Below are 55,830 nucleotides of genomic sequence, written 5' to 3' on the forward strand. Positions count from 1 at the left end.
CCCGTCGTCGATCATCGCTGGCTGACTTACGCGCGAGCACCCCCGCCATGCAACGTCCGCAATCGGGTCGTTAGCTGCCTGACCGCTCAGGGCACACCGGTAGCTCGGTGAAAATGTCGTCAGATGGGTGGATAGCGGACACCCGAGCGGATCGCTGAGATTTCTGGCGTTGGGCCGTTTGCCGATTGTCCGGTTCTCTGGTAAAGTCCGAAAAATCTGCCGTTCCGCTAAAGACCCGATAGCGGTCATCCGGTCGCGTCGGCTCCATCATCCGATCGAGCAACTTAGCGCGGAAGGCGAACTTAAACCGGGCTGTCGACACATTGAAAGACAATGCCAGGCTAGGCTGGACGATCAGTCGGCCTCGACCCTGATTACAGCAGGAAGTGAAAACGATCCGTCAGCAAAGCTCGCGCGGGGCCGGTAAGCGCGGAAAACGAGCAGGAAATGTCCCGACGGGGCGGGAAGCCAGTTGGTTCGATCGGTCGGCTCTTCGTTTGAGATATCAACGCCGATGGTTCCGTCGGCCGACTGTTCGATGCCACTCGTTACACTGTTCACGGAATAACGGCCGATATTGTTCTGGTAGAGAAACCAGCGGCCTGCGCCATCGCTCTCGTAAAGGGTGAGCGACCAGAAGGCATCGACCGGTACGTCGCCGGGTATCACCAGCCGATAGCGCGATGAGCCGACAAGGGGGGCGCCATCGGAGTCCTCGGACGTCAGTGGGTTGATAGCCTCGGACACCGGAAGTGCTGCTAGCCCTCCCAGAGCAATCGCGCTGCGATAGGTATCGTCGGACCCGAATGCGGCAATGTTGGATTGCGGATATCGCCAGCCATGGCGCAGCACCCCGGATTTCTTCAGGGCCCGGCCCGTTTCGTCGTAGAACCGTGACAGATGGCGATCGAATACTGCTCCCATCTCTGGATCTATCCGCGGCACGAAAGGGATGGTGGCCTCCCAGCCTAGCGCAAGGGCAATGCAATTAAGCCGCTCTGCATGACCCTGCGGAATTGGTCCACGTGCCATCGCTTCATTGACGATCGCCACAAACTGGCTGCCATCTGGACGTGAGGGTATCGGCGTCCTTGCCTCGGCGGAGGTGCCGCCGTCTGCGCCGTTGCCCCCTGAAAGGCGGTAAGCGCCTTGCAAACGCTGCGCTTGCGCCAGGTCGCTTGTTCCCGCTGCAAAGGTACGGGCCACCAGCCAGACGTCCCTCGTCGGCGAACGGATGACGGTTTCCTGCGACCCTGCCTTGCCGTTCCAGTGGGGCCCGACGATCAAAAAGTCTCGCGCATCCCGCTGCTCTTCGTTGCGAAGGATCGCAAAGGCATCCGAGAAGGGGTGCATGAGTTCGACGCTGTGATAGCGCGATCCCATTGCCGGGATCGTGAGGCGTTGCGGGCCACCCGTCAGATCGAGCCACGCCGTCGAATACAGCGTGTCGGTATTCGGCATGGTGATAGACCGGTCGCGCGGTTGCGAAAGCGTAGTGCGGTGCAACAGGTGATTGGTCCGCGCGCCGGGTCGGGAAAGCATCCGCTGGCGCGTGCGCCAGACTTCATAGAGCGGGAGTGCAAAGCGGTAGACGCGCGCCGCAGCCTCTGCCTCCGTCAGGATGCCCGGCCGGCAATCAGGAAGCGCCTGCTTTGGATCACTTTCACCCGCGTTTGCCACCGAACCTGCGGAAAATCCCAAGATCGCCATAGCCAAGCAGAACCTCATCATCGCTGATCTTCCGTTTGCGCATCTGCGAAAAATTGACGCGACCGGACACGCCGCAGCGTGCGGATTGTGATGAGCCTAACAGGATGGCTTGGAAGTAAATGTCGAAAATGCAACATTGTGCACCGATGGATCTCTCCCGCTTCCGCCCGCAGCCGTTTTTGAGCTTCCTGTCAGACGATCAGATCGCTCGGCTGAAAGCCGCGGGCCGGAATCTACGGTGCGGACGGCGAATTCATCCTGACCTCGTTTCTTGGTGCGGGCCATTCCTTCGGCGAGTTCACCGTGTTCACCGAGCTGCCCCTCAGCCACGATATCTCCGCTGTCGGGCCGACCACCGTGATTCGCATCCCTTCGAGCACCTTTCTGGAACTCGGCGCGGCCGAACCAGCCTATCTCGCGGCCCTAATGCGCGCCACGTTGATGCGGTCGCACATCCTGCTGGAAATGCTCCATGCAATCCGCATCCTGCCTCTGGTGCCGCGCGTGGCCAAGTTCCTGCTGATCCTCACGCCGCCGCCACCCGCCAAACCCAAGGTGCGGTTCAAGCAGGCCGATCTTGCCGCGACCATCGGATTGTCGCGCGCCTCGATGAACCGCGCGCTGACCGAACTCGAGAAACTGCGACTCATCCGGCGGCAATACGGCGCGATAGAGGTGTGCAATCTCGATCAGCTGCTTGGCTGGCTCAAGAATGAAAGCGGCGAATACTGACCGCAAAGGGCAACTTGCAGGGTGGACGGTCCGCAACAGCAAATGTTGCAAATAAGACATTCGTATCGGGACGGCACTGTTAGATTTCCGACATGACACCGATCCCGGCTCTGCTCCGGGTGGGGGGCCACGAGGCAACAAGCCTCGGGCGATGCGGAGAGGAACAAGGCACATGCAGATCAGTATTCAATCGGCCCGCTGGCTGCTCGCAGGCGCTTCGGCGCTGGCGATGGCGATGTCGCCCACACTTGCCATCGCGCAGGAACAGGGCGCGCAGGAACAGGGCGAGCCGGAATCTGGCGAGGAGGGGGCAGGCCAGCTTCCGACAATCATCGTCAGTGCCACCCGCCGGGCCAATGATGTGCAGGACGTGCCGATCGCGGTCACGGCGATCAGCGCCGAGGCTCTCGATCGCGCGGGAGTGGCTGACATCACCACGCTCGACACGGTGGTTCCGAGTTTCAACCTGAATGCTTCGGGCACCACCACCGGGGGCATGACACTGCGCATCCGGGGCATCGGCACCACCGGCAACAATGCCGGGCTGGAAAGCGCAGTGGGCGTGTTTCTCGACGGGGTCTATCTCTCGCGGCCGGGTGTCGCGCTCGGCGACCTGCTCGATATCGAACGGGTCGAGGTGTTGCGCGGACCCCAGGGCACCCTGTTCGGACGCAATACATCTGCCGGTGCGCTGGACATCCGCACCCGCAAGCCCGAACTCGACCGAATCGAAGGCTTCGCCAACGCGACCTATGGCAATTTCGACCTCGTCAACCTTCAGGCCGGCATCAACCTTCCGCTGGTGACCGACAGGGTTGGGCTTCGCCTCGCAGGCGCAGTGCGTGACTGGGATGGCTACATCACCAACCCGACCGGGGTGCAGAGCAATTCGATCGAGCGCCTCGTTCTTCGCGGGCAGGTGCTGTTCGATTTCGGATCGGCGGGCGATCTGCGCATCATCGGCGATTATACCGAAGGAGACGACAGCTGCTGCCATGCAATCTGGGTGCGTGACGGGACGAGTGTCAATTTCCCTGCTTTCGGCCTGCCCGCAGATGGCGGCGCGCCGAATGTCGGCGATGCGGCGCTAGACGGCCGCAGGTCCAACGACGGTCAGTTCGATACCCAAGGACGGTTCCTACACCCAGCTGGATGGCGAACATGACGCCTGTCTGGGCACGTTGGGCGCAGGGGCAAGCAATTTCCTCGGCTTTGCCGGGGTGGGTCTAAACTGCTTCGTTTTCGCTGCACCCAGCCTTGAAAGGCTGGGCCGGATCAACCCGGCGCTTGCAGCAAATCCACTGGCGCAGGCGCTGTTGCCGCGCGAGTTCGACCAGACCTTCAAGGACGACGAACTGGTTTATACCCTCAACGCCACCTACCGGCCGACCGACGCGATCACGCTCTATGGCAGCTTTACCCGCGGGTTCAAATCCGGCGGCTTCAATCTCGATGCCTCGGCTGCGGTCGGCGGCAGGGGCCCGCGCTTTGACTCCGAAAAGGTCGATGCCTACGAAATCGGCCTCAAGGCCGAGCTGTTCGATCGCCGGGCGCGGGTAAACATGGCGCTGTTCGACCAGCACCTGAGCGGGTTCCAGGTTCTCGACTTCACCGGCATCCAGTTCACCACCTTCAATGTCGACAAGGCACGCAGCACCGGCTTTGAAATCGAGAGCGAGGCGCAGGTGTCCGATCACCTGTCAGCCAATCTTGCCGTTACCTACACCGATGCGCGCTATCCGAATGATTGTGCCGAGCTCGATCCTACTGCGCCGGCGTTCAGGCCGAACGTGGCAACGCTGTGCGGTGCCTCGCTCACCAACGCGCCCGATTGGACGATCATTTTCGGCGCAGCTTACGAGCGGCCCATTTCTGACAACTTCGATTTCTTCCTGTCGGGCAGCGCCCGCTACGAGAGTGCGCGGCGCACATCGACGCTTCCCACCGAAGTCCTGCGGCCGGATCTGCCATTGCCGGGCGATATTCAGGAGGCCAACATCAGGGTCAATCTGCGCACCGGCATCGACATCGATAACGGACGCTGGGCGCTGGAGTTTTGGGGCAGCAACATCTTCGATGAACGCATCCGCAACGGCGCCTTCACGGTCCCGTTGCGCGGTGCGCTGGGTAATCGTGCGCGGGCATCGTTCGTCAGTGACCCGGCAACCTATGGTGTGACGGTAAGAACCCGCTTCTGAGGTCGCCTCAAATCCCACCAATGACCTGACAGCGCGCAGTGCTTCCGGAAATGCTAGTTTTCGAGATCAGTTTTCCACCCCAAGAGCGGACGCCAGCCCATTGCGAGCTGGCGCCCAGCAACAGTCAGATTTCAGTTTTCTCGGCTAGCGGCAGAGCGTCTTCTATATCGACGCCGAGATAGCGAACGGTGTTTTCGATCTTGGAATGCCCAAGCAAGATTTGGATTGCTCTGATGTTGCCCGTGGCCTTGTAAATGATCGAGGCCTTGGTTCGGCGAAGTGAATGTGTTCCATATTCTTCCGGCCGCAAACCTATCGCATCAACCCACTCATCGACCAGTCGAGAATATTGGCGCGTGCTGAGATGCCGCGCGTGATCAATGCGGCTTTGAAAGACATAGTCTTCAATCTCGCCACCTCTATGCTCGAGCCACGCATACAAGCTCGCCCTGGCGTCTGATGCGATTTCAAGTTGAACTGGTCGGCCGGTCTTTCGTTGAGTGATTGTCGCCCGCGTTCTTACTTCGGAACCGCTAACGAGATCGCCAAATCGAAGAGGACTCGATCTCGTATGCGTTTCTCGCGGTCAAGGTCGAACCGGATCGCCCATATCTGTTTCTGATTGAAGGGACGCTTGGGTCCGATCTTGGCACCGAAGTTCCATGGCACTCGGTTCTGCGATGCTGGGTCGTATTGAGAGTATGTCATCTTCATTCTCCTTGGCCGGAATGGCCGCAGAGAGGGTCCGCTTTCAGGAGCTAAGATCTCGGATCACTATGTCTTAGACGGGGGCGCGTAGCTGAACGTCCGCTTTCACCAAGAGCGCTCTGATGGATTTTCGGCCGGTAGCGGTCTGTCTGGTATTGGCGTGGGACCACGTGGAAGCGGACCCTCGGCACCGGTCCGAGGCGAATCTCTCCGATTGTTGCGGCTTTAGGCATAAGGCCTGAGACGACAAGACCCTTGGAGTTTCCGCGCATGGATCGCAGCATCGGTCCTGTTCTCGCTCATAGCACGCCAGCTCCAACACCGAGGACAGGTAGAATAGGACTAAGGCGTGTGCCTTACCGCGACCAGACAGCGCATTGTAAAAAAGTATTGCCTGCCTGTTCCTGACTATGCCTCGCGGTCTTCGCCGGGTTGCTCCTCATGATCAAGATGGCCGAAGTGTTTCAATGGTGCCATTATCCAAAGTGTAGCAACCGTAATAATCGAAAGCATTATCGCGACATCGAGACTGCCGAGTGCGACCGAAGCTCCAATGGCTCCTGTGATCCACAGACTGGCAGCTGTTGCGGTTCCTTTGACAGAGTCTTTCAATCGTAGAATTGCTCCGCCCCCGATGAATCCCATGCCGGTTATTAGCCCCTCGACAATTCGGGCCATAGCTTCGGGCGTGTCGGCAGTTATCGATTCCGCTGCTTGGATGAACCCGCAGCTGGCGACCGCGACCAGCGGGAAGGTGCGAAGCCCGGCACTCCTCTCCGATTTCTCGCGGTTCCAACCGATTGGAAAGGCCAGCAAATAAGCGAGCGACAATGCGACAAGATGCGGCATGATGTCGAAATGGTCAGGCCCCAAGAATTGCTCGAACATGAAAAACTCCGATGTGCATAGATTAATAATCAGAGTTCGCTTTCAGGTTCCGAAAGCACGATGGAGCTATTCTTTACGGCCGTACGGATTCCCCGCCGTGAAACAGAACCCGCCCACTCGTCAACGAGTGAGCGGGCTCACCTAATCAAACGAAAAGCAAAATTAAAGCAAAGATAGCCAGAGACGCGAGCCCGATCACCAGCATTTCGGTTTTGCTAAATTTGTCGATGTGATCGGTTCGAAATATTGCGTAACCGGCCGGTTGTTTGCTCGCCAGGCTGGCCACTTCAAATGCGCTGGCTTCTTTCTTGAACCAGCGCTTTAGTTCGACCAGTTGCTCCTCGCTAACGTCGGGATACGAATTGAGTAGCTGTTCGATTTCATCGAACCGCGCGGAAGGGTCGGCATCTGCCGCCTTATGATGACTCATGAAAAAACACCTTAATCTATTTGGTCAGGCTAAGACCCCGATTGGAGGTCAGATAGATCAGGTGAGGATGGGCGGCCCTCTCGTCGGGGGCACAAGTCGCCAGCTAGACTTTAGAGGAGGTCCGGTCTTTCGGGGATCGAACGAACGGTCGACCGGGAAATCGGTATTCCGAGATCGAGCAACCGTGACGAGATCTGGCAGCGATGCAGGCTGGGGAACTGGAACCTGCTGCTCCACGCCATCGCGCTGCGCGAGTATCGCCACTTCGACGGTCGTCGCATCAAACGCTGAACCGCGGTTCCTGATTTCCGCGAATGGAGTGGAAGGTGTGGCCTGACACAGGACAGCAACGAGAACTGATAACAGCCCAAGCCTGAAAACAAATCTGCGTAAGTTGAACCACGCCATCCTTATGGTAATAATCGTCGAGGCAGCGCGCGGCAAGAACCTCAGCTGGCGAAATCAGCCCGGTTTGCCATCGATGCAGAGAGTATCACCCGGCTCAAGCGACGTGGTAGACGATATGCCTTCCAGATATATCAGCGTCTCCGCTTCTTGCTGTGTCATACCCATCGCAGTCGCGTGAGCCATAAGCTCCGGGAACGTAAAGCTCCGGCCACTCGATGAGCTTATTTTGAAGCCGCCGCTTTTATCGGTCTCACCCACGCAAGCTGCCAAGAGAAGCAGCGGCGCAGAGCTTATGAAAGTTCGATTTCCTACCATATACCTAAGGCTATCAGACCCACGTTTTCCGGTCGACTGGACGCAAACAGTGCCAACCGTTAGAATGTAAGTGTCAACCTACCCTCCCGTGCTATGGCCTGATCATGGCGTTTCTAGATACTGAATCCACGCTTCTCCTGATTGGCGTGCTGCTTTTGACAACTGTCCTTGCTGGAAGTCTTTCGAGCCGTTTCGGACTACCTGCACTTATCGGGTTTTTGGGCCTTGGTATGCTGGCGGGCGTCGAAGGACCGGGCGGAATTTCTTTCGACAACTTCGTCCTCGCTCAAGCCGTCGGCATAGCATCGCTCATCTTCATCCTTTTCTCTGGTGGTCTGGATACAGACTGGCGGGACGTTAAGAGAGTTGCGGGACCCGCGCTCATCATGGCCACCATCGGTGTTCTCATTAGCGCAGGCGTTGTGGCAGTATCGGCGGTATTTCTCTTAGGGGTTACACCTGCACAAGCAGCGCTCCTCGGCGCAATCATCGCTTCTACCGATGCTGCGGCGGTGTTCGCCATTTTACGTTCTACCGGACTGGATTTGCATGGTGACGTGCCCGCGCTCATCGAAGTCGAATCCGGCTCGAATGATCCCATGGCCATCTTTCTCGTCGGTGCCGTCCTGCTGTTCATGTCCAATCCCAGCGCCTCCCCCTTCGCCCTTGCACCTGACTTCATGATTCAGATGGTGATGGGAGCCCTGACAGGAGTAGGGATCGGCTTTGCCATGCCCGAGATCCTGAAGAGAGGCGGTTATCGCCAAGGTGGCTTGGCATTCGTGATTTCGATTGCGGCTGCCTTGATCGCATTCGGTGCCGCCGAACTGTTGTCGGGCAACGGCTTTCTCGCCGCCTATTTGGCGGGCCTCGTTGCTGGCAACCGTCATTATGCTGCCAAGCGCACCGTATCAACCTTCCAGGATGGAATGGCATGGCTTGCCCAAGTCGCCATGTTCTTGACCTTGGGACTTCTAGTGACACCCTCTCAACTCGGTCCGGTCATCGTTCCGGGTCTAGCAATCACGGCTATACTCATGTTCGTGGCGCGACCAATCAGTGTCTTTGTGTGCCTCGCACCTTTCCGGCAGTTCGGATGGCGGGCAAAGATATTTATATCGTGGGCTGGACTGCGCGGTGCAGTCCCGATCGTGCTGGCGACCTTCCCCATCGTGGCCGGCGTCGACGGAGCTTTTGCGATTTTTAACGTGGTCTTTTTCGTCGTTCTTCTGTCCAGTGTTATCCAGGGCCCTACAATCAACTGGGTCGCGAAGAGACTGGCCATAGGTGATCATTACGACCGGGCATCGGCGCGCCAACGCGCCTTGGAGGATATTCATTGAAGCCAACACCGTTTGTATGTTTGCTGGGTCTCTTACTTCCTAGCTGCGCGCCGGAAGGCAATGAGAGCGGATCCGAGGCGTCCCAAGTTTCGTCGCCGCCCGAGCCTGAAGTAGTTCAGGAAACTGATGTTCACGGGTTCGAGTTGGGTGAGCGAGAATATACCATCCCTGCCGCTTATATCCCCTCGATCCGGGTCGGCGGTCAGAAAGATTTCATACGGATAAAATTTCCCGATTTTGCTGCGGAGATTGTGCTCGATGAAAAGTCTGCGGGGAAATCGGACAAGACGGGTAGGGCACAAATATTCTCCGTCACTGACCATGATTACCCGCGTATTGAATATACCGAACGTGAGGACGGCGCGATCATAGCCTGCCGGCGCGGCATGATGGCGCAATCAGGGTGCGGCACAATTTTCGAATATGCGGGAATGGAGTGGACGCTTTTATTCCCGATAGGACTTCGTGACGAGGTCGAAGCGCTCGTCGGTAGAGCCACGCAATTGCTCGAAAAGCATTCAGTGGAAATTCGGCAAGAGAGCGCAAAATAAGACGACCCGGAAAAAGACCTAGTTCAGGACCAATAGACTTCGTCATTTCCCTACCCACACACGCTTGACGTGATAGAGGGTTTTAGGGCCTACTGCCGGTCATGCCTCATCATACGCCGCTCATAGCAACGATCGTCGCTGGACTGGTCGTGGCTTTTGCTATGGGGGCCCTTGCCTATCGTCTTCGCGTATCTCCGGTCGCAGGTTATCTGTTTGCCGGAGTCCTTATAGGCCCATTCACTCCCGGCTTCGTGGCGGATACCGATCTCGCGGTAGAACTCGCGGAAATCGGCGTAATCTTGCTGATGTTTGGCGTTGGCCTTCATTTTTCGCTGAAGGACCTGCTTTCTGTCCGCAAAATTGCCTTGCCAGGAGCGCTTGCGCAAATAGCTGTCGCGACGCTTCTGGGGTTCTTGCTGGCTCGCTATCTGGGCTGGACTATATTGGCCGGACTGATCTTCGGCCTCGCCCTGTCGGTAGCCAGCACCGTCGTGCTGCTCCGGGCGCTTCAGGCCCGGAATGCGGTGCAGACTGAACGCGGGCGGATCGCGGTCGGATGGCTCATTGTCGAAGATCTGGCGATGGTGATCGCGCTGGTGTTGTTGCCAGTCATCGCGCAAATCATGGAAGGTGGGAGTGGCAGAAGCACCCAGATTGCCGCACTTGTAGGGTTGACCCTCTTGAAAATCGGGGGGTTCATTGCGCTGATGCTCATAGTCGGTAAGCGTCTCATTCCTGCCGGTCTGCATTGGGTAGCCCATACGGGTTCGCGTGAACTTTTCCGGCTTGCTGTGCTCTCTATCGCTCTGGGGGTGGCGTTTGGGGCTGCTTACCTATTCGATGTTTCTTTCGCCCTCGGAGCATTCTTTGCCGGTATGATTCTGGGGGAGTCCCAGCTCAGTCGCCGCGCAGCTGAAGAAACGCTCCCTTTGCGAGACGCGTTTGCCGTCCTGTTTTTTGTTTCGGTTGGCATGCTGTTCGATCCGTCGGTGGTGGTCGAACAGCCGTGGCCTTTGCTCGCGACGGTAGCGATCATCATTTTCGGAAAGTCCATCGTCGCCTACGGAATTGTTCGCGCATTTCGTTTCTCGAATGAGACTGCACTGACTGTTTCCGCCAGTCTCGCACAAATCGGCGAATTCTCATTCATTCTCGCAGGTCTTGGGGTGGGACTTAACATCTTGCCGCAAGAGGGCAGGGACCTGATACTGGCCGGCGCCATCCTTTCCATCTTTGCCAATCCATTCATCTTCACTTTGATGGTAGGCCGCGCCCCTCTGCGTAGACCATTCCCGGCCGCATCACCTGAGGGCGAGCGCGGGGGTACTGTGTCAGAGAGCGGCAAAACGCACACGGTGCTCGTGGGGTATGGCCGTGTCGGGAAGCTGGTCGCCCAAGAGCTTAGGGCATCCGGCACATCTTTTTCGGTTGTCGAGTATCAAGAAGATATCGCTCAGCAAGCGCCCGACGGCCTGCATGTCATTACCGGCAATGCGACCATACCGGCAATTCTAGAAGAAGCAGGCCTCGAGAAATCGGACCGATTAGTGATCGCTATTCCTGGCGGCTTCGAAGCGGGCGGCATTGCTCAAATCGCCCGAGAGTTGAAGCCAACAATCGAAATGATCGCTCGGGCACATTCCGACGAGGAAGTTGCCTATCTTACCAAACTCGGAGTGGAACATGTGATAATGGGTGAGCGAGAGATTGCAGCCAAGATGTCGATGCTCCTCAGAGCCTAATCAATGCGCCCAGTCTCAATATTTTCAGCCCCGCAATGCGTGTATTTAGAGAATGATATGAGCGCAGTAGATCGCTTGAAGTTGGTTGTTTCAGCTGTTTTAACGCACAGTCAAGCTTCGAGCTCGCGGAGGCTTCGTCCGCGAGTTTCGCGCCCTGCCCAGGCGATAAGTAGTGCAGAGGCCGACATGGGAACCAGCAGGGCAAACGCCGCCCCGCCAAGAGTTGGGATCAGCCCGATGAGCGCAAATCCCTGCACCGCAACGCCGCCGAACTTGCTGCTTCCCGCCACAAGGCCGGTCGCTCTTCCGCGAACGCCGAGGGGGTAATTCTCGGCAGTGTAAGGTAGTAATACTGCTATCATGCCGTTGGTCCCAATGATGAGCATCGCGATGACACTCACAAGGACAAGCTGGATGGAAAGCACTGCGGGAGGCAGTAGCGCGCCAAAGAGTCCCGCGATGGTCAAGACGACTGTACCGACAAGTGTCCATTTGCTGCTCCAGCGACTGTACAGCCATGCGGCCAGCGCAATGGTCGGCAGGGCTAGCAACGCCGAACTGGCGAGGATACCGCTGGCCAATTCCGAGGAATAACCGCGAGCCTGCAGATCGGAGGGAAGCCAGAGCAACAGGCCGAAGTTGACGAAGCTCCATGCGAGAGCTGCGATCGATAATGCAGCGGTCAGTCCCCGATGCCGCTGATGCGCGAGGGTTGCATCTTCGGGTGCTGCGACACGCGCCTTCCGCACGATACCAAAGCGCTCCTGCATCCGCTTCAGGTCGCTTGCCCGCCCCTGCTCGGCGAGGAACCTTGGGGATTCCGGAATCAACCGTGCGAGTGCGAGAAGGAGCAGCGCGCTCGGAAAGCCCTGCAGCCAGAGAACCCGCCATCCGAAGTCGGGCTCGAAGGCGTGGGCGGCAGCGCTTGCTGCAAGGTATCCGCCTATGAGCCCGGTCCCTCCCACCAGCACGAGCACCCAGGAGCGGTGACGTGGAGGCATCACCTCCGCCAGCAAGGTATAGACAACCGGCAGCATCCCTCCGGCCGAAAGACCCATCAGGAAACACATTACAAGGTTCCAGAGAAACGAGGGCATCGCGCCGCAGATGGCCGTGGACGCAAACAGGATTGTCGACAGAAGTATCGAAACGCGCCTGCCGTAGATATCCGCCAGCCAGCCCCAGACAAAGGAGCCGACAGTGGTGCCGATCAACGCCACGAAGGGAAGCAGGGCCGCCGTGGACGGTTCAATGCCGTACTCGCGCGTCATGCCCGGCAGCACGAAACCAAGCGTTGCAGGCTTCATTACGTCAATCACGAGGCCGAGCGTTAGCACCAGGAGCACACCTGCATGCCAACGGTTTAGCTGCGTATCATCGCTGGCCTCGAAATTCGTCCCCGCCGTATCACCATGCGGCGACCGCCTAGCGGGTAACGCTCCCCAGCATGACAGCGGCACGCCGAGGAGAATAAGCCCCATCCCCGCAAACATTTCGGCATCCATATCCATGCCGACCAAGCGATTGTCGGTCATCTGATGAGCATGCACCAGCATCGGCAGATGCAGCAGCACACCCGCACTGATCAAAGCGCAACCGAGCCAGAAGAATGCGATACGATGGTCGGATCTCGGCGCCACTGGCAAGGGCTCGGTCAGGTTCATAGTGGCTCCCTATGCCTAACCCGGTGCAGCATCAACTAATCTGCAGATCCATCTCCGCTTTTGGCGGTCTCGGTGCCAGTAGCGAATGACCGGAATGAGGGCGCAAAGCTGTCACAGCCAAGCTGAGCTAGGCGGCATCAACCAAGCGTAGCGCCCCTTCCCCACTTCGACACTGATCGAGGTAATCAGCCCAGTCCTGCATCATGCCTCGACGAGGAACGAGATACTCGGCAGAATTATAGGCATCTCGCACTTCGTCCTCGTCACTGTGAGCGAGCTGCATCTCAACCCAATCCTTGTCGTATTTGCGCATCCAGGTGGACGCTCCTGGAAGCGGGACAAGTTGCTCATTAGCCCAAGTGCTGGCGAGGCTACGAAATCCATGCACCGTTTGGCGGGAATGGTATCCCAACCGATATAGCCCATAGATCATCGTGTTCTCGGATATGGGCTTGTTAGGCTTGGTGCCTGGGAAGATGTAATTACAGTCCGAACGCGCGATCATCACTTTCACAATTGACGCGGCCTGCGATGAAAGCGGAACGAGATGCTCCCTTTCCATCTTCATCCTTTCCTTCGGAATTCTCCAGACTGGCGTTGGTCCGTCGAGGCCTTCGAACTCGTTTTTCTCTGCAAAGCGAAGCTCTGAGGTGCGCACCCAGGTTAGAAAGGCAAAGGAAAGCGCCGCCTTTGTAACGTCCGAACGTCGGCCAACTTCATCCCTGTACCCTTCGATCTTACGCAATAGTTCAGGCAACTCGCTGGTCAGGACCTTTGCCATGTGCTTCACGCGCGGCTTGGGTTTCAGAGCACCCCCGAGATTAGAAGTCGGATCAAGCTCACAAAGTCCACTCGCGATAGCAAACTGGAACACTTGACCGATGCACTGCTTGGCGCGGCGGCTGATGTCGAGAGCCCCTCTTTCCTCAATCTTCTTTATGACACCGAGAACGATGGGAGGAGTAATTTCAGTCAGCAGGAGATCGCCCAGCACAGGAAGTACGTCGCGCTCCAGACGGGACCAAACCCGCTTGGCGTGGGCTGGTTTTATGCTGCCTAGTCGATTGTTGTGCCAGTTTGTCGCTACGACCCGAAAAGTCTTCTCGGCTGAGTAATCACGGCCAGGCTTGTGCACCATCGGATCTTTACCTTCGGCGAGCGCGCCCTTGGCGATCCTTTTCAACTCCCGCGCCGCGGAAATTCCGACCTTTGGATAGGCACCAAACGATAAGAGCTTCTCCTTGCCGCGGTACCGATACTTCATCTGCCAAAGTTTGGAGCCGTTGGCTTTCACGAGCACAAACAACCCTTCTCCGTCTGGCAGCTTGTAGTTTCTCTCAGCAGGATTCGCCTTTTTGATCTTCATGTCCGTCAACGGCATCGGGGGTATCACTCCTTTTCCTTCTCCACGAAAGTACCCCCAAAATACCCCCACACCAAATCCGGCTTCTTACGGACCCATGCGGAAGCAAGCGGACGCGAATCATACGCAACCCGTTGAGATAAATTTGTTTTTTGGAATGATACGGAAGTATGCGAACCCATCCGGATTCGACTATGGTAGCGGAGGAGGGACTCGAACCCCCGACACGCGGATTATGATTCCGCTGCTCTAACCACCTGAGCTACTCCGCCGCACCAAGTCTGCCTTGGGAGGCATGCCGGGGCTTTCGGCCCGCGCGGCAGGCGGCGCATTTACGGCGCAGGGAGCATGGGGTCAACCGCGCAATTCGCGGCTACGCAATTTTCTTTCGCGGTAGATCTACGCGGTGTCTTTGCCGCGGAAAGCGAAGGTCTTCACATGCTCCCACGGCCCGCCGCGATAATGGAAGAGGGAGAGGCCGGAGAAACGGAAACTGCGCGGCAGGATCGTGCCGCCGAGCTGTGCTTGCAGGGCCTTGGCTTCCTTGCCGCTGACCTTGTTCTGGATGGTCACGTGCAGGCGTGGCCTGTGCTGGTCCTGTTGGGTCAGGAGGCCATGAAAACCGTCGGCGAGCAGGTCGCGCAGGTGCAGCATGGCCGGGCTTTCAAGCTTGATCGCCGTCCCCCGCCCCAATGACATGAGTCCCACCACTTCACCCGGCACCGGTGCGAAATCGCGCGCCATGCGTTCGCATACCGTGACCACCTCGCCCTCGCACATGCCGGGCAGTGCGTGGAACAGCGTCACATGCGCTTCGAGGTAGTTGCGTTCGGGCGGGAAGTGCGCGTCACGCAGCGCAGTATAGCGCGCGTGCATGTCATCGGGGAGCTGCGCCGTCAGGATGAGCGGGGCCTCGCTCTCGCTCACATCTCACCGCGCTGGCGGCGGATCTCGAACCACTTCGCGACATTGGCATTATGCTCGTCGAGCGTTTCGGCAAAGGCATGTCCGCCGGTCCCATCGGCCACCATGTAGCGCGCCGTCGTTTCCGCCGGGTTCAGTACCGCCGCGATGGATTCGCGGCCCGGATTGGTAATCGGCCCCTTGGGCAGGCCGACCATGGTGTAGGTATTGTAGTCGTTGATCGCCGCGATTTCCGACTGGCGGATCCGGCGGCCGAGCGGCTTGCCCTTGGTGATCGGATAGATAATCGTCGGGTCGGCCTGCAGCAGCATGCCGTCCTTGACGCGATTGGAGTAGAGGCCGGCCACCATCCTGCGCTCGCGCGCGACGCCGGTTTCCTTCTCCACGATCGAAGCGAGGATGACCGCTTCCTCGATGCTGTCGACGGCGATGTCGTCGCCGCGCTTGGGCCAGGCCTCGGCGAGGTAGTTCTTCATCGCCGCCTGCATGCGCGCGAGCACTTCGCCCCGGCTTTCGCCGCGCTCGAAATCATAGGTGTCGGGCAGGACCGATCCTTCTGCAGGGACCGGGATTTCGCCGGTCAGCAGATCTTCCGCCATCAGCCGCTCGTAGACCATGATCGAAGGCAGGCCTTCGGGAATGGTCACGAAGCGGCGGATCACCTCGCCATGCTGGAACGTGTCGAGAATGCGCGCCGGGCTGGCGCCCGACGGCAGCAGGAACTCGCCCGCCTTGATAGGATCGCCCGAGCCGAGAATTTTCGCACGCAGCAGGAAGCCGTCGGCAGAACCGATAAGCCCCTCGTCCTCCAGCTTGTTCGCCACCGAGGTCAGCGTCGCGCCGGAGGGGACGATGAAGTTCGTATCCTCCTCCACATCCGCGCCGTCCCACCAGCCGGAGGCGAACCAGATCGCGCCGATCGCCAGGACAAGCGCGGCAACCGCGCCGATAATCAGCGCACCGGTCTTTTTCACGTCAGTCGACTTTCTTGACGATCAGCGAGGCATTGGTCCCGCCGAAACCGAAGCTGTTGTTGAGCGCGGCATGCACTTCGCGCTTGCGGGCCGTGTGCGGCACGAGGTCGACGCCTTCGGTGCCTTCGTCCGGATCGTCGAGGTTGAGCGTCGGCGGGACGATCTGGTCGCGGATCGCAAGGATGCAGAAGATCGCCTCCACGGCGCCCGCGCCGCCGAGCAGATGGCCGATAGCCGACTTGGTCGAACTCATCGATGCGCCGCCGAGATTGTCGCCCAGCACGCGCTTGACCGCGCCGAGTTCGATCGTGTCGGCCATGGTCGAGGTGCCGTGGGCGTTGACGTAGTCGATATCGCTCGCCTCCATGCCCGCTTTCTTCAGCGCCATGCGCATGGCGAGTTCGGCGCCCTTACCCTCGGGGTGCGGAGCGGTGACGTGATAGGCATCGCCTGAGAGGCCGTAACCGACCACCTCGGCATAGATCGTCGCGCCGCGCGCCTTGGCGTGCTCGTATTCCTCCAGCACCACCACGCCAGCACCTTCGCCCAGCACGAAGCCCTCGCGGTTCTTGTCGTAGGGGCGGCTGGCCTGCTCGGGTCGGTCGTTGTAGCCGGTGTTGAGTGCACGGGCCTGCGCAAAACCGGCAATGCCGAGCGGATTGATGGTCGACTCGGAGCCGCCGGCAAGCATGATGTCGGCATCGTCGTCGCGGATCATGCGCGCGGCATCGCCGATCGAATGGGCGCCGGTCGAGCATGCGGTGACGACGGCGTGGTTCGGCCCCATCAGGCCGTAGCGGATCGAAACCTGCCCGCTGACGAGATTAATGATCCGGCCGTGGACGAAGTGCGGGCTGACCCGGCCCGGACCGCGTTCGTGCAGATTGACCGACTCCTGCTCGATCCCCGGCAGTCCGCCGATCCCTGCACCGATCGAGACGCCCGCGCGCTCCTTGGTGGCCTGGTCCATCTCGGTGAGACCGGCATCTTCCAGAGCCTGCCCGGCGGCGTCGAGGCCGTAGACGATGAACGGATCGACCTGCCGCTGGATCTTGGGATCGACGCGCTTGTCCGGATCGAAGCCCCATTCGTGGTCCTTGGACTTCACCTCGCAGGCGATCTGCGCCTTCTGGTTGCTGGCGTCGAAGCGGGTGATCGGCCCCGCCCCACTCTTGCCCGCGATCAGGTTGGACCAGCTGGTTTCCACATCGCCGCCCAGGGGGGTGACGAGGCCAAGACCGGTAACGACCACACGACGCATGTATTTCTCCGAATAAAAGACAACAGGCCCGGCCCTTATCGGGTCGGGCCTGTCCGTTCCCGCCAATGAAGCAAGTTTGCCGAAAAGCGGCGGGTTTAGCGCCTAGGCGTTAGTCCTTGTGCTCTTCGATGTATTTGGTCGCGTCGCCGACGGTCGAGATCTTTTCGGCCGCATCGTCGGGGATTTCGACGCCGAATTCTTCTTCGAAGGCCATGACCAGCTCGACGATGTCGAGGCTGTCTGCACCGAGATCGTCGATGAAGCTGGCCTCCTGGGTCACCTTGTCGGCTTCGACGCCGAGGTGCTCGACGACAATCTTCTGCACGCGGTCGGCAGTATCGCTCATTTTTGTCCCTCTCGAATTCATGGGGGTTTGGAAATTGGCTTTCGCCCTAATGAACGCCGCGGGCGAGCGCAAGGGGCTGGCGCATCTCGCCTGCAATTGACCTGTCACACGGCGAGCGTATTATCCGGGCAACACGCAAGGAGACCATCATCATGAAACGCCTCGCTTTTGCCGCATCCGCCCTGCTCGCCGCCGCCTCGCCGCTACCTCTGCTGGCGCAGGACGCCGCACCGCAGGAAAGTGCCGCAGTGCTTGACACCGGCACGGGCGCGCAGATGACGCCGATCCCGGGCTGGAGCCGCGAGATGCGGGGCGACATAATGGTCTTCACCGCGCCCGAAGGCGATGCCACCGCAGCGGTCGTCGGGGTCGACGAGGCGGCCGATGGCGCAGCCGCCGTTTCCGCCGCTTGGGCGAAGCTGGACCCGGCTTTCGACCGAGAGGTCCTGATCGCCCAAGACCCCCCGGCCCGCGATGGCTGGGATCAGATTACCGTGGTCAATTACAAGACCTCTCCAGCCGAGCAGCTCGCCATACAAGGCATCGGCCTGCGCAAGGGCGACACCTGGACCGTGGTGCTGATCAATGGCGCAATCGCGACCATTGCCAAGCGTGGGGCACAGCTCAATCAAGCCTTCGGGTCGCTGCGTCCGACCGACTTCGAGCGCGAGAGCTTCGCCGGGCGTGATGCCAACGAATTGACGCCCACCCGCATCGCCGAGCTGACCGGCCACCTGAGCGAGGCGATGGAGGGGCTCGAAATACCCGGCGTCGGACTGGCGCTGGTACAGAACGACCGGATCATCTGGGAAGGCGGCCTCGGCACGACCGAGATCGGCGGCGGACAGGAAGTGGACGAGGACACCAGCTTCATGGTCGCCTCCAACACCAAGGGCATGGCGACGCTGCTGCTCTCGACGCTGGTCGACGAAAGCAAGCTTGCTTGGGACCAGAAAGTGACCGAGGTCTATCCCGAATTTCGCCTCGGCAGCGCAGAGACGACCGACAGCGTACTGGTCGAGCATCTCATCTGCGCCTGCACCGGCCTGCCCCGCAAGGACATGCAGTGGGTGATGAACACCAGCCGCGACACACCGGCGAGCGACACCTTCGTCCAGCTCGCTGCGACCGAACCGACCAGCGGCTTCGGCGAAGTGTTCCAGTACAACAACCTGATGGCCAGCGCGGCAGGCTACATCGGCGGGCACCTGATCTATCCCGACATGGAAATCGGCGCCGCCTTCGACCGCGCGATGGACGAGCGCATTTTCGGGCCGCTCGGCATGACGCGTACGACCTTCGACTATGCCAAGGCGATGGACGACAATTGGGCGCGGCCGCATGCGCGCGGCTTCGCAGGTCCGGTCGAAACCGCGCCGATGCAGTGGAATTGGATGGTGTACCCCTATCGCCCCGCAGGCGGCGTGTGGTCCACCGCGCATGACATGGCGCTCTACGCGCTCAACGAGCTGCGCGAAGGAACGCTGGCGGACGGGACCGATCTCGTCTCTGCGGAGAACCTGCTCAAGCGACGCGAGCGTTACGTCCCGATCGGCGAGGACAGCTGGTACGGAATGGGCCTGATGGAGAGCGCAAATCTCGGCAAGTCGATCTATTACCACGGCGGCAGCCTGATCGGCTTCAAGAGCAATTTCTGGTTCATTCCGGAGGACGGCGTGGCCGCCGTGCTGCTGACAAATTCGGATACCGGCCAAGGCCTGCTCGGCCTGTTCCAGCGCAAGCTGCTCGAAGTGCTCTACGATGGCGACGACGAGGCGGACGAGAACCTTGCCGCAGCGGTCAGGCTGGGTGCGGAAGCGCGAGAGAAGGGCCGCGAAGGGATCGTCGAGAAGGGCGATGCCGAGGTGCTCGGCGCTCTCGCCCCGCGCTACGTGAATGACGAACTGGGACCGCTGACCATCAGCAGCGAGGGTGGAACGACGTTCGCGACCGTCACTTCGGGCACGACTGCCATCGGCACGAGAGCCAATGACGACGGCACCCAATCGATCATCATGATGACCCCGGGCTTCTTCGGCTTCCCGCTGGTCGTGGGTGAAAGCGACGGCAAACGCACGCTGACCCTGCTGGATGCCCAGCATAATTACGTGTTCGTGGAAGAGGCAGGCTGAAGCGAGACAAATCCGCGCCGCATCGCAGCTGGGCCCGGACCCGCTTTCCGTGTGAGGGGTTGGTTCAATATCAACCTCTTACAAAGGGAAGCAAACCATGAGCAGCAGTACTTTCAAGAGCCTGACGGATACGACGTTCGATTCGGTCGAAGGCTATCGCAAGGCCGCCGAAAAAGCCGACAGTCCGCAATTGCAGCAGGCCCTCAACCAGCGCCTCCAGCAGCGTGAAGAGACGCTTCGCCAGATGAACGCGGAACTCGAGCGCCAAGGTGACGATCTCGTCACCAAGGGCACCATGACCGGCGAGGCGCACCAGATGTTCGCCAGTATCTCCGACATGTTCGAAAGCGGCGATGAAGCCGCTGCCGAACGCGTCGAGGAAGGCGAGGACTACATCAAGAACAAGTTCCAGGAAGCGATCGAGAGCAACCAGCTCGAAGCGCAGGAACGCGCCGTGGTCGAGCAGTGCTATAACGAAATCTGCGAAGGCGAACAGTTCGGCGACATGATCGAAAAGCAGTACGACTGACCCCTCAATCAGTCACAACGGAAGGGCGCGGAGCGATCCGCGCCCTTTTTCGTGTGCGGTTTTGTATCTCGCTTCTCCAGCTAAACCGGCGGCTACCGATTGGGTAGTGCACCCAAGCTAGCTCCACTGGTAGATATGGACAGCGCAAGCGAAACGATAACTCCGCTGGCACCAATGCAATCAAGCGATTGGCCAACAGGAGGCATGACCATGCAAACTCTCAACCAAAACGAACTCGACCTGATCGGCGGTGCAGGACCGCTCGATGATGCCGGAACCGCGCTGCAGGTAGCTGCCGGTGTCGGTGGAGCAGCCGCTCTCGTCCCGACCCCGGCATCGCCGTATCTCGCCGGTTTTGCTATCGTGTCCGGCACTCTCGGCACGATGCTAAGCTACGCCGACTCGAAAATCGACTGGACCGAGTGAACGCTGGCCCAGCACATACGGGACCATCGCTGCCGATCGCACCGATGGTCCCCAATCTTGGAAGACAGCATGACGCTACGCATATCACGTACGAAGGTCTGGGCCTTGATGCTCGCATCGCTGACCGCAGCGGTCGTTCTCGCGGTTGGAATCCAATTCGTCGCGCCATTAAGCCAACTGCAGCCAGCTCCGTGGGTCGAACTGGCACTGCCCATCCTGCCCATCGTCCTTGTCGGCATATACATCTTGCGCCGACGATGAGGCTTTAGACCTTAGCCGGAGTGATCCTCGCTGCGTTCCGGCGCATCGCGCTTGGCAGCGTTGCTGTTCATGTCGGTTTTCTCGGCCTCGCTGGCGGCCTTCTGTGCTTCCAGCGCCGCTCCGCCGAGGCGGATGTGGACATCGCGCAACTGGCTGGGTGCGACCACGCTCGGCGCGCCCATCATCAGGTCCTGCGCTTTCTGGTTGAGCGGGAAAGCGATCACCTCGCGGATGTTCGGTTCGTCGGCGAGGAGCATCACGATCCGGTCGATGCCGGGCGCGGAGCCACCGTGCGGCGGTGCGCCGAGCTTGAACGCCTCGATCATGCCGCTGAAGTTCGCATCGACATCTTCCTGCGTATAGCCGGCGATTTCGAAGGCCTTGTACATGATGTCCGGGCGGTGGTTACGGATGGCGCCACTGGACAGTTCGTAGCCGTTGCAGACGATGTCGTATTGCCAGGCGAGGATATCGAGCGGGTCCTTGGTTTCCAGCGCTTCCATCTCGCCCTGCGGCATGGAGAAGGGGTTGTGGCTGAAGTCGACCTTCTTCTGCTCCTCGTCGTACTCGAACATCGGGAAGTCGACGATCCAGCAGAACTTGAAGCAGCCCTCCTCGATCAGGCCGAGTTCTTCTGCCACTCGGGTGCGCGCGGCACCGGCCAGCTTGGCGGCGTCCTTTTCCTTGCCTGCGGCGAAGAACAGGCCGTCGTTCTCGCCCAGCCCTAGCTCGGCATAGAGCTTTTCCATGCCCTCGGGTCCGTGGTTCTTCGCGATTGGGCCGCCGAACTCGCCGCCCTTGCGGGTGACGTAGCCGAGACCCGCGAAACCTTCGCGGCGGGCCCAGTCGTTCATCTCGTCGAAGAACTTGCGGCTCTTCTCATGCGTGTTCGGAGCGGGGATCACGCGGACCCGGCCACCGCCGCCGACGATCTTTTCGAACAGGCCGAAACCGCTCTTCTCGAAGTGGCCGGTGACGTCCGATATGATCAGAGGATTGCGCAAGTCCGGCTTGTCGCTGCCGTATTTCAGCATCGCTTCGGCATAGGGGATGCGGGGGAACTCGCCCGCGGGCGTCACGCTCTTGCCGTCGGCGAATTCCTCGAACACGCCAGCGAGCACCGGCTCGATCGCCTGGAACACGTCTTCCTGCGTGACGAAGCTCATCTCGAAGTCGAGCTGGTAGAATTCCGGGCTGCGGTCGGCGCGCAAATCTTCGTCGCGGAAGCACGGCGCGATCTGGAAATAGCGGTCGAATCCGGCGACCATCAGCAGCTGCTTGAACATCTGTGGCGCCTGCGGAAGCGCGTAGAAACGGCCCGGATGCAGGCGGCTGGGCACGAGATAATCGCGCGCGCCTTCGGGACTCGATGCGCCCAAGATCGGCGTCTGGAACTCGCTGAAGCCCTGGTCGGTCATGCGGCGGCGCAGCGAAGTGATCACGCGGTTGCGTAGCATGATATTCGCGTGGACGCGCTCGCGGCGCAGATCGACGAAGCGATACTTGAGGCGCGTTTCCTCAGGATAGTCCTCGGCGCTGTTGACGATCAGCGGCAGGTCTTCGGCGCGGCTCTGCACCTCGACCGAGCGGGCGAAGACCTCGATCTCGCCGGTCGGGAGATTCTTGTTCACCGCCACATCGTCGCGCGCCTTCACCGTCCCGTCGATGGTGACGACCGATTCCAGCTTGATCCGGTCGAGGATCGGCAGCGCCTCGCTATCCTCGTCCGCCACGATCTGCGTGATGCCGTAATGGTCGCGCAGGTCGACGAACAGCACGCCGCCATGGTCGCGCTTGTTATGCACCCAGCCCGACAGGCGAACGGTATCGCCGACATTGTCCTTGGTCAGCGCGGCACAGGTGTGGGTACGATAGGCGTGCATCTAAAATCTTTCCATTTTCGGATGTATGGCGCTAGGGGCGTCCCGACTTTGGGGCGACGCGCTCCTCTAACAGGAATCGCGCGCGCTAACAGGGCACCTGCGGCTTTTTGTCAAGGTTCGCAGAGGCCGAGGGCGGTACTCCGCTCCACAGACAGAAAAGATACGATGAAGATACACGACCTTATTACCACCACCGACGCGCTGGCCGATCTGTGCGAGCGCCTGGCGAAAAGCGATTTCGTCACCGTCGACACCGAATTCATGCGCGAAAACACCTATTGGCCGGAACTGTGCCTGGTGCAGATCGCAAACGAGGAAGAGGCCGCGGCGATCGATCCGCTGGCCGAGGGGATCGACCTTGCGCCGTTGTGGGACCTGATGTGCGACAATGAGGATGTGCTCAAGGTCTTCCACGCCGGTGGGCAGGATGTGGAGATCGTCTATAACTTCACCGGCAAGACCCCTCAGCCGATCTTCGACACGCAGATCGCGATGATGGCGATCAGCCAGTCCGAACAGATCGGCTATGCCAATCTCGTCGAAAGCTGGCTCGGCATCACGGTCGACAAAGGCGCGCGCTTCACCGACTGGAGCCGCCGCCCGCTGACCGACCGGCAGATCGAATATGCCATCGGCGACGTGACGCATCTGTCGAAGATCTTCCCCAAGATCCTCAAGAAGCTGATCAAGACCGAACGCGGCGGCTGGCTCGACGCGGAAATGGACAAGCTGGCCGATCCGGAGAACTACGCCAACGACGCAGGCCAGGCGTGGAAGCGCATCCGCTCGCCCGGCCGCAATCCGCAGGTGCTCGGCCGCTTGAAGGCGCTGGCGGCTTGGCGCGAAGGCGAGGCGCAGCACAAGAACATCCCTCGCGGGCGCATCATGCGCGACGAGACGCTGGCCGACATCGCCAGCCACCCACCGAAGAAACAGCCCGACCTCACCAAGGTGCGGGGCCTGTCGAATGCATGGAAAGACAACGACATCGGCAAGCGTCTGATGAAAGTGCTCGAAAAGGCGGAGCCGCTGTCGAAGGACGAAATGCCCGACAAGCCCAAGCGGGGCGCGCCGCTCGGCAAGGAAGGCGCGTTGGTGGCGGACCTTCTGAAGCTGCTGCTGAAGATTCGCGCTCGCGAGATCGACGTCGCCGCCCGGCTGCTGACCAAGGCGGACGAGATGGAAGCCCTCGCCGCCGGCGTGCGCGATCTGCCGATCCTGCAGGGCTGGCGCTACGAGGTGTTCGGCAAGGACGCGCTCGAACTGGTCGAGGGCCGCATGGCCTTCGCCGTACGAGACGGCCGCCTGCTGATGACCCACATCGACGACATGCAGAGCGAGATGGTCGAAACGCAGGCGGCGGAGTGATCGCACTGTCCCGCTCGTCCTGAGCTTGTCGAAGGACCGTCCTTTTAGACTGGACCGTCACTCGAAAAGAAGTACGGCCCTTCGACAAGCTCAGGGCGAACGGTCTAGAAACTGGAGATCATGTCCACCTACCTCCCAACCCTCAAGCAGCTGCAATATCTCGTGGCGCTGCACGAGCATGGCCATTTCGGTCGCGCGGCGGAGGCGAGCTTTGTCTCCCAGTCGACGCTCTCCGCCGGGATCCGCGAGCTGGAATCGCTGCTCGGCGTGACGCTGGTCGAGCGCAGCCGCCGCGTGGTGCGGTTCACTGCGCTCGGCAACCAGGTGGTGGACAAGGCGCACCGAATCCTGCGCGAGGCGGAGGAGCTGGCGGACCTCGTGCAGGCCGCAGGCAAGCCGCTCGCGGGGCAACTGCGCATGAGCGTGATTCCGACGATCGCGCCCTTCCTCCTGCCGCGCTTCCTGCCGCGCCTGCGCAAGGAGCGCCCCGATCTCGAGCTATTCCTGCGCGAGGAGACCAGCCACGACGCGGTCGAATCGCTCCAGCACGGGCGGGTCGATTGCGTGCTGCTCGCCCTCCCCTTTCCGACCGGCGAGGTGGAGACGGCGCATATCGCCGACGACGAGCTTTACGTCGCCTTCCCCGAAAACGACCCGCGCGATCCGCCCGAGAGCGTCCCGCCGAGCATGATCGACGATGGCCGCCTGCTGCTGCTGGAAGACGGGCACTGCCTGAAAGACCATGCGCTCGCCGCCTGCAACCGCCCCGAACTGCGCGGCTCGACCACCATGATCGGCACCAGTCTGCACACGCTGGTGCAGATGGTCGACAACGGCCTCGGCCTGACGATGCTGCCGAAAATGGCCGTCGACGCGGGCATATTGAGCGGCACCAAGGTCGTCGCCCGCCCCCTCAAGAGCAAGAGCGCCACCCGCGAGATCGCCCTGATCTGGCGCAAGAACTCGCCCCGGCGGGACGACTTCGAGCTACTGGCGGAGGAGTTGCGGGCGGGATAAGTCGGGGCTGAGCCTACTCCCCAAACCCGCTCAGCCTGAGCCTGTCGAAGGCCACTCGCCAACGGTGGCCTATAGCGTGTCACCCTTGTCGGCTTTTCCCTAACTTGGAAATTCTCTCCCAATCATCCGCTATCAGCGCCTCCTTTTTCGCCCTGCTCCAGCCTTTAATTTGACGCTCGGCATCAAAAGCGTCGTCGCGTGTCGGGAAGTCTTGGGACCACACGAGCCGAACAGGCAGACGCTTGGCCGTGTACCCACCAAGCGCACCGGATTGGTGCTGGCTAACGCGCAGCTCGATATCGTCGGTATGTCCGGTGTAATAGCTGCTATCGTTGCAGGACAGAATGTAGCAATAGAAAGCCATGCGGTTGGCTAGCCTCAGCGCGTGGCCTTCGACAAGCTCAGGCTGAGCGGATGTGATAGTCCGAACTCAATCCAAGTGCTTCAAGCCAACCCGCAGATAATCCCAACCAGTAATCACCGCCAGCCCCGGTGCTGCCCAGAGGCTAACCACGCTAATGCAGACCGCGGGCTATTGCCTAGCAACAGCGAGCCAAGACACCCGCTGCATTGCTTCGGTCTCGGCTGTTAGTGCGGTGTCATATATCCCGCATTCCGGTCCGAGTGGACCCCACTCCGCGCCATCGCATCTGATAGGTATACGAGCCGTCATCTCGCTTAGATATGATGACCTGCTCGGTATCATCGGGCTTTGTGTGCTGGCGAACGAACTTGACCATTGAACAACCCCATTGTCGTTTACGTCTGCAAACCATTCAAACGACAGAGTTTCCGCTCATTTTCCTACAGGAGCCTTTTCTGTCATTCGGATCGGATGTTTGCAGGATTGAACACACCAGCACACAACACGCGATTTCTGCCGCGCATTGGCTTGCTTCAGTTTGCGAACTGAAAGGTGACACATCGCCGCGTCCAATCGCTCGCAATCCCGCGTTCTCCGCGCCCTTCAACCCAAACCGCAGTTTTGCAAGACACCCCGGTCAGCGGTCCACGCCCCCGCTCAATCCATGTGTTTCAAGCCGACCCGCAGATAGTCCCACCCGGTAATCACCGTCAGCACCGCCGCCGCCCACAGGCTGACGAGACCGTAGGTGTGCGGCACATTCGCCTCCATCGCGCCGACCATCACGGTCCAGTCCGGCAGGCCCTGCCCCAGGATGAGCGAGCCGAGCGCCATCATCTGGAAGGTCGTCTTCCACTTGGCGAGGCGGCTGACGGGGACCGAGACTTGCAGCGGGCCGAGGAACTCGCGCAGGCCCGACACGGCGATCTCGCGCATCAGGATGATCAGCCCCGCGATCACATGCGCGTCGCCAACGTATGGCCCGCGCAGCACGCCCTGCGCCGCCAGCACGAGGATCACCGCGGCGACCATGATCTTGTCCGCGATCGGATCGAGGAAGATGCCGAGCTTCGATACCGTCCCGCTGGTGCGCGCGAGGTAGCCGTCGAAATAGTCGGTGATGCCCATCGCGCAGTAAAGCACGAAGGCGGCGAGATAGCCTTCCTCCCACCCCGGCCACCACAGCAGGAAGGCCAGCAACGGGATCGCGAAGATGCGCGTCAGCGTCAGGATGTTGGGCAAGGTGAGCATCGCCCCTCCCCTAGCGAGTTACGGCTCGCCGCAAAAGTCGCCGATTGTCCTTGTCCGCTACGGCGTTGCGCCTCTACACGGGTCGCCGAATGACGGGGCCATTCCCGGGGGGTCATGCTTACATCCACGCATCTGCTGCGCACGAGGCGGTTCCTGCCGCTGTTCGTCACGCAGCTGTTCAACGCCTTCAACGACAACCTCTACAAGACCACCATGGTCCTGTTCGTGGTCTATGCGGTCTACAGCGACCCGGCCACCGAGGCGAGTTTCAGCGGTCTGGCATCGGGCCTGTTCATCCTGCCCTTCTTCCTCCTCTCCGCGCTGGCCGGGCAGCTGGCCGACATGCGCGACAAGGCGAAGATCATCCGCACGGTAAAGGCGTGCGAGATCGGGCTGATGATCATCGGCGCGAGCGGGCTCTACCTCGCTTACAACGGCATCATGGTGCACACGGTGGCGATCCCGCTGCTGCTGCTGGCACTGTTCCTGACGGGCGTGCAATCCACCTTCCTCGGCCCGATCAAATACGCGATCCTGCCGCAGCATCTGAAGAAAGACGAGGTGCTGGCGGGCACCGGGCTGGTGGAAGCGGGGACCTATGTGGCGATCCTCGCGGGCACGATCCTCGCCGGGCCGATCGCGGTGGACCACACCGGCTGGGCGGCCATCGGCATCATTGTGACCGCCTGCATCGGCTATCTCGTCAGCCGCCAGGTTCCGTCCGCCCCGCCCATGGGCGAGATCGAGAAGCTCGACTGGCATATCCTGCGCGCCTCGGTGAAGCTGGTGCGCGACACGATGCACAACAAGGAAGTCTATTACGCGATCCTCGCGATCAGCTTCTTCTGGACCATCGGCGCGGTGCTCTTCATCCAGTTCCCGCCGCTGGCCAAGAACACGATCATGGCCAGCCCGGAGGTCGCCAGCCTGTTCCTCGTGGTCTTCTCCATCGGCGTCGCGATCGGGTCGATCGCGGTCAATGCGCTGCTGAAGGGCCGCGTTTCGGCGCGCTACTCGCCGGTATCGGTGATCGTCATGGGGCTGTTTGTGGTTGCGTTCTACGTGGTCGCGAAGATGTGGGAGGCGGACCAGCCGCAAACCCTGCTGTCCGTGAGTGAGTTCATCGCCTGGCCCATGGCCGCGATCCTCCTGCTCTGCCTGCTCGGGATATCGGTGGCAGGGGGCATGTTCGTGGTCCCGCTCTACGCCTTCCTCACCACGCGCGTTTCGCCCGACCGAGCATCGCGCACGATCGCGGCGAACAATATCGTCAATTCGGGTGCGATGGTGGCCGGCTCGCTCGCCGCCATGGCGCTGAGCGTGGCAGGCGTGCCGATTACCGAGCAGGTTCTGCTGTGCGCGGCGATGTGCCTGTTCTCGGCCTGGCTCGGCAAGCGGTTGGTCGCGGCTGAAAACGCCGCAGCCGAGGTGGCGGCCGCAGCGGGAGCCTAGATGATGAAGGCGAGAACCGCGGCGACGGTCGCGAAATAGGTCGTCGCGACACCGCGCACGTCGCTGGCGGTGAGAGCCCAGCCGACCGGCTCGCTGGCCGGTATATCGGCAAAGGCCATGCGGCGCTGTGGCAGACTTGCCCGGAACCAGTGCCGGGCGGCTTCGCTCGAAAGGACAAGTGCGCGTCTCATAGTAGGAGTTAACGCTTTCTTAACTGTTTGGTATCCCCCCGGCTTTCAACTGTCGCAAAACGGTACGAAACGGCACAAATTAACCATGTTCGCCGATTGCCAGCCGCATGGAGCGGGGGTAGTCGCGCTACCATGAGAGAGACCCACACCCCCGCCGCCGCCCGCCTGCTGGTCGATTGCCTGATCGAGCAGGGATGCGACCGGATCTTCACCGTCCCGGGCGAAAGCTTTCTTCAGGTGCTCGACGGTCTGGGCCAGCAGGACGCGATCGATGTGGTCACCTGCCGACAGGAGGGCGGCGTCGCCTTCATGGCCTGCGCCGACGGAGCGATGACCGGCAGGCCGGGCGTGGCCTTCGTCACCCGCGGCCCCGGCGCAACCAATGCGAGCATCGGCGTACATGTCGCGATGCAGGATTCGCAGCCGATGATCCTGTTCGTGGGCGACGTCGACAGCTCGATGCGCGACCGCGAAGGCTTCCAGGAGGTCGATCTCAGCGCATTCTTCACGCCAATCGCCAAATGGGCTGCCCGGATCGACAGCGCGGACCGTATTCCGGAGTATATCGCCCGCGCTTATGCGACCGCCATCTCGGGCCGACCGGGGCCGGTCGTGCTGGCGTTGCCCGAGGATATGCTGAGCCGGAATACCGACGCCACGCCGCGCCCGAGAGTGGAGCGCCCGGCGCAAGCACCCTGCCCCGACGCGATGCAGGCGATGATGGCGCTGATCGCCGATGCCGCCGCGCCGCTCGCGATCGTCGGCGGAGCGGGCTGGAACCCCAAGGCCCGCGAGCATTTCCAGCTGTTCGCGGAACGGCTCGGCATTCCGGTGGCGACGGCATTCCGCAGGCAGGACGCGATTTCGCCCAGCAGCCCGGTGTACGCCGGAAATCTCGGATACGGCCCCAACCCGAAACTTGTCGAGCGGGCGAAAGACGCCGATCTGATCCTGGCGGTCGGTGCCCGGCTCGGCGAGGCGACGACCGACGGCTATACCGTCCCGCCGCCGACCGCGCCGGACCGTAAGCTGGTCCACATCCACCCGGATGCGAACGAGCTCAACAGCGTCTATCCCGCCGATCTCGCGATCTGCGCCAGCATGGACGAATTCGCCGAAAGCGCCGCGCTATGGGACGAGGGCGAGGTGATCGACTTCGATGCCGGGGCCGAGGCACACGCCGAATGGGAAGACTGGGCCACGGCCCACCCCAACGGCCACACGCTCGACATGGGGCAGGCCGTCCAGTTCATGCGCGACACTCTCCCCGCCGACACGATCATCTGCAACGGTGCAGGTAATTTCGCCGGTTGGTGGCATCGGTACTGGCGCTATAACGGCTTTCCCAGCCAGCTTGCACCGACCTGCGGCGCGATGGGTTACGGCGTGCCAGCAGCCGTGGCTGCTGCGCTGCGCTTTCCGGAGCGAACGGTTGTCGCCGCGGCGGGTGACGGCGATTTCCTGATGAACGGGCAGGAACTGGCGACTGCCGTTCAGCACGGCGCCAAACTGATCGTGATCGTCGTCGACAACGGCGCTTACGGCACCATCCGCATGCACCAAGAACGCGAATTTCCCGGCGAGGACCGGATCAGCGCGACGCGCCTCGCCAATCCCGATTTCGCAAAACTGGCCGAAGCCTTCGGAGGCTGGTCCGCGACCGCGGAGACGACCGAAGAGTTCAAGGACGCGCTCGTGGCTGCCGAAGGCCGCAGCGGACTGCGCCTGATCCATTGCCGCATCGACATCGAGCAACTCGCAGCGAGCGGCGCAAGCGTCAGCGGGCTGCGCGAACGTTAGGCACCAAGAAGGGCCGCCCCGGTATTGCGGAGCGACCCTTCTTTCTGGTTATCTAAACAGCCTTAGACGTCGTTGCCAAGCTTGCCTTCGACTTCGCCCTTGAACTGCTGGGCTTCGCCCTTGGCTTCCTGCTGGCGGCCTTCGGCGCGCGTCTCGGGATCGTTCGACTGCTGTTTCACATTGCCGGCGGCTTCGTTGGCATTGCCTTTGATCTTTTCGGTAAGTTCACCCATGGGTTCTCTCCTATGCTGTGGAGCGCGATTTTCTGCGCTGTTACAGGCAATTAACGGAAAATCAGCCCTGTGGTTCCGCGGGGTTACGCCAGTCCGAAAGCACCGTGCGACAAGCCGACATCAGCGCTTCGTCATCCCGCCATCCACCATATATTCCGACCCCGTCACGTAAGACGCGGCATCTGACAGCAGGAACAGCGCGACGTTGGCGACTTCCTCTGCATCGCCGAAACGACCGAGCGGGACCTGCGACTTCACCTGTTCGCGGAATTGCTCTTCCCGCTTCTCATCCATATCGGCGCGGTTGATGAAGTTTGTCTCGATCGGCTCAGGTGAAACCGCGTTCACGCGGATATTCCGCTCCGCCAGCGCGCTGGTCCAGCTGCATGCGAGCGAGAGGCAGGCAGCCTTGGTCGCGGCTTAAACCGCGCCTTGCGCCTGGCCGAGATAGGGCGCGACCGAAGCGCTGAGCAGCACCGCACCGCCGTCTTTGATGTCGTCCATCAGCTCGGCCATCTGCAAGACCGGCTCGCGAACATTCGTGTTCATCATCTGGTCGAAGAAATGGGCGTCGTTCTTCTGGTTCGGGCGAAACTTGCCATAGCCTGCATTAAGCCAAAGCCCGTCGATGCCGTCCCACTTTTCGCGTACCGCCTTCGCCAAGTCAGCAACAGCGCCGGGATCGGAGGCATCGTTCTTGAGCACGAGCGATCCTTCCGGCAATGCCTTGCGCGCATCTTCGAGATGGTCGTCGCTATGGCCGGTGACGGCGACACGGCCGCCTTCGTTGGCGATCGTTTTGGCAGCTTCGAGGGCGAAGCCGCTGGTACCGCCGGTAATCAGGACAGTCTTGTTTTCGAAACGGTTCACTGGGTTCTCCTAGTGAGTGTGCTTCACGCCACCAACCACGGGCCCTGCCGCGCCGTTCCTGCGCTTCGCCGCGTCAGATGCCCGCCATCTCGAGAATGACCGACCATTCCTCCGGCTTGATCTCCGCCACCGAAAGGCGCGACAGTTTCACCAGTTCGCAGTCGGCAAGTTGGGGCTCCGCTTTGATCTGCTTGAGCGTGACCGGACTCGGCAATTTGGTCTTGGGCTTTACCTTCACCGCGGCCCACTTGCCTTCCGGATCCGTCGGATCGGTGATCCCCGCGACGCTGACCTCGCAGATACCGACGATCTCCAGCCCCTCGCGCGAGTGATAGAAGAACGCCTGGTCGCCGACCTCCATGGCCGCGAGATTGTTCTTGGCACGGTGGTTGCGGACGCCGTCCCACGTGCCTTCCTTCTCGGCGACAAGGTCGTCCCAGCTATATTTGAAGGGTTCCGATTTCATCAGCCAATAGCGCATCGCGTGCTTCGTCCTCTTCGTGTTCCGGGTCTTGCGGCCGCGGCCTAGCCCCTGGGGGTTGCCGTGGCCAGACCCGCGGCCCGAAACTGCGAGGTTAACCGCTTCTTAGGGTGCGCCCGATAGTTCGATCAGATCGAATTCTTGGGGGTCCTCATTGTCTGAGCAATCGTCAGCGTCGTCGAAGGCAGAACGCGCCGGTCGCGCTGCGCTGCCCGCGACACGCAAGCACGATATGGTCACGCTCGGAATCGCACTGGCCGCGATCATCCTTTTCGTCGGCACTGCCGGCGTCGTTTTGCCGACTCTTATCCGCGCCTTCCAGGGTGCAGCGCCATCGCCCGATCTCGCACTGACGAATGCGCTACTCCTCAACATCGCGCTCATTCTCCTCGGCTGGAACCGCTACAAGGCCCTGACAGCAGAGCTCGCGCGTCGCTGCGCATCCGAGGAAGAGGCGCGCCGTCTCGCCGACATGGATCACCTGACAGGCTGCTTCAACCGCCGTAGCCTGACCGTCGCCCTCGCCGAGCTGCTGGCCGAGAAAGCCCATCGCGAACGCGCGCTGGCAGCAGTCGCCGTCGACCTCGACAATTTCAAGCAGATCAACGATCTCAACGGGCACCTTGCCGGCGACGAAGTCTTGCAGGCGATCGCGCGCCGGATCCAGCGCCTTATGCCCGAGGGCGGCCTGCTGGCGCGCCTGGGCGGCGACGAATTCCTGTGTGTCGTCCCCTATCACCCGCAGGTTCCCGACCGGATCGACCAGCTTGCCTCGCGCATGATCGAAAGCGTCGCCGTGCCGGTCGATCACGAAGGCAATTCGATCGACGTCACGATTTCCGTTGGCATCGCATCGAGCACCCAGCTGGATCTTACCGGTCAGGGCACCGTCTCGGCCCAGAAGCTGATGCACAAGGCGGATATCGCCATGTATCACGCCAAGAAGCAGGGCAAGAACCGCTTCTTCTGGTTCGAACCGCCGATGGAGAACGAGCTGCGTTTCCGCAACGAGCTGGAAACCGGCATTCGTCGCGGCATCGCGCAGGGCGAATTCCGCCCCTATTACGAACAGCAAGTCGACCTCGAAACGGGCGAACTGACAGGCTTCGAAATGCTCGCCCGTTGGGACTCGCCCGAACTCGGCGTGATCGGACCCGACATCTTTATCCCAATCGCCGAGGAAATCGGCGTCATTGGCGAGATGAGCGAGCGGTTGATTTCGCAGGCGTTCGAGGATGCCAAGCAGTGGGCGCCGGAGCTGACGCTGTCGGTCAATATCTCGCCCGTGCAGATGCGCGATCCGTGGTTTGCGCAGAAGCTGCTCAAGCTGATGGTCAAGCACAATTTCCCGCCCAACCGTCTGGACATCGAAATCACCGAAAGCTGCCTGCACGAGAATATCGGCATGGTACGCTCGATGATCACCTCGCTGCGCAATCAGGGCGTGCATGTCAGCCTCGACGATTTCGGGACCGGCTATTCCAGTCTCTCGCAGCTGCGCACCCTGCCCTTCGATCGGCTCAAGATCGACCGCGCTTTCATTTCGGAGCTGACCGACGAAGCGCATGGCGGAAAGCTGGTCGATGCGATCATCTCGATGGGCGACGGCCTCAAGCTGCCGATCACGGCCGAGGGCGTCGAAAACGAGCAGGTGCTCGAGGCGTTGAAGGCGATGGGCAAGCTCAAGGGACAGGGCTATCACTACGGTCGCCCGGAACCTGCCGACAAGGTGCTCGAGCGCCTGCAGAAACAGGGCCGCCTGTCCGACGACGACGCGAGCAACGTGACCGCGGTCGATTTCGGCGACCAGAGCTCCTCGGCACGCGAAAGCGACGCGCGAGCCAGCTAAGCCGCCTTGCACACTGGACGCTGCGGCTGCCAGTGCATAGATGCGCGGCATTATGCGCGTCGAATTCTCCAAGATGCACGGCCTTGGCAACGATTTCATCGTGCTCGATGCGCGCGAGGTCAGCTTGCCTGCCATCGACACCGGGGTCGCGCGTGCCCTGGCGGACCGGCGTACGGGGATAGGCTGCGACCAGTTGATCGTCCTTGAGCCGAGCGAGACTGCGGACTTCCGCATGCGCATCTTCAATAACGACGGCGGCGAGGTTGGGGCCTGCGGCAATGCCAGCCGCGCGGTGGCCCTGCTGCATGGCTCTGCGGCGAGCGTCGAGACGTCGGGCGGCACGATTAAGGTGGAACCGACGGAGAATGGCGCCAGCGTCGATATGGGCGAACCCCGCTTCGATTGGGACGCCATCCCGCTCGAATACGCTATGGATACAACCGTAATGCCGGTCGGCTGGGACAGCCTCGACCAGCCGGGCGCGGTCAATGTCGGCAATCCGCATGTGATCTTCTTCGTGGAGGATACCGACGCGGTACCGCTCGACAAGATCGGCCCGGAGATTGAGACCGATCCGCTGTTTCCCGAGCGTGTAAACGTGAACGTGGCGACCATCGGGAGCCGCACGCATATTCGCCTGCGTGTGTGGGAGCGCGGTGCAGGCCTGACCCGCGCCTGCGGCACCGGCGCCTGCGCCACGGCTGTCCACGCGATGCGACGCGGCCTTGTCGAGCGCGAGGTGACCGTCTCCCTGCCCGGCGGCGATCTCCTGATCGTGTGGAGCGAGGACAATCGCATCCGCATGACCGGCCCCGCGACCGAAAGCTATCGCGGTAGCTTCGAATGGAGCGATTTCGCGTGAGCGAGGCGCAGGTCATTTCGCTCGGCTGCCGACTCAATATCTCCGAGAGCGAGCAGATCCGGGCGATGCTGGCGCAGGAGCGCGACGTGGTGGTCGTCAACAGCTGCGCCGTGACCAGTGAAGCCGTCCGCCAGACGCGGCAGGCGATCCGCCGCGCGCGCCGCGCGAATCCGCACGCGCGCTTGCTGGTGACCGGATGCGCTGCCGATATCGAGCGCGATCAACTCGCCGCCATGCCCGAGGTGGACGGACTGGTGGCCAACACCGCCAAGCTCGATGCGCGCGCGTGGAACGTGCCGGTCGATACGCCGCCAGTCCCGCAGGACCGCACCCGCGCCTTCATCGCGGTGCAGAACGGCTGCGACCATGCCTGCACCTTCTGCGTGATCCCCCATGGCCGCGGGCCGAGCCGGTCGCTGACCATCAAGCAAGTGCTGGCCGAGGTAGAGGGGCACCTGGCGCATGGCGCGCCGGAGATCGTGCTCACCGGCGTCGATGTGACCTCATGGGGCCACGAAATGCCCGATACGCCGCCGCTCGGCGCGCTGGTGCAGGCGGTGCTCGACACATTTCCCGACCTCCAGCGCCTGCGCATGTCCTCGCTCGACGGGATCGAGATCGATCCGCTGCTGTTCGAACTGTTCGCGAGCGAGGAGCGGCTGATGCCGCATCTGCATCTCTCTCTGCAACACGGGCACGATTTGATTCTCAAGCGGATGAAGCGGCGGCACCTGCGCGATGATGCGGTGGATCTCGTCCAGCGCCTGAAGGCCGAACGCCCGAACATCGCCATCGGCGCGGATCTCATCGCCGGTTTCCCGACCGAGAGCGAAGATCACCACGCAGCCAACCTCGCCATCATGGGTGAGCTGAGCATCGTCCACGCTCATATCTTCCCTTACTCGCCCCGCCCCGGCACGCCCGCTGCGCGCATGCCGCAAATAGATCGCGCCATCGTGAAGCGACGCGCCGCCGAGCTGCGTGCTGCCGCCACCACGATGCGCGACGCCTGGCTGGCATCGCTCGTCGATAAACCGCACAGTGTCCTCGCCGAGCGCGACGGGACAGGCTACACGCCGCACTTCGCAAGAGTTTCCGTGCCCCAAGGCACACGCGCCGGTGAAATTCTTACCGTGACGCCCACCCGATACGAGAACGGCCTGCTGCTATGAGCGACAAACCCAGCTGGACAGAGCGCCTGTTCGGCGGCTTCCGCAAGACTTCCGAAAAACTGACCAGCAATCTCACGGAAGTGGTCGGCACCGCCAAGCTCGACGATGCGACGCTGGACGATGTCGAGGATGCACTGATCCTCTCCGATCTCGGCCCCAGCGCCGCCGCTCGCATCCGCGAAAGGCTGCGCGAGAAGCGCTTCGGGCTCGAGATCAGCGAGGCCGAGCTCAAGGAAGCCGTCGCCGAGGAAATCGCCGCGATCCTGCGCCCGGTGGCCAAGCCGCTCGAAATCACCGCCTTCCCGCGCCCGCAGGTGCTCCTGGTGATCGGCGTCAACGGCAGCGGCAAGACAACCACTATCGCGAAGCTCGCTCACCTGTTCCAGGAGGACGATTACGCCGTCATGCTGGCCGCCGGCGACACCTTCCGCGCCGCCGCGATCGGCCAGCTGCAAACCTGGGCCGATCGCATCGACGTGCCGATCGTGCGCGGCCCCGAAGGCGGCGATCCCGCCTCGATCGTCTTCGACGCGGTCAAGCAGGCGACCGACATCGGAACCGATGTGCTGATCGTCGACACGGCAGGACGCCTGCAGAACAAGCGCGAACTGATGGACGAGTTGGCCAAGATCCGCAAAGTTCTCGGTCGTCTCAATCCCGAAGCACCGCATGACGTGGTGCTGGTGCTCGATGCGACCAACGGCCAGAACGCGCTCAGCCAAATCGACGTCTTCAAAGAGGTCGCGGGCGTGACCGGCCTCGTCATGACCAAGCTGGACGGCACGGCACGCGGCGGCGTGCTGGTGCAGGCAGCGGAGCAGTACGGCCTGCCGATCCATGCCATCGGTGTCGGCGAGAAGATCGACGATTTGCGGCCCTTCGATCCCGACCTCGTGGCGCGCGTGATTGCGGGGATGGCGTAGTCGATGTCCGACGACAATAAATCCGTTCGCCCTGAGCCTGTCGAAGGGCCGCACTTCACTTCGAGCGCTGCGCCCAAAGAAGAGGACGGGGCTTCGACAAGCTCAGCCCGAACGGAAATTGAGGCGGAAACCAAACCCAAGCCCAAGTCCGGCTGGCTCAACATCCTGGTCGATTACGGCCCGCTGCTGGTCTTCCTCGGCGTCTACAAGTTCTATCAGCCGCCCGCCGATTCCACCTTCGGCGAGATCGCGGCGGTCATCTACGGCACCATAGCCTTCATGATCGCGGCGGTCGTGGCGCTCACCTTCAGCAAGCTCAAGTTCGGCCATGTCAGCCCCATGCTGATCCTCTCGACCGCACTGATCGTGGGATTCGGCGGCCTGACCATCTGGCTACAGGACGAGCGCTTCATCCAGTTCAAGCCGACCGCGATCTACCTGCTCTTCGGCGTGCTGCTGGTCGGTGGCTGGCTGCGCGGCAAGGCGTTGCTGCAGATCCTGCTCGAGGCTGCGTTCGAGGGCGTCGACCGCGAAGGCTGGCTCAAGCTTTCGCGCAATTGGGGCTTTTTCTTCTTCGCCCTCGCCGCGCTGAACGAGGTGCTGGTGCGGGTGATGGACTTCGAAGGCTGGCTCTGGGCCAAGCTGTGGGTGTTCATGCCGCTGAGCTTCCTGTTCACCTTCACACAAATCCCGATGCTCCTGCGCCACGGCCTCGCGCTGGACGACGCCGACGAGGTAGCCAAGGATGAGCCGCCGACGGCGTAGCGCCCACCTTCTCATGGAAACGCGGAGTCCGTTATCCGGATTGCCGCCTTACGCGCCCATGAGAAACATGTTGATGGTCAGGCGTCCCTCGCCTGGATCGGCGGACAGATTGGCGTTTGGCGGAATGACGCCGGAGTGAAGCGACCAGCCGCGATAGAGAATGAACCGGTCGGGCTGCGCTTCGATCTCTCCGATCATTTCGTATCGGTCGTTGTCGCCATGGTGATAGCCGGAAGACGGTTCGCCTAAGCGATCTTCGGCTCGCACCGCGTCCTCGTATCTTGTCTGACGTTCAGGAGTAATCGCCTCGAAGCCGGTTGCGCGGTGGCGATAGAAAGCGGTGCCGCCGCTCTCGGGACCGAGCAAATAGTGCATTACCGCGATCAGTCCGGCTTCGGAGCCGTCGTAATGCGGGCGGCGCTGGCCGGGCGAGAGATCGTCCGCGCGCTTCGTGACGAGCGAAAATGTCGAAGCTTCAAGCTTGATACCCCGTCTGATTCCGAAAACCTTTTGCAAAACTTCGAACATGAGGCCGCGGCGACGGTCGAGATAAGAGGGATCGGCCCAGGAGCGGATGCCCGGATAGGCCGCACCGCCAGGCTGATATTCAGCTTTCGTGGCTTGGTCGCGCAGCCTGTCGGCCATCCCGCTGAAGCCGTCGATTACGACCACGGGCTGCCGATCAGAACCGAACTGGTGAACGTCGATCTGCGGGCGGGCAAGCGTTTGCATGGCGTCGATGGTCCACGGGCCGACCGCCGATGTCAAACGGTAGGTTTCGCCGGAGAGTCAGATCTCGACCTGACTCCCCAACTCGACCACACGATTAGTCGGCAGGCGGAAGAAATCCATCGCGGTTGCGGCATTCCGCAGCATCCACGCGAATATCTTCTCGCGCCAGATCGGCATGCCTGGCTTGTCGCTGGCGAGCAAGGTCTGGCGGCTGAGGAAGAAGCTGGTGTGCATCATGTCGAACTTGCCGCCGCAGCGCTCCATTTCCGTCAGGCCTTCCGGCACGTTCGTCTCCTGCATGAAGCCGTAATGCAGGATCGCGCGGTAGAACCCGTCGCCGAGGTCGTGGATCTCGCAGCGCTTGTCGCTTTCGACATAAGGGCTGTCGGCGATCAGCACGGTCAGGATGATGACCCGCTCGTGCAGCACCTTGTTGTGCTTGATGTTGTGCAGCAGCGCGCTGGGGACGCCGGCGGTCTGGCTGGCCATGAAGATGGCGGTGCCCGGCACGCGCGTGGCGGAGTTCTTGGCGCTCTTGGCAAAGATTTCGATCGGCAGCGCCGTCTCGCTCATCCGCTCCCGCATCAGCCTGCGCCCTCGCGCCCAGGTGGTGAGCAGTGTAAAGGCGACGAGGCCGACCACCAGCGGGAACCAGCCGCCATCGGGCACCTTCACGAGGTTCGCGGCAAAATACGCCCCGTCCACAATCAGGAAGAACACCACGATCGGCAGGGCGACCCACCATTTCCACTTCCAGACGCCGACGAACAGCACGCCCATCAGGATCGTATCGATCGTCACCGCGCCGGTCACAGCGATCCCATAAGCGGCAGCGAGATTGGACGAGGTCTGGAAGGTCAGCACCAGCACGATCACCGCGACCATCAGCGCCCAGTTGATTACCGGGATGTAGATCTGCCCGGCCTCGGTCTCGCTGGTGTGGCGGATCGAGAGGCGCGGCATGAAGCCCAATTGCATCGCTTGGTGGGTAATGCTGAACGCGCCGGAGATAACCGCTTGGCTGGCGATGAAGGTCGCCATGGTCGCGAGGATCACCAGTGGCAGGCGGTACTCTTCGCTCGCCAGCAGGAAGAACGGGTTGCGGACGACTTCGGCTGCCTGCTCGGGCGGCAGCCCTGCAATCATCGCGCCCTGCCCGAAATAGTTGAGCAAAAGACATGGCATGACGAAGCCGAACCAGCTGAGGCGCATCGGCCCGCGCCCGAAGTGTCCCATGTCCGAATAAAGCGCTTCGGCCCCGGTCACCGCCAGCACGACCGCGCCCAGCGCAAGGAAAGCGATCACGCCGTCGGTCACGAAGAACATGACTGCATAGTAGGGATTGAGCGCCCAGAGGATGTCCGGGTTCTGTACGATCTGGTTAAGCCCCAGCCCGGCAATCACCACGAAATAGACGATCATCACCGGCGCAAAGAGAGCACCGACTTTGGCCGTGCCACGCGCCTGCAGCAGGAACAGTCCAACCAGCAGCACCAGCGCGATAGGAATCACCAGGGGGTCGAGCCGGTGATCGACCACCGTCAGTCCCTCGACTGCCGACAGGACCGAGATTGCGGGCGTGATCATGCTGTCGCCGTAGAAGAGCGAGGTCGCGAATACGCCGAGGAGCACGACCAGCCAAGCGTATTTCGTCTGTCCGATATGGCGGCTGATAAGCGCAAGCAGGGCGAGGCTGCCGCCCTGCCCCTTATTGTCGGCACGCATCAGGATGGTGACATACTGGATCGCCACGACAACCGTCATCGACCAGAAGATCAGGCTGACCACGCCCAGCACGTGCATCCGGTCGATGGCGATGCCGACCGACCCGGAGAAGGTCTCGCGGAAAGCATATAGCGGGCTGGTGCCGATGTCGCCGAAGACGACGCCGATTGCACCGACTGCCAAGGCCGTGCGCGATGCGCCGCCATGGCCATTACCGTGGCCGCCGGTGGAGGGAGTACCCTCGGGCACCGGGTCCTGGACGGTTGCGCTATCGCTCATGAGGAAAAGATGTCCGGCCGCATTGCGTCATTCGCCTGAATGGCAGGGCACTGCCCTGCGCAGGGCGCGCCGATTAGCAGCAAGACTGCCCGCCCGCAACACGATGCCGTGTGGCTGTTTCATTCGGCTGCTTCGGCTTCTACGGCAGCGTCTGAGGCACCAAGCAAGCTGTCCAGCCGCGCGATACGGTCGGCAAGAAGCGGGCGCCAGTCCGCGTTTTCCGGTGCATCTACCAACAATTCCACCCAGAGTTCGCGCGTGCGCTGCGGATCCCCGGCACGAAGCCAGGCGAGTCCGAGGAAGTAGGTTGGCGCGGGGTTGCCGCGCGCGACCGCGTCGGCACGTTCGTAGGCGTTGAGAGCTGCGGGCGTCAGCTGACCCTCGGCATGCTCGACCAGCGAGTTGCCCAAGGCCAGCCAGGCTTCGGAATCGTTCGGGTTCTCGGCGAGCGCATTGCTCAGGAAACGCGCCGATTGGTCGAACTGGCCGCGGCGCGCGAAGGCGTCTGCGGTGACGACGAAGCGGGACGGCAGCACGCCCTCGGCATAGAATTCGCGCCGGGCCTGCACCATGGCCTCGCCCGATTGCGCGGCTTCGCCCCCGGTCGCGGCACGAGGCGCGCCCGCCTGCCCGGGCGAACCCTGGATCGCATAGCCGGCAAGACCGAAAAGCAGCGCGGCCCCGAATAGCGCCCAAACGCTGCGCGGCAGCTTCAGCAGCAAGATGGCCCCGACGAAGGTCAACAGCGCCAGCAGGAGGATCGGCAACCAACTCACGATTGGCGCCTCCGCAGGCGGCCCGCCAGCACCACAGCCGCGATCAGGACCAGCAACGCCGGGATCGCGAACAGCGGCCAGGTCACCGCGCTCACCTCGGGCCGATAGCTGACATAGTCGCCGTAACGCTGGACCAGCCACGCGCGGACCGCCTCGGGATCTTCGCCCGCAGCGATACGGATGCGGACCTGGTGCCGCATGTCGCCCGCCATCGGCGCATCGCTATCCGCAATGGATTGCGACTGGCACTTGAGGCAGCGCAGCGTCTCCATCAGGTCCTGCGCGGCGGCCTCCTGCGCCGGGTCGTCGAGCTGGCGATAGGCGAAGGGCGCGGGCGGCATGCTGTCCTGCGCGGCAAGCGGCAACGCGAGACTCAGAAAAATAGCCGTCATCCCAGCGAAAGCTGGGATCGCTTTCAACCGAGCGCGACACCGATAGCGACCCCAGCTTTTGCTGGGGTGACGACGTTCGCTCATCGCGCCTTCTCCAGTTCGGCCAGCAGCGTCGGCACGTCGCTTTCGCGAATGTCGCCGAGGTGCTGGTAGCGGATGATGCCCCGGCCATCGATCACGAAAGTCTCGGGCACACCCGACGAGCCGATGGCAAGCTGCACCTCCGACAGATCGTCGCGTGCGATTCGCGTGTAGGGATTGCCATGCTGCGCCAGGAAACGCGCCACATCCTCGGGCCGGTCGCGGATCGCGATGCCGACGATGGGCACACCCGCCTCCTTCAACCGCTCCAGCTGCGGCGCTTCGGCAATGCACGGCAGGCACCAGCTGGCCCAGATGTTGAGCAGTCGCGGCGTACCGTCCTTGAAATCAGTGGTCGCGGCGCCACTCGCGCCCTCGGTCGCGGGCGGAAGGTCGAAATAGGGCAGCGCCTCGCCGATCATTCCGCTCTCGACGAAATCGTCTTTCGGCTGGGTCAGCTGGTAGGCTGCCAGGCCAAGGAAACCTGCAAACAGAAACAGCGGAAGCCACACGCGCCAGCTCATGCTATCGCCTCCGTTTCCGCGCGCCGCTCGACGATCCGCCGTGCGATGCGCCGCCGACGAAAATCGGCGATCACGCGACCGACAAGCGCCAGCGCGCCGCCCAGCGCGACCAGCAGGCCGCCGTACCATATCAGCGTGACGAGCGGCTTCCACCACAACCGCAGCTGCCAGCGCCCGTCCGGCGTGCGATCGCCGATGACGGCGTAAAGCTGGCCGTTCCACCGCGTCGACAGCGCGCTCTCGGTCGTTTCCTGCGGCGGTGCCCAGAACCGCCGCGCCTGCGGGGTGAGCATGACCGGCTCGCCGCCGTCATAGCTCGCGCTTAGGCGGCCCTCGATGGCCGTCCAGTTGGGGCCGGCGACCGGCATCACCTCGCTCAGGGTCACAACCCAGGGGCCGACCTGCGTACTTTGCCCAGCCTCGACTGCCGCAAGCCGCTCCTTCGAAAAAGCGCTCTCGCTCGCCATGCCGATCAGGGCCACGGCGATACCGAAATGGGCGACGATCATACCCCACGTGGCTAGCGGCACGCGCTTCAGATTGCGGCCCCGCAGCGGAAGGAAGCTGGCCACGCCAAGTCCGATCCCGAGCGCCAGCCCCAGCAAAGGCAGAATCGCGACGCCGGTGACGAGGCCGAAGAATATCAGCGATACGAGCACGAGAGCGGCGAACAGCGCCAGTTCTGGCCTGATGCGCTCCAGACGGTCTTGCCGCCAGCGCAGCAGCGGCCCGACGGCCATGACCACCAGCATAGGCACCGCAAAAATCGCCGAGACCGGATTGAAATAGGGCGGCCCAACGGACACCCGCACGTCGAAGGCTTCGGTCAGCAACGGGTAGAGCGTGCCGAGCAGCACGATCGCAAGGATGGCACTCAGCATTACATTGTTGAACACCAGCGCGCCTTCGCGGCTGGTCGCAGTGAACCGCTGGCCCTCATTAATAGTGCTGGCGCGCAGGGCGAACAGCAACAGCGCGCCGCCGATGAACAGGCCCAGCAGCACGAGGATGAAGCTCCCCCGTTCCGGATCGACGGCGAAGGCGTGGACGCTGGTAAGGATGCCGGATCGCACGAGGAACGTCCCCACCATGCTCATGGAAAATGCGACCACACCGAGCATGATCGTCCAGACCCGCAAAGCATCGCGGCTGGCGAGGACGCTGGTCGAATGAAGCAGGGCCGTCGCGGCCAGCCAAGGCATAAGCGAGGCATTCTCGACCGGATCCCAGAACCAGTATCCGCCCCAGCCGAGTTCGTAATAGGCCCAATAGGACCCGGCTACGATTCCGAGCGTCAAGAACACCCAGGCGCCCAGCACCCAGGGCCGCATGGCGCTGGCAAAGTCCGGGGTCACCTGCCGCGTCAGCAGCGCGCCGACGGCGAAGCTGAAGGCGACCGAGAGGCCGACATAGCCCATGTAAAGCGTCGGCGGATGGAAGGCGAGGCCGAGGTCCTGCAGCAGCGGATTGAGGCCAAGGCCCTCCGGCGCAGGCACCGGCAAGCGCTCGAACGGATTGGAGCTCAGGATCAGGAAGGCATAAAAGCCCAGCGAGACGAGCCCTTGTGCCGCGAGCGTCGCCTGCATCGTGCGCTCCGGCAGGCGCTTCTCTGCAAGCGCGATGAGCCCGCCCGAGAGCGACATCACCGTCACCCACAACAGCATGGAGCCTTCGTGGTTGCCCCACGCACCGGACAGCTTGAACACCAGCGGCTTTAATGAATGGGAGTTGGCCGCAACCAGCTTCACCGAGAGGTCGGTGATGGCGAACAGCCACAGCAGCATGGCGAAAGCGATGCTGGCGAGCGCGGCCTGCACGACCGCACTCGGCCTTACCAACCTGGCGATCTCGCTCCCCTCGCCGGCGCGAACGGCCAGGAAACCGGCAACCATCTGAAGCGCGGCAAGCGCGGCGGCGAACCACAGCGCGGCGTGACCGAGTTCGGCGATCATTCGATGCCGACCGTCGTCTCTTCGGCCATCTTCGCGGCCTGCATCTGGCTCATGCCCTCAAGTTCCTTGGGAACGTAATTCTCGTCATGCTTGGCGAGCAGATTGTCGGCCACGAAAGTGCCGTCAGGTGCAAGCCGACCTTCGGCCACGACGCCGGAGCCCTCGACGAACAGGTCGGGGGCGATGCCGCTGAAGCGTACCGGGATGCGCGAGCCATCGTTACCGGTAACGGCAAAGCGCAAGGTCACACCATCGTTATCCGTCGTGAGCGAACCCTGTTCGACCATCCCGCCCAGTCTCACGGCTTGGCCTACGGCGGGCGGATCGGCCTGCATCTGCTCCGGCAAGTAGAAATAGTTCGCCTGATTGCGCAGCGCATAGGCCGCGAGCAGCCCCGCGCCGATTAGCGCCACGAGAGCCAGGACCACGAGGATCAACCGCTGATGCTTGGGTTTGAGCGCGCTCATTTCCGCCGACTCTCCGCGCGGCGGCGCTCGGCCCGCTTCATATCGACCCACGCCCAGGCGATCATCGCCAGCGTGCCGACGACGCCCACCGCATAAGCAGCGAGCACGAAATCCCATTGGTCGAGCGCTTCGCGCATCATACAGCCTCGCTCGCCCGGCGGCGAAGGCGCGCCTCGGCCTGAATGTCGGCCAGCAGCGCTCGCATGCGTGCCAGCACGATCCCGCCGAAAATCAGCGAGAAGCCGACGACTGCGACCAGCAGGGGCGCAAGGTATTCACCGTCGATCGCGCTATTGCCCATCGTGATGCTTGGCGGCTGGTGCAACGAGTTCCACCAGACGACGCTGCGATTGATGATAGGGATGTTGATCGCGCCCACGAGTCCGAAGATCGCCGGGATGCGGGCGCTCACTCCCTCACGGGCAGCGGCTTGCGCCAGCGCGATATATGCGGCGTAGAGGAAGGATAGCACCAGCATGCTGGTCAGCCTGCCGTCCCATACCCACCACGTCCCCCAGGTCGGGCGACCCCAGATCGAGCCGGTGACGAGGCAGATCAGCGTGAAGACAAGGCCGGGAACTGCCGCTGCGCGGGCAGCAAGTGCCGCGAGCGGGTGCCGCCAGACGAGGTATACTAGGCTAGAGATAGCAATTGCGGTCCATCCTCCCATACCTAGCCATGCTGCGGGCACGTGCAGGAACAGGATGCGCACCGTCTCGCCCATCAGGCGGTCGGGCGAAACCTGGGTCAGCCCCCACCATAGCGCGCCCGCGCTCAGCACGAGCCCGGCCATTAGCAACAGCGGCGTCAGCCAGCTGGCGAGCGTTAAGAACCGTTTGGGATTGGCGAAGCCGTGCATGATGTAAGCCGTGCGCGCGCTTTTACAGACCCGCGCCTGACCCGCAAGTGAAGATGGGCCTCAGGCGCGCCCGATCAAGCGCTGCGCCATGCGATCGGCGACCTGATCGGGAGAAAGGCCGCTCTCGTCGCTCTCGGTCCAGATCTGCTCGAGACGACCCGGAATCTGGGCAATACGCTTGCGGACCTCGTTGATGTCGCACGGCGCCTTGTCACAGCGACAGAGGTATTCGAGGGTCACCGAAATGATGCCGCCAGCATTGATGACGTAGTCCGGCGCGTAGAGAATGCCGCGCTCTGCCAGCATCGGGCCGTGTTCGGGCCGACGCAGCTGATTGTTCGCGCCGCCTGCCACGATCTTGCAGTCGAGCCGCGCGATCCCCTCGTCGTCGAGCACCGCGCCGAGGGCATTGGGGCTGAAAACGTCGCAGGCAACCGACATGACCGCATCGGGCGCGGCAGTATCGGCACCGAGGTCTGCGGCGAGCGATTCGGCGCGGTCCTGGTTGACGTCCGACAGCGTGAGCTTCGCACCTTCCTTGGCGAGCAATCGGGCGACACCGCCACCGACGCTGCCGGTGCCCTGAATCGCGACATGCACGCCTTCGACGCTGTCCTTGCCGAGCTTGTGCTGCACCGCGGCCTTGATGCCGAGGAAGATGCCGAGCGCGGTGAAGGGCCCCGGATCGCCGCCCGCGGCATCCTCGCCCTCGACCGGCAGGCCGGACACATACTGCGTCCGCTCGGCGACCGCTGCCATGTCGGCTTCGGAAATGCCGACGTCCTCTGCGGTGACATATTTGCCGCCCAGGCCTTCGACGGCATCGGCGAAGGCAGCAAGCATTTCGGGCGTCTTGCTCTTGTCTTCGGGCGCGAGGATCACGGCCTTGCCGCCGCCCATGGGCAGGCCGGCCATGGCGTTCTTGTAGCTCATCCCGCGCGAGAGGCGCAGGGCATCGCGCATGGCATCGCCGGGTTCGGCATAATGCCAGAAACGCGTGCCACCCGCGCCGGGGCCGAGATGTGTGGAATGGAGCGCGATAATCGCCGTCAGGCCGCTGTTCCGGTCACGTACGAAATGCACGAGTTCGTGATCGTCGTAATCCGCTTCGGTCCAGAAAGCCGTCATCGCCAAAATGCCCCTGCAAGCTGTACGGAGCGGTCTAATCTCGGGGGGAAAATGGGGCGATCGAGGGGTCTCGAACCCCCGACCTCCGGTACCACAAACCGGCGCTCTAACCAACTGAGCTACGATCGCCACAAGCCCCCGGAACCGCCCGGGAAGGGGGCCTGATACGCCCGCACGATGGGGCGTCAACCCGTCCCGTGCAGCGGCGTGGGCCTGTTGCACAACACTCCGCAAATGGGAAGCGAAAAAGCGCTGGGAGAGCGCAATGCGCAATATTATGTCGTGACTTGCCAGTCGGTGCGGCTTGGCTAGTCTGCGCTGTATGACGGGGTCGGGCGAATCTTCGGCAGAGCGACTGCTCGCACAAGACGGCATGCAACGCGTGCCGAGCCCGAAGGCCGAGCTGTTCCAGCTACGGGGTTTTGTGCCGCCGGAGCTGTGCGCCGAGCTGATCGCGCTGATCGAGACGGACCGCCGTCCCTCCACCCTAGCCGATGCGGGCGATGACCATTATTTCCGCACCAGCGAGACCTGCGACCTATCGGCTGACGAGCCCGCGGTGCGGGTGCTGGAAGACAAGCTCACTAAGCTGACCGGAATCGACCCGGCCCATGGCGAGCCGCTGCAGGGCCAGCGTTACGATGTCGGCCAGGAATTCAAGCCGCATTGCGACTATTTCAATCCCGGCGGGCAGGACTGGGAGAAATACTGCTCGGTCGCCGGCCAGCGGACCTGGACCTTCATGATCTATCTGAACGATGTAGAGGCCGGCGGCGCAACGCGTTTCAAGGCGATCGGCAAGACCTTCCAGCCCGAGGCGGGCAAGCTGCTCGGCTGGAACAACCGGCGCCCCGACGGCCGCGAGAACCCGAACACGATCCATCACGGCATGAAGGTCCGCAAGGGCGTGAAATACGTGATCACGAAATGGTATCGCGAGAAGGAGTGGGGGTGGTGACGAAAAAGGGCGACCCCGCAGGACCGCCCTTTTGAACATTCGCGACTGGCGCGGTGCGCTCAGTTCTTCTTGAGGCTGAGCCCGCCGAAGCGCTTGTTGAAGGCTGCGACGCGGCCGCCTTCCTGCAGCTGCTGCTTGCCGCCGGTCCACGCCGGGTGGCTCGTCGGGTCGATTTCAAGCGTCAGCGTGTCGCCTTCGCTGCCCCACGTCGAGCGCGTCTGGAATTCGGTGCCATCGGTCATCTTGACCGTGATCATGTGATAGTCGGGGTGGCCATCGGCTTTCATGATAGTCGTCCTTTAAGCTTCGGAGCGGTTCCGACCGGTCCAGCTGTGTTTGGGAAAGGCGCGCGCCTAATCGGAATTGCCTTGGAAGGCAAGTCCGATTTGACGCTGTTTATTCGGCCTCAAGCGCCGGCGGCTGCATCCGCAGCCTTAGGCTGTCCTCGCTCACGCGACCTGAAGGCCGCGTCGCTGCGGGCGGGCAGTCGCGCTTGCCTAGCCTGCGGCTCGGAGATCATCGCCAAACGCACGCGTTTTCTCGAGCACCGCCCGCGACCAGCGGGCGGCAAGGCCGACTGGCCGCCCGCAGCGGGCGCGGCTTGCTGCGCGTCTAGCGAGGACGCACCGACGGATGTCGGTGCGAAAAGCAAAGATTCATGCGTCGGCGATCATCGCGGTGAAACTGACTTCGCAGGTCACTTTGCCCTCGACGCTAGCCTCGCCCGCAAACTTGCAGACGCGCGCGCGTTTCTGGACAAATTCGGCCTTGAGGTCGAGCAACACGCCCGGCGTCACGGGCGCGCGAAACTTCGCGTTCTCGATCGCCATGAAATAGACGAGCTTTCCCGAGCCCGCGAGGCCAAGGCTTTCGACCGCGAGAACGCCAGCGGCCTGCGCCAGTGCCTCGATCTGGAGGACGCCGGGCATGATCGGCGATCCGGGAAAGTGGCCCTGGAAGAAATCCTCGTTAAAGCTGACCGCCTTGATCGCGTGGATGCGCTCGTCGACGACCAGCTCCTTCACCCGGTCGACCAGGAGCAGGGGATAACGATGCGGCAGGCGCTTCAGCACCTGCACTACGTCGAAACCGCTGGTTTCCTCGCTCATCGCCCTGCTCCCGTCGTCAGGATCAGCGGCCGGCCGGCTGCTGCTGTGCGGGCTGCTGGCCCTGCTGCTGCGCGGCTTGCTGGGCGGCCTGCTGTTGCGCGACGCCGACAAGGATCTGCGAGACCGTCTGCTGGGTCTGCAGCGACTCCTGGCGCGGACGCCAGTTCGCCGGCGGCGTGATCTGCACGCTCGGCACGCGCTGGTTCATGACGGTGACCAAATCGTTCGTCACGTTGAGCGTTTCGGGTGCCCACTGGACCGCGTCCGGCGAGAGCAGGAGCTGGATGTTCTTCTGCTGCACGACCTGCTGCTGCACATTGCTGTAATCGTTGATCAACTGCTCGATGGCATAGGTCTGTGCCAGCACGATCGGCTGCGAAGCCTGCTGGATCTGCTGTTCCTTCTGCTGGATCTGCTGCACAACGGAGGGGTTCGCCTGCGCCTCGGCCTGGGTCAGCTGACCGTCGCTATTGGTGTCGAGGCTCTGCTGCAGCGTCGCCGCTTCCTGGCGCAGGGTGCGTATCTGGGTGAGCTGCGCCGTATATTGCTGCTCGATCTGCTGATAGGCGGCGATGCGGGCCTGCGAGCGCACAATCACGGCTTCGGGGCTGCTGGTGGCGATCGCGCCGGTCACCTGCGCGGCGACGGGCGTGCTGGCAATAGCCGCGCCTGCGAGAGCCGCGGCAGCGAGAATCTTGGTCTTGCTGGTCATTAGAATTGCGTTCCTACGTTGAATGAGAAGGTCTTGGTGTCGTCTCCGACTTCCTTCTTGATGATCTGGGCGAAATCGATCCTGAACGGACCGAAGGGCGAGTTCCAGTTGACGCCGACGCCCGCGGAAATGCGCGGTGCAGCCGTGTCGCCGACGAAAACTTCGCGATAGAAAGAACTGGCGGGGATGAACGGCAAAAGCGGATTGCCATCGGCGTCGACCGTGTCGGTCGTGGTCAGTCCGTCTTCATCGATGAAGAGCAACTGCCCATCCTGCGTAGCCTGACGACCGTTAGGCTGGTTCACCAATGTGGGCGTCGTGATCGAGAACAACGAACCGACATCGACCCAGACCGACGGGCGGAGACCGAGTTCGCGTGCACCGCTACCAAGCGGGATCTCGAGTTCGGCACGGCCAAGGTAATATGCCTTGCCGCCGATGGCATCGTCGAAGCGCTGATCGGACGACAGCGCGTCCTCGATCGGCGTGGGAATACGCGGGCCATCGGGATTGTCGGGATCGGTCACGAAATTGAGCCGCACGATGCGCGGGCCGATCCCGCGAATGTCGAAGCCGCGCATTTGCGGTTCGCCGAGGAAGAAGCGGTCGGTCAGGCGAATGCTGTCACGCCCGGGCTCGTCGCTGTCCTCTAGCCCGCGGATCCATCCGCCTTCGCCCGCCAGCGAGAATACAAACCCGCTGCCGATCGACCAGTATTTCGCCATGCGGGCGCGCGAGCGGATGTACTTTTCCGATCCGCCGAGGCCGGCGAACTCATTGGTCCAGCTGATCGTTTCGCCGCGGCTCGGCCGCAGCCTGCTGTTGAGCGTGTTGTAGTTCAGCGTCAGCCCTAGGATCGAGCTCGAACGCTCGCCGATCGCTTCGCACAGGAAGCGCGTGGCGCGGCATTCACCGTTCTCGAAGAACTCGTCGCCCAGCGACACGTCGTCATAATTGAAGGTGTAGCTGCCAATGGCCGAGAGATATTCGGTGAGCGGCACACCCGCCCGCAGCGAGAAGCCCGTCGTCGACTGCTCGTAAGTCGTATTGCGTTCGCTGTTGCGGAAGTTGAAGCTGTTGAAATCGCGGCGATAGATGTCGACGCCCGCAGAGATATTGCGGTCGAAAACATAAGGTTCGCTGAAGCTGATCTGCGCCGATTTCGAGTAGCGAGAGTAGTTGACGCTCAGGCCGACAGTCTGCCCGCGACCGCGGAAATTGCGCTGGCGGATAGAGCCTGCGAGGATAAAACTTTCGAGCGAGCTGAAGCCCGCCGATAGCTGCAGTTCGCCGGTCGCCTGTTCTTCCACATTCGCTTCGAGCACGATGCGGTCGGGCGCACTGCCTTCGACCTGGTTGATCTCGAAGTTTTCCTGGAAATAGCCCAACGAATTGATGCGCGCGGTGGAGCGGGACACGGCGAGCGAATTGAACGCGTCGCCCTCGGCGATACGGAATTCACGGCGGATCACCTTGTCCTGCGTAAGCGTGTTGCCGTTCACGTCGATACGCTCCACGTAAACGCGGGGCGCCTCGCGCAGGACGAAATTGACGTCCATCGTCAGATCGTCGGCGTCGCGACGAATTTCCGGGTTCACGTCGGCAAAGGCATAGCCGAAGGTGCCGGCAAGTTCGGTCAGCTGTTCGACCGTGTCTTCGACCTGCTTGGCGTTGTACCAGTCGCCGCTCTTCATGGGCAGTCGGCCGGCCAGCGCATCGCTGTCGAAGTCGCGAATCTGGCTGTCGACGGTCACTTCGCCGAATTTGTGGCGTTCGCCTTCTTCGACGACATAGGTGATGATGAAATCGCGCTTGTCGGGCGTCAGCTCGGCCACGGCCGATACGACGCGGAAATCGGCATAGCCTTCGGTCAGGTAGAACAGCCGGAGGTTCTGCTGGTCGAACGCCAGACGGTCGGGATCGTAGCTGGTATTGGAGCTGAAGAAGCTCGTCAGGCGCGCCTGCTTGGTCAGCATTTCGCCGCGCAGCTCGCCGTCCGAGAAAGCTTCATTGCCGATGATGTTGATCTGGCGAACCTTGGACTTGGGCCCTTCGTTGATCTCGAACACCACGTCCACGCGGTTCTGGCTCAGCTGCACCATCTTGGGCTCGACCGTGGCGGCGAAGCGGCCCTGGCGCTTGTAAAGCTCGATGATGCGGGCGACGTCCGCGCGAACCTTGGACCGGGTGAAAATCTGGCGCGGCGAGAGCTTGATCTCGGGCAGAATCTTGTCGTTCTTGATCCGCTTGTTGCCCTCCAGGATGATGCGGTTGATGACCGGGTTCTCGGTCACCTCGATCACCACATTGCCGCCGTTGTTGACGACGCTGGCATTGGCGAACAGCTCGGTGGCGTAGAGGTCCTTCAGCACCTGGTCGCCGACCGCCTGGGTCCAGGCATCGCCCGGGCGCAGGCGGATATAGGAGAGGATCGTCTGCGGCTCGAGGCGCTGGGCCCCGCTCACCGCGATCGTCTGCACCGTCTGCTGCTGGACTGCAGGGGCCGGGGTGGTCGCTTCCGCCTCCTCGGTGTCCTGCGCAAGCGCGATCTGCGGAATACCGGCGAGCATGGTTCCGGCGAGGAGGCCCATGGCCAGCCGTGCGGGCGAAGCTTTGCGGCGCGCGGCGGCGGGTGCGAAATCAGTCATCGACAAGGAAAATCCCGTCCTCGTTAAAATGCTACGGAGCCGGTGGATGCTGGGCCCATCGGCAAAAGCCGCTGTCTATGCAGCGGCCCGAAAGTCCCCTGCCCTAAGCGCTTGTGCCAATCAAGCTTTGCAACCGTGAACGCCCGCCTCCGCGCTGTGCTTTCCCCGGCTAATTCCCGAAGATCGGGAGACCGGCCAGGTCGTTGATCGTGACGAATACCATCAGCGCAAGCACGAGGGCCACGCCGGCGCGATACGCCACTTCCGTTCCACGGGGGCCGATGGGTTTCCGGCGGACTGCTTCTGCCGCGTAGAAAGCCAGGTGCCCGCCGTCGAGCGCGGGGATTGGCAGGAGGTTGATGAATGCCAAGTTAAGCGAAATCAGGGCGACGAAATTGGTAAAGGCGAGCGCACCCATGCTCAGTTGTTCGCCGGAAAATTTGGCGATCTTGACCGGACCGCCGAGCTCCTGGACCGAGCGTTCTCCGGTAAATATCTGTGCGACACCGGTAATCATCATGTCGACCACGCCGATGGAATGATCGACGGCAAGGCCGAGGCTGCCGATGATCCCTTGCGGCTCGTAGGTCATTTCCGCCTCTGCCGCCTGAATGCCGACAAGACCGATCTTGGACTTGTTGCCGAAACCGTCTTCGACCTCGCGGCTCTCCGTGGTGACGGCGAAGGTCTCGCGCGCACCGTCGCGCAGGACGGTGATGTCGAGCGTGCGGCCCGGGTACATCATGATCGCGTTCTGGACGTCGCGGAAGCTCTCCATCGTCTCGCCTTCGACCGAGATGATGCGGTCGCCAGCGCGCAAGCCGGCCTCGCGCGCAGGAGAGGTTTCGGCGAATTCTGCGATCGTCAGCTGGCTGTCCGCATCGGCAGGCACGGGCTTGCCGTAGAAGGCGAAGAAGCTCGCAAATATCGCCAGCGTCACGAGGATGTTGGTCGCAGGCCCCGCGAATACGATCAGCGCGCGCTTCCACAGCGCAGCATGGTGGAAACTGCCGCTGCGCTCCTCGGCGCTAGCTTGTTCGGCGGCTGCGGTATCCGGAATGCTCGCCGGGTTCATGTCGCCCTTGAACTGGACATAGCCGCCCAGCGGCAGCGCGCTCAGCTTCCACCGTGTCCCACGTTTGTCGGTGAAGCCCCAGATTTCCTTGCCGAAACCGATCGAGAAGGCTTCCGCCTGCACGCCGAACCAGCGGCCTACGATATAATGACCAAGCTCGTGAACGGTGATCAGCGGCCCCAGCAGCAACGGGAAGCCGAAGACGTAATAGACCCACAGGGGCAGCATGTTTTCCAAGTCAGGCGAGCTCCAGCATTTCGGTGGCGCGCTTGCGGGAAGCGTCGTCCACCATCAGCACCTCGTCCAGAGAACGCGGAGCATCGGGCAGGTTTCCTTCCGTCAGCACGCGCTCGACCAATAGCGGAATTCGGCTGAATGGAATCTTACGGTCCAGAAATGCGGCGACGGCCACTTCATTCGCGGCGTTGAGCACGGCCGGGGCCGCCCCGCCCGCCTCTGCCGCCTCGCGCGCCAAACGGGTCGCGGGAAAGCGCTGTTCGTCGGGCTGGAAGAAACTGAGTTCGCCGATGGTGGGCAGGTCCAGTGGCTCGCACGGCGTGTCCATCCGCTGCGGCCAGGCGAGACAGCTGGCGATGGGCACGCGCATGTCGGACGGGCCGAGCTGCGCCAGCGTGGACCCGTCGCGATACTCGACCATCGAATGGATCACGCTCTGCGGGTGGACCACGATGCGAATGCGGTCGAGGCCGACCGGGAACAGCTGATGCGCCTCGATCAGTTCAAGCCCTTTATTGAACATGGTCGCGCTGTCGACGCTGATCTTGGCGCCCATGTCCCAATTGGGATGCGCTACCGCCTGCTCGGGGGTGACGGCAGAGAGGTCTTCCACCGTGCGTAGCGGGCCGCCGCTGGCGGTGAGCGTGATCCAGCGCACATCCTCGATCCGCCCGCCTTCGAGGCACTGGAAGATTGCATTGTGCTCGCTATCGACGGGGAGCAGCGTCGCGCCGTGTTTCGCAACCGCGGCGGTCATGACCTCGCCCGCCGAAACCAGCGCTTCCTTGTTGGCGAGCGCGATAGTCCCGCCCTGCTCGATCGCCGCCATGACCGGGCCGAGCCCTGCACAGCCGACGATCGCGGCGACGGTGATATCGACGGGGCGTTCCGCAGCTTCGCACAGCGCCCGCTTGCCGCCAGCCGCTTCGATTCCCGAGCCATCGAGCGCGGCACGCAGGTCGTCCAGACAGCTCTCGTCCGCGACCACGGCGATCTCTGCGCGGAACTCCTTCGCGAGCGCCGCAAGCTCGGCGACGTTGCAATTGGCCGTTAGCGCAACCACCCGCCAGTCCTTCGCATCGCGGCGTATCAGATCGAGCGTCGATGTGCCGACCGAGCCGGTGGCACCGAGAATGGAGATCGAGCGGCTCATGAAAGCCCCGGCATCAAAAAGCCGACCGCGATGGCGACAGGAAGAATGCCGTCAGTTCGGTCGAACACGCCGCCATGGCCCGGAATAAGGTTCGAGGAATCCTTCATGTGAGCCTTGCGCTTAAGCCAGCTTTCGAGAAAATCGCCGGCCTGCGCCGAACACGCGAGTACCGCGCCGATAGCGAGCGCGGCAATCGGCGACCACGGGTATGCGTTGACCTCCATGTGCCACTCTTCCGATGCCGGTAGGATAAGTTGCAGCAGCAGCCAGCCGAACAGCGCGGCTCCGACCATGCCGCCCCCTAGACCGGCCCATGTCTTCGACGGGCTGACACGCGGAGCGATTTTCGGACCGCCGATGGCCCGGCCGCTGAAGTAGGCGAATGTATCGGTGAAGATGACCGATCCAATCACCAGATAAAGATAGAACCTCGGCATGGTCGTTAGGAACAGGGCGGCAAATCCCACATAGATCGCGCCGAGCAGCAATCCGGCCACGCGCCCGGCGGTACGCTCTGTGGCCCGGAAGACGAGCCGGACCAGTTCGGCATAGGTGGCCAGAGCGACGAGTCCGATGAAGAGCTTGAGCCATACGTCGCCCGCCCACAATGCACTGCCAGCCACGGCGAGCATCACCAGAGCGGAAGCAGCCCGTTTCGGCAGGTCGGACGTGCGGATCGACAAAGGTACCGTCATGTACCGCTGGGCGTACGCCTTCGCGCGGTCGCGCTTGCCCGCACCTGCTTGCGTCTCACCGTCCACCAAAGCGCCTCTCCCGGTCGCCGAAATCCGCCAGCGCCTGCTTGAACATCTCGGGCGTGAAATCCGGCCATAGCACGTCGGTAAAAATCATCTCGGCATAGGCCGCCTGCCACAAGAGGAAATTCGACAAGCGCACTTCTCCGCTGGTGCGGATCAGCAGGTCGAGCGGCGGGAGCGGCGCGGTGTAGAGATGCTCGGCCAGACTCTCTTCGGTGATCTCACCCCCGGCAGCAGCCTTGCGCGCAGCCGCCACGATCTCCGCCTGCGCGCCGTAGTTCAGCGCCACCGCCAGCGTACGCGAGCCCTTGCTGGTCTGCTCCAGCGCATCCTCCAGCATGGCGACAATATCGGGCGCGAGCGCCTGCCAGTCGCCGAGGATATGCAGTTTCACGTCATTGGCGATGAATTCGGGCAGGTCCGATTTGATGAACTTGCGCATCAGGTCCATCAGATCGTCGACCTCGTCCTCCGGCCTCTTCCAGTTTTCGGAGCTGAAGGCGTAGAGCGTCAGGCATTCGACCTGCGTGTCCTTGAGGCTGCGCACCAGCTCGCGCACGGCCTCCACGCCCTTGCGATGGCCCATCACGCGCGGCAGGTGCCGGCGCTTCGCCCAGCGACCATTGCCATCCATGATAATGGCAACGTGGCGGGGGGACTGCGTGTCTGATCTCATTCCGAAATCCGTTCGCCCTGAGCTTGTCGAAGGGCCGCACTTACTTCGTTAGCGCAGCACCATGAGGATAGACGGGGCTTCGACAAGCTCAGCCCGAACGGGACAGAGGGTGCATTGCAACCTCACTGGGTCAGGATTTCCTGCGTTTTCTTCTCGACCGCCTCATCGGTTTCGGCGACATATTTGTCGGTCAGCTTCTGGAC

At 62.1% G+C, this 55,830-nt stretch carries 53 protein-coding genes, 2 tRNA genes and 2 pseudogenes (1 of these 57 only partly in view); 19 read left to right on the top strand and 38 right to left on the bottom strand.

Going from position 1 to position 55,830, the window contains the following annotated elements:
- Window positions 1-354 precede the first annotated feature (354 nt).
- Window positions 355-1,731 carry a DUF1254 domain-containing protein gene (locus ACSH0F_RS09565; protein WP_435202223.1) on the bottom strand — a complete coding sequence of 459 codons (1,377 nt, stop codon included), beginning with the start codon at window positions 1,729-1,731 and terminating at the stop codon, window positions 355-357.
- A 210-nt stretch (window positions 1,732-1,941) separates the two neighbouring features.
- Here ACSH0F_RS09565 and ACSH0F_RS09570 point away from each other — a divergent pair, with 210 nt between their 5' ends.
- The 3 genes from ACSH0F_RS09570 to ACSH0F_RS09580 all read left to right on the top strand — a co-directional run bounded on the left by ACSH0F_RS09570 (window position 1,942) and on the right by ACSH0F_RS09580 (window position 4,640).
- Window positions 1,942-2,442, top strand: coding sequence for a Crp/Fnr family transcriptional regulator (locus ACSH0F_RS09570; protein ID WP_435203145.1), 501 nt, complete (start codon window positions 1,942-1,944; stop codon window positions 2,440-2,442).
- 172 nt (window positions 2,443-2,614) lie between these two features.
- On the top strand, window positions 2,615-3,607 hold the full coding sequence (locus ACSH0F_RS09575) for a TonB-dependent receptor (RefSeq protein ID WP_435202225.1): 993 nt from the start codon (window positions 2,615-2,617) through the stop codon (window positions 3,605-3,607).
- Between the two features lie 16 nt (window positions 3,608-3,623).
- Complete coding sequence (locus tag ACSH0F_RS09580; protein ID WP_435202227.1) at window positions 3,624-4,640, top strand: TonB-dependent receptor domain-containing protein; 1,017 nt, start codon at window positions 3,624-3,626, stop codon at window positions 4,638-4,640.
- Between the two features lie 124 nt (window positions 4,641-4,764).
- Here the strand turns inward: ACSH0F_RS09580 and ACSH0F_RS09585 are convergent.
- From ACSH0F_RS09585 to ACSH0F_RS09595, 3 genes and pseudogenes are all read right to left on the bottom strand, one after another.
- Window positions 4,765-5,348 (bottom strand): annotated as a pseudogene (locus tag ACSH0F_RS09585) (tyrosine-type recombinase/integrase).
- A 408-nt stretch (window positions 5,349-5,756) separates the two neighbouring features.
- Window positions 5,757-6,236 carry an MgtC/SapB family protein gene (locus ACSH0F_RS09590; protein ID WP_435202229.1) on the bottom strand — a complete coding sequence of 160 codons (480 nt, stop codon included), beginning with the start codon at window positions 6,234-6,236 and terminating at the stop codon, window positions 5,757-5,759.
- Window positions 6,237-6,381: 145 nt separating this feature from the next.
- The gene (locus ACSH0F_RS09595; protein WP_435202231.1) at window positions 6,382-6,666 is read right to left on the bottom strand and encodes a hypothetical protein; all 285 of its coding nucleotides are present in this window, start codon (window positions 6,664-6,666) and stop codon (window positions 6,382-6,384) included.
- An 827-nt stretch (window positions 6,667-7,493) separates the two neighbouring features.
- Between ACSH0F_RS09595 and ACSH0F_RS09600 the strand changes: the two genes are divergently transcribed.
- The 3 genes from ACSH0F_RS09600 to ybaL all read left to right on the top strand — a co-directional run bounded on the left by ACSH0F_RS09600 (window position 7,494) and on the right by ybaL (window position 11,025).
- Window positions 7,494-8,732, top strand: a complete 1,239-nt coding sequence (locus ACSH0F_RS09600; RefSeq protein ID WP_435202233.1) for a potassium/proton antiporter — start codon at window positions 7,494-7,496, stop codon at window positions 8,730-8,732.
- Window positions 8,729-9,283, top strand: coding sequence for a hypothetical protein (locus ACSH0F_RS09605; RefSeq protein WP_435202235.1), 555 nt, complete (start codon window positions 8,729-8,731; stop codon window positions 9,281-9,283). The genes ACSH0F_RS09600 and ACSH0F_RS09605 overlap by 4 nt, the downstream gene beginning before the upstream one ends.
- A 101-nt stretch (window positions 9,284-9,384) precedes the next feature.
- A complete protein-coding gene (gene ybaL / locus ACSH0F_RS09610) occupies window positions 9,385-11,025 on the top strand; it encodes a YbaL family putative K(+) efflux transporter (RefSeq protein WP_435202237.1) in 1,641 nt (546 codons plus the stop codon).
- Window positions 11,026-11,135: 110 nt separating this feature from the next.
- On the opposite strand, the gene ACSH0F_RS09615 is transcribed toward ybaL, so the two are convergent.
- From ACSH0F_RS09615 to ACSH0F_RS09645, 7 genes are all read right to left on the bottom strand, one after another.
- Window positions 11,136-12,689, bottom strand: a complete 1,554-nt coding sequence (locus ACSH0F_RS09615) for an MFS transporter (RefSeq protein WP_435202239.1) — start codon at window positions 12,687-12,689, stop codon at window positions 11,136-11,138.
- Window positions 12,690-12,816: 127 nt separating this feature from the next.
- Window positions 12,817-14,070 (bottom strand): tyrosine-type recombinase/integrase, encoded by a 1,254-nt coding sequence (locus ACSH0F_RS09620; protein ID WP_435202241.1) that lies wholly within the window; start codon window positions 14,068-14,070, stop codon window positions 12,817-12,819.
- A gap of 177 nt (window positions 14,071-14,247) precedes the next feature.
- Window positions 14,248-14,324, bottom strand: a tRNA-Met gene (locus ACSH0F_RS09625).
- A gap of 127 nt (window positions 14,325-14,451) precedes the next feature.
- The gene (locus ACSH0F_RS09630; protein ID WP_435202243.1) at window positions 14,452-14,979 is read right to left on the bottom strand and encodes a 2'-5' RNA ligase family protein; all 528 of its coding nucleotides are present in this window, start codon (window positions 14,977-14,979) and stop codon (window positions 14,452-14,454) included.
- Window positions 14,976-15,950: an endolytic transglycosylase MltG gene (gene mltG, locus ACSH0F_RS09635; protein ID WP_435202244.1), complete on the bottom strand. Its 975-nt coding sequence runs from the start codon at window positions 15,948-15,950 to the stop codon at window positions 14,976-14,978. Before mltG ends, ACSH0F_RS09630 begins: the two co-directional genes overlap by 4 nt.
- A 1-nt stretch (window position 15,951) precedes the next feature.
- Window positions 15,952-17,211 (bottom strand): beta-ketoacyl-ACP synthase II, encoded by a 1,260-nt coding sequence (fabF, locus tag ACSH0F_RS09640; RefSeq protein ID WP_435202246.1) that lies wholly within the window; start codon window positions 17,209-17,211, stop codon window positions 15,952-15,954.
- A gap of 109 nt (window positions 17,212-17,320) precedes the next feature.
- Window positions 17,321-17,557 (bottom strand): acyl carrier protein, encoded by a 237-nt coding sequence (locus ACSH0F_RS09645; protein ID WP_435202248.1) that lies wholly within the window; start codon window positions 17,555-17,557, stop codon window positions 17,321-17,323.
- Between the two features lie 152 nt (window positions 17,558-17,709).
- Between ACSH0F_RS09645 and ACSH0F_RS09650 the strand changes: the two genes are divergently transcribed.
- From ACSH0F_RS09650 to ACSH0F_RS09660, 3 genes are all read left to right on the top strand, one after another.
- Window positions 17,710-19,689, top strand: a complete 1,980-nt coding sequence (locus tag ACSH0F_RS09650) for a serine hydrolase domain-containing protein (protein WP_435202250.1) — start codon at window positions 17,710-17,712, stop codon at window positions 19,687-19,689.
- A 97-nt stretch (window positions 19,690-19,786) separates the two neighbouring features.
- Window positions 19,787-20,218 (top strand): ferritin-like domain-containing protein, encoded by a 432-nt coding sequence (locus ACSH0F_RS09655; protein ID WP_435202252.1) that lies wholly within the window; start codon window positions 19,787-19,789, stop codon window positions 20,216-20,218.
- A gap of 210 nt (window positions 20,219-20,428) precedes the next feature.
- The gene (locus ACSH0F_RS09660) at window positions 20,429-20,644 is read left to right on the top strand and encodes a hypothetical protein (RefSeq protein WP_278327084.1); all 216 of its coding nucleotides are present in this window, start codon (window positions 20,429-20,431) and stop codon (window positions 20,642-20,644) included.
- Between the two features lie 272 nt (window positions 20,645-20,916).
- Here the strand turns inward: ACSH0F_RS09660 and aspS are convergent, their stop codons facing one another.
- Window positions 20,917-22,788, bottom strand: a complete 1,872-nt coding sequence (gene aspS, locus ACSH0F_RS09665) for an aspartate--tRNA ligase (protein WP_435202254.1) — start codon at window positions 22,786-22,788, stop codon at window positions 20,917-20,919.
- Window positions 22,789-22,953: 165 nt separating this feature from the next.
- On the opposite strand from aspS, the gene rnd reads away from it, so the two are divergent.
- Both rnd and ACSH0F_RS09675 read left to right on the top strand, forming a co-directional pair.
- On the top strand, window positions 22,954-24,156 hold the full coding sequence (gene rnd, locus ACSH0F_RS09670; RefSeq protein ID WP_435202256.1) for a ribonuclease D: 1,203 nt from the start codon (window positions 22,954-22,956) through the stop codon (window positions 24,154-24,156).
- A 120-nt stretch (window positions 24,157-24,276) separates the two neighbouring features.
- On the top strand, window positions 24,277-25,173 hold the full coding sequence (locus ACSH0F_RS09675; RefSeq protein WP_435202258.1) for a hydrogen peroxide-inducible genes activator: 897 nt from the start codon (window positions 24,277-24,279) through the stop codon (window positions 25,171-25,173).
- A gap of 79 nt (window positions 25,174-25,252) precedes the next feature.
- On the opposite strand, the gene ACSH0F_RS09680 is transcribed toward ACSH0F_RS09675, so the two are convergent.
- Both ACSH0F_RS09680 and pgsA read right to left on the bottom strand, forming a co-directional pair.
- On the bottom strand, window positions 25,253-25,537 hold the full coding sequence (locus ACSH0F_RS09680) for a GIY-YIG nuclease family protein (protein WP_435202260.1): 285 nt from the start codon (window positions 25,535-25,537) through the stop codon (window positions 25,253-25,255).
- A gap of 657 nt (window positions 25,538-26,194) precedes the next feature.
- Window positions 26,195-26,788, bottom strand: coding sequence for a CDP-diacylglycerol--glycerol-3-phosphate 3-phosphatidyltransferase (pgsA, locus tag ACSH0F_RS09685; protein ID WP_435202262.1), 594 nt, complete (start codon window positions 26,786-26,788; stop codon window positions 26,195-26,197).
- Window positions 26,789-26,902: 114 nt separating this feature from the next.
- Between pgsA and ACSH0F_RS09690 the strand changes: the two genes are divergently transcribed.
- Window positions 26,903-28,240 (top strand): MFS transporter, encoded by a 1,338-nt coding sequence (locus tag ACSH0F_RS09690; RefSeq protein WP_435202264.1) that lies wholly within the window; start codon window positions 26,903-26,905, stop codon window positions 28,238-28,240.
- Here the strand turns inward: ACSH0F_RS09690 and ACSH0F_RS09695 are convergent.
- Window positions 28,237-28,431 (bottom strand): hypothetical protein, encoded by a 195-nt coding sequence (locus tag ACSH0F_RS09695; protein WP_435202266.1) that lies wholly within the window; start codon window positions 28,429-28,431, stop codon window positions 28,237-28,239. The two genes, ACSH0F_RS09690 and ACSH0F_RS09695, sit on opposite strands and share 4 nt — an antisense overlap.
- A gap of 132 nt (window positions 28,432-28,563) precedes the next feature.
- Here ACSH0F_RS09695 and ACSH0F_RS09700 point away from each other — a divergent pair, with 132 nt between their 5' ends.
- Window positions 28,564-30,231 (top strand): thiamine pyrophosphate-binding protein, encoded by a 1,668-nt coding sequence (locus ACSH0F_RS09700; protein ID WP_435202268.1) that lies wholly within the window; start codon window positions 28,564-28,566, stop codon window positions 30,229-30,231.
- A 62-nt stretch (window positions 30,232-30,293) separates the two neighbouring features.
- Here the strand turns inward: ACSH0F_RS09700 and ACSH0F_RS09705 are convergent, their stop codons facing one another.
- The 3 genes and pseudogenes from ACSH0F_RS09705 to ACSH0F_RS09715 form a co-directional block, all read right to left on the bottom strand.
- On the bottom strand, window positions 30,294-30,464 hold the full coding sequence (locus ACSH0F_RS09705) for a CsbD family protein (protein WP_278327094.1): 171 nt from the start codon (window positions 30,462-30,464) through the stop codon (window positions 30,294-30,296).
- Window positions 30,465-30,584: 120 nt separating this feature from the next.
- A pseudogene (locus tag ACSH0F_RS09710) lies at window positions 30,585-31,334 on the bottom strand (SDR family oxidoreductase).
- A gap of 73 nt (window positions 31,335-31,407) precedes the next feature.
- Window positions 31,408-31,815, bottom strand: a complete 408-nt coding sequence (locus tag ACSH0F_RS09715; RefSeq protein ID WP_278327097.1) for an EVE domain-containing protein — start codon at window positions 31,813-31,815, stop codon at window positions 31,408-31,410.
- Window positions 31,816-32,047: 232 nt separating this feature from the next.
- Here ACSH0F_RS09715 and ACSH0F_RS09720 point away from each other — a divergent pair, with 232 nt between their 5' ends.
- From ACSH0F_RS09720 to ACSH0F_RS09740, 5 genes are read left to right on the top strand one after another with little or no spacing between them, the layout of a single operon-like run.
- Entirely contained in the window at window positions 32,048-33,664 is a 1,617-nt protein-coding gene (locus ACSH0F_RS09720) for a putative bifunctional diguanylate cyclase/phosphodiesterase (protein WP_435202271.1), read from the top strand.
- Between the two features lie 52 nt (window positions 33,665-33,716).
- Window positions 33,717-34,526: a diaminopimelate epimerase gene (dapF, locus tag ACSH0F_RS09725; protein ID WP_435203147.1), complete on the top strand. Its 810-nt coding sequence runs from the start codon at window positions 33,717-33,719 to the stop codon at window positions 34,524-34,526.
- The gene (locus tag ACSH0F_RS09730; protein ID WP_435202273.1) at window positions 34,523-35,698 is read left to right on the top strand and encodes a MiaB/RimO family radical SAM methylthiotransferase; all 1,176 of its coding nucleotides are present in this window, start codon (window positions 34,523-34,525) and stop codon (window positions 35,696-35,698) included. Before dapF ends, ACSH0F_RS09730 begins: the two co-directional genes overlap by 4 nt.
- On the top strand, window positions 35,695-36,621 hold the full coding sequence (gene ftsY / locus ACSH0F_RS09735) for a signal recognition particle-docking protein FtsY (protein WP_435202275.1): 927 nt from the start codon (window positions 35,695-35,697) through the stop codon (window positions 36,619-36,621). Before ACSH0F_RS09730 ends, ftsY begins: the two co-directional genes overlap by 4 nt.
- 3 nt (window positions 36,622-36,624) lie before the next feature.
- Window positions 36,625-37,386, top strand: a complete 762-nt coding sequence (locus ACSH0F_RS09740; protein ID WP_435202277.1) for an inner membrane-spanning protein YciB — start codon at window positions 36,625-36,627, stop codon at window positions 37,384-37,386.
- A gap of 48 nt (window positions 37,387-37,434) precedes the next feature.
- Here the strand turns inward: ACSH0F_RS09740 and ACSH0F_RS09745 are convergent, their stop codons facing one another.
- From ACSH0F_RS09745 to ACSH0F_RS09795, 11 genes are all read right to left on the bottom strand, one after another.
- Window positions 37,435-38,118, bottom strand: a complete 684-nt coding sequence (locus tag ACSH0F_RS09745) for a DUF6445 family protein (protein ID WP_435202279.1) — start codon at window positions 38,116-38,118, stop codon at window positions 37,435-37,437.
- Window positions 38,119-38,175: 57 nt separating this feature from the next.
- Window positions 38,176-40,122, bottom strand: coding sequence for a potassium transporter Kup (locus ACSH0F_RS09750; protein ID WP_435202281.1), 1,947 nt, complete (start codon window positions 40,120-40,122; stop codon window positions 38,176-38,178).
- A 119-nt stretch (window positions 40,123-40,241) separates the two neighbouring features.
- Window positions 40,242-40,898 (bottom strand): tetratricopeptide repeat protein, encoded by a 657-nt coding sequence (locus ACSH0F_RS09755; RefSeq protein ID WP_435202283.1) that lies wholly within the window; start codon window positions 40,896-40,898, stop codon window positions 40,242-40,244.
- Window positions 40,895-41,290, bottom strand: a complete 396-nt coding sequence (locus ACSH0F_RS09760; RefSeq protein WP_435202285.1) for a cytochrome c-type biogenesis protein — start codon at window positions 41,288-41,290, stop codon at window positions 40,895-40,897. The genes ACSH0F_RS09755 and ACSH0F_RS09760 overlap by 4 nt, the downstream gene beginning before the upstream one ends.
- A gap of 80 nt (window positions 41,291-41,370) precedes the next feature.
- A complete protein-coding gene (locus ACSH0F_RS09765) occupies window positions 41,371-41,895 on the bottom strand; it encodes a DsbE family thiol:disulfide interchange protein (protein ID WP_435202287.1) in 525 nt (174 codons plus the stop codon).
- Window positions 41,892-43,847 carry a heme lyase CcmF/NrfE family subunit gene (locus ACSH0F_RS09770; RefSeq protein ID WP_435202289.1) on the bottom strand — a complete coding sequence of 652 codons (1,956 nt, stop codon included), beginning with the start codon at window positions 43,845-43,847 and terminating at the stop codon, window positions 41,892-41,894. The genes ACSH0F_RS09765 and ACSH0F_RS09770 overlap by 4 nt, the downstream gene beginning before the upstream one ends.
- A complete protein-coding gene (ccmE, locus tag ACSH0F_RS09775; protein WP_435202291.1) occupies window positions 43,844-44,314 on the bottom strand; it encodes a cytochrome c maturation protein CcmE in 471 nt (156 codons plus the stop codon). The genes ACSH0F_RS09770 and ccmE overlap by 4 nt, the downstream gene beginning before the upstream one ends.
- Window positions 44,311-44,454: a hypothetical protein gene (locus ACSH0F_RS09780; protein ID WP_435202293.1), complete on the bottom strand. Its 144-nt coding sequence runs from the start codon at window positions 44,452-44,454 to the stop codon at window positions 44,311-44,313. Before ACSH0F_RS09780 ends, ccmE begins: the two co-directional genes overlap by 4 nt.
- Window positions 44,451-45,173 (bottom strand): heme ABC transporter permease CcmC, encoded by a 723-nt coding sequence (gene ccmC / locus ACSH0F_RS09785; RefSeq protein WP_435202295.1) that lies wholly within the window; start codon window positions 45,171-45,173, stop codon window positions 44,451-44,453. The genes ACSH0F_RS09780 and ccmC overlap by 4 nt, the downstream gene beginning before the upstream one ends.
- 60 nt (window positions 45,174-45,233) lie before the next feature.
- The gene (locus tag ACSH0F_RS09790; protein WP_435202297.1) at window positions 45,234-46,301 is read right to left on the bottom strand and encodes a Leu/Phe/Val dehydrogenase; all 1,068 of its coding nucleotides are present in this window, start codon (window positions 46,299-46,301) and stop codon (window positions 45,234-45,236) included.
- Between the two features lie 52 nt (window positions 46,302-46,353).
- Window positions 46,354-46,430, bottom strand: a tRNA-His gene (locus ACSH0F_RS09795).
- 193 nt (window positions 46,431-46,623) lie between these two features.
- On the opposite strand from ACSH0F_RS09795, the gene ACSH0F_RS09800 reads away from it, so the two are divergent.
- A complete protein-coding gene (locus ACSH0F_RS09800) occupies window positions 46,624-47,259 on the top strand; it encodes a prolyl hydroxylase family protein (protein ID WP_435202299.1) in 636 nt (211 codons plus the stop codon).
- 59 nt (window positions 47,260-47,318) lie between these two features.
- Here ACSH0F_RS09800 and rpmE read toward each other — a convergent pair whose 3' ends face one another.
- From rpmE to frr, 9 genes are all read right to left on the bottom strand, one after another.
- Window positions 47,319-47,546 carry a 50S ribosomal protein L31 gene (gene rpmE, locus ACSH0F_RS09805; RefSeq protein WP_435202301.1) on the bottom strand — a complete coding sequence of 76 codons (228 nt, stop codon included), beginning with the start codon at window positions 47,544-47,546 and terminating at the stop codon, window positions 47,319-47,321.
- A 369-nt stretch (window positions 47,547-47,915) separates the two neighbouring features.
- A complete protein-coding gene (gene fabZ / locus ACSH0F_RS09810) occupies window positions 47,916-48,368 on the bottom strand; it encodes a 3-hydroxyacyl-ACP dehydratase FabZ (protein ID WP_435202303.1) in 453 nt (150 codons plus the stop codon).
- A gap of 22 nt (window positions 48,369-48,390) precedes the next feature.
- Complete coding sequence (locus ACSH0F_RS09815; RefSeq protein ID WP_435202305.1) at window positions 48,391-49,080, bottom strand: OmpH family outer membrane protein; 690 nt, start codon at window positions 49,078-49,080, stop codon at window positions 48,391-48,393.
- Window positions 49,080-51,728 (bottom strand): outer membrane protein assembly factor BamA, encoded by a 2,649-nt coding sequence (gene bamA / locus ACSH0F_RS09820; RefSeq protein ID WP_435202307.1) that lies wholly within the window; start codon window positions 51,726-51,728, stop codon window positions 49,080-49,082. Before bamA ends, ACSH0F_RS09815 begins: the two co-directional genes overlap by 1 nt.
- A 169-nt stretch (window positions 51,729-51,897) precedes the next feature.
- On the bottom strand, window positions 51,898-53,031 hold the full coding sequence (rseP, locus tag ACSH0F_RS09825) for an RIP metalloprotease RseP (RefSeq protein ID WP_435203149.1): 1,134 nt from the start codon (window positions 53,029-53,031) through the stop codon (window positions 51,898-51,900).
- A 10-nt stretch (window positions 53,032-53,041) separates the two neighbouring features.
- Window positions 53,042-54,193: a 1-deoxy-D-xylulose-5-phosphate reductoisomerase gene (gene dxr / locus ACSH0F_RS09830; protein ID WP_435202309.1), complete on the bottom strand. Its 1,152-nt coding sequence runs from the start codon at window positions 54,191-54,193 to the stop codon at window positions 53,042-53,044.
- On the bottom strand, window positions 54,190-54,888 hold the full coding sequence (locus ACSH0F_RS09835) for a phosphatidate cytidylyltransferase (protein WP_435202311.1): 699 nt from the start codon (window positions 54,886-54,888) through the stop codon (window positions 54,190-54,192). Before ACSH0F_RS09835 ends, dxr begins: the two co-directional genes overlap by 4 nt.
- A 55-nt stretch (window positions 54,889-54,943) precedes the next feature.
- Window positions 54,944-55,627, bottom strand: coding sequence for a polyprenyl diphosphate synthase (gene uppS, locus ACSH0F_RS09840; protein WP_435202313.1), 684 nt, complete (start codon window positions 55,625-55,627; stop codon window positions 54,944-54,946).
- Window positions 55,628-55,749: 122 nt separating this feature from the next.
- A protein-coding gene (frr, locus tag ACSH0F_RS09845; protein ID WP_278327121.1) for a ribosome recycling factor crosses the window boundary here: on the bottom strand, window positions 55,750-55,830 show its end. Its footprint extends 477 nt past the window's final position; the window shows 81 of its 558 coding nt (coding positions 478-558); the start codon falls outside the window, past its right edge; it ends in the stop codon at window positions 55,750-55,752.

Source organism: Qipengyuania sp. 902, from assembly GCF_051195295.1.
In the GTDB taxonomy this organism is placed as follows: Bacteria; Pseudomonadota; Alphaproteobacteria; order Sphingomonadales; family Sphingomonadaceae; genus Qipengyuania.

Excerpts from the sequence above, each read along its gene's own strand:
- ACSH0F_RS09740 (WP_435202277.1), top strand. The coding sequence starts at position 36,625 with ATGTCCGACGACAATAAATCCGTTCGCCCTGAGCCTGTCGAAGGGCCG.
- ACSH0F_RS09835 (WP_435202311.1), bottom strand. The coding sequence starts at position 54,888 with ATGACGGTACCTTTGTCGATCCGCACGTCCGACCTGCCGAAACGGGCT.
- ACSH0F_RS09800 (WP_435202299.1), top strand. The coding sequence starts at position 46,624 with ATGACGGGGTCGGGCGAATCTTCGGCAGAGCGACTGCTCGCACAAGAC.
- ACSH0F_RS09815 (WP_435202305.1), bottom strand. The coding sequence starts at position 49,080 with ATGACCAGCAAGACCAAGATTCTCGCTGCCGCGGCTCTCGCAGGCGCG.
- ACSH0F_RS09590 (WP_435202229.1), bottom strand. The coding sequence starts at position 6,236 with ATGTTCGAGCAATTCTTGGGGCCTGACCATTTCGACATCATGCCGCAT.
- rnd (WP_435202256.1), top strand. The coding sequence starts at position 22,954 with ATGAAGATACACGACCTTATTACCACCACCGACGCGCTGGCCGATCTG.
- dapF (WP_435203147.1), top strand. The coding sequence starts at position 33,717 with ATGCGCGTCGAATTCTCCAAGATGCACGGCCTTGGCAACGATTTCATC.
- ACSH0F_RS09615 (WP_435202239.1), bottom strand. The coding sequence starts at position 12,689 with ATGAACCTGACCGAGCCCTTGCCAGTGGCGCCGAGATCCGACCATCGT.
- ACSH0F_RS09780 (WP_435202293.1), bottom strand. The coding sequence starts at position 44,454 with ATGATGCGCGAAGCGCTCGACCAATGGGATTTCGTGCTCGCTGCTTAT.
- ccmE (WP_435202291.1), bottom strand. The coding sequence starts at position 44,314 with ATGAGCGCGCTCAAACCCAAGCATCAGCGGTTGATCCTCGTGGTCCTG.
- ACSH0F_RS09575 (WP_435202225.1), top strand. The coding sequence starts at position 2,615 with ATGCAGATCAGTATTCAATCGGCCCGCTGGCTGCTCGCAGGCGCTTCG.
- rseP (WP_435203149.1), bottom strand. The coding sequence starts at position 53,031 with ATGCTGCCCCTGTGGGTCTATTACGTCTTCGGCTTCCCGTTGCTGCTG.
- ACSH0F_RS09650 (WP_435202250.1), top strand. The coding sequence starts at position 17,710 with ATGAAACGCCTCGCTTTTGCCGCATCCGCCCTGCTCGCCGCCGCCTCG.
- ACSH0F_RS09565 (WP_435202223.1), bottom strand. The coding sequence starts at position 1,731 with ATGATGAGGTTCTGCTTGGCTATGGCGATCTTGGGATTTTCCGCAGGT.
- ACSH0F_RS09765 (WP_435202287.1), bottom strand. The coding sequence starts at position 41,895 with ATGAGCTGGCGCGTGTGGCTTCCGCTGTTTCTGTTTGCAGGTTTCCTT.
- ACSH0F_RS09680 (WP_435202260.1), bottom strand. The coding sequence starts at position 25,537 with ATGGCTTTCTATTGCTACATTCTGTCCTGCAACGATAGCAGCTATTAC.
- ACSH0F_RS09720 (WP_435202271.1), top strand. The coding sequence starts at position 32,048 with ATGGTCACGCTCGGAATCGCACTGGCCGCGATCATCCTTTTCGTCGGC.
- fabZ (WP_435202303.1), bottom strand. The coding sequence starts at position 48,368 with ATGAGCGAGGAAACCAGCGGTTTCGACGTAGTGCAGGTGCTGAAGCGC.
- ACSH0F_RS09695 (WP_435202266.1), bottom strand. The coding sequence starts at position 28,431 with ATGAGACGCGCACTTGTCCTTTCGAGCGAAGCCGCCCGGCACTGGTTC.
- ACSH0F_RS09770 (WP_435202289.1), bottom strand. The coding sequence starts at position 43,847 with ATGATCGCCGAACTCGGTCACGCCGCGCTGTGGTTCGCCGCCGCGCTT.
- ACSH0F_RS09600 (WP_435202233.1), top strand. The coding sequence starts at position 7,494 with ATGGCGTTTCTAGATACTGAATCCACGCTTCTCCTGATTGGCGTGCTG.
- ybaL (WP_435202237.1), top strand. The coding sequence starts at position 9,385 with ATGCCTCATCATACGCCGCTCATAGCAACGATCGTCGCTGGACTGGTC.
- fabF (WP_435202246.1), bottom strand. The coding sequence starts at position 17,211 with ATGCGTCGTGTGGTCGTTACCGGTCTTGGCCTCGTCACCCCCCTGGGC.
- ACSH0F_RS09700 (WP_435202268.1), top strand. The coding sequence starts at position 28,564 with ATGAGAGAGACCCACACCCCCGCCGCCGCCCGCCTGCTGGTCGATTGC.
- bamA (WP_435202307.1), bottom strand. The coding sequence starts at position 51,728 with ATGACTGATTTCGCACCCGCCGCCGCGCGCCGCAAAGCTTCGCCCGCA.
- ACSH0F_RS09645 (WP_435202248.1), bottom strand. The coding sequence starts at position 17,557 with ATGAGCGATACTGCCGACCGCGTGCAGAAGATTGTCGTCGAGCACCTC.
- ACSH0F_RS09690 (WP_435202264.1), top strand. The coding sequence starts at position 26,903 with ATGCTTACATCCACGCATCTGCTGCGCACGAGGCGGTTCCTGCCGCTG.
- uppS (WP_435202313.1), bottom strand. The coding sequence starts at position 55,627 with ATGAGATCAGACACGCAGTCCCCCCGCCACGTTGCCATTATCATGGAT.
- pgsA (WP_435202262.1), bottom strand. The coding sequence starts at position 26,788 with ATGCTCACCTTGCCCAACATCCTGACGCTGACGCGCATCTTCGCGATC.
- ACSH0F_RS09660 (WP_278327084.1), top strand. The coding sequence starts at position 20,429 with ATGCAAACTCTCAACCAAAACGAACTCGACCTGATCGGCGGTGCAGGA.
- ftsY (WP_435202275.1), top strand. The coding sequence starts at position 35,695 with ATGAGCGACAAACCCAGCTGGACAGAGCGCCTGTTCGGCGGCTTCCGC.
- rpmE (WP_435202301.1), bottom strand. The coding sequence starts at position 47,546 with ATGAAAGCCGATGGCCACCCCGACTATCACATGATCACGGTCAAGATG.
- ACSH0F_RS09715 (WP_278327097.1), bottom strand. The coding sequence starts at position 31,815 with ATGCGCTATTGGCTGATGAAATCGGAACCCTTCAAATATAGCTGGGAC.
- ACSH0F_RS09595 (WP_435202231.1), bottom strand. The coding sequence starts at position 6,666 with ATGAGTCATCATAAGGCGGCAGATGCCGACCCTTCCGCGCGGTTCGAT.
- ACSH0F_RS09675 (WP_435202258.1), top strand. The coding sequence starts at position 24,277 with ATGTCCACCTACCTCCCAACCCTCAAGCAGCTGCAATATCTCGTGGCG.
- aspS (WP_435202254.1), bottom strand. The coding sequence starts at position 22,788 with ATGCACGCCTATCGTACCCACACCTGTGCCGCGCTGACCAAGGACAAT.
- dxr (WP_435202309.1), bottom strand. The coding sequence starts at position 54,193 with ATGAGCCGCTCGATCTCCATTCTCGGTGCCACCGGCTCGGTCGGCACA.
- ACSH0F_RS09705 (WP_278327094.1), bottom strand. The coding sequence starts at position 30,464 with ATGGGTGAACTTACCGAAAAGATCAAAGGCAATGCCAACGAAGCCGCC.
- ACSH0F_RS09745 (WP_435202279.1), bottom strand. The coding sequence starts at position 38,118 with ATGCAAACGCTTGCCCGCCCGCAGATCGACGTTCACCAGTTCGGTTCT.
- ACSH0F_RS09750 (WP_435202281.1), bottom strand. The coding sequence starts at position 40,122 with ATGAGCGATAGCGCAACCGTCCAGGACCCGGTGCCCGAGGGTACTCCC.
- ACSH0F_RS09790 (WP_435202297.1), bottom strand. The coding sequence starts at position 46,301 with ATGACGGCTTTCTGGACCGAAGCGGATTACGACGATCACGAACTCGTG.
- ACSH0F_RS09760 (WP_435202285.1), bottom strand. The coding sequence starts at position 41,290 with ATGACGGCTATTTTTCTGAGTCTCGCGTTGCCGCTTGCCGCGCAGGAC.
- ACSH0F_RS09620 (WP_435202241.1), bottom strand. The coding sequence starts at position 14,070 with ATGCCGTTGACGGACATGAAGATCAAAAAGGCGAATCCTGCTGAGAGA.
- ccmC (WP_435202295.1), bottom strand. The coding sequence starts at position 45,173 with ATGCACGGCTTCGCCAATCCCAAACGGTTCTTAACGCTCGCCAGCTGG.
- ACSH0F_RS09655 (WP_435202252.1), top strand. The coding sequence starts at position 19,787 with ATGAGCAGCAGTACTTTCAAGAGCCTGACGGATACGACGTTCGATTCG.